This window comes from Bacillus sp. AFS098217, from assembly GCF_002551815.1.
Lineage (GTDB): Bacteria > Bacillota > Bacilli > Bacillales > Bacillaceae_G > Bacillus_A.
The window spans coordinates 1-46,800 of record NZ_NVPR01000017.1 but is presented as its reverse complement, the minus strand read 5'-3'; the positions used below and the strand labels follow the sequence as shown (position 1 = coordinate 46,800).

The following is a 46,800-nucleotide window of genomic DNA, read 5'->3' as shown; positions in this document are numbered from 1 at the left end:
TCCCCTTCCCTGACCATCTTATGCTGACAAGATGGTCTATTTCTTATTTTAAAATATAATTTAGCAAGATTATCTCCCAACTCATTTCTTTGCCTTCACCGAAATTAGAGACGGGACCCGCATAAATATAATGCTAATAAAAAAGGAGTGAATATATTCACTCCTTTTTTGATTTACTTCCCTTTTTCGAACGATATTCTTTTCCTTTATTATCATTACCAGCTTCAAATTCTGAACTAAATTCCTGTTGGAATTGTCCTGATTTCGGTGAACCTTGATTTCCACTTCCTTGACTCCCATTACGATTTGTCATTTTTCTCTCTCCTTTCATCGATCATTATTGATAGTATGTCTTTCCGGCTTTAATCATACACATCACATTTTTAAAATAACGTGACACTTTACTGAATTGAGCTTTTATAGATAGTTTCTCTTCCACCTAACTTTTTCACTGCATTGTGAAGTAAGAGTATTACTGTCTGTAAATAGCGAGATACAAAAATCCTTCCCAATTTCGGGAAGGATTTTTGTATCTGTAATTTATTTCATCATTTCTGTGCATAAGATTCTAAGAGGGACAAATAGAATCTACAGGAAATACTCATCTGTAACATCACAACAAATAACGGTAATTCTCTTTCAGTATCTTCTTTTTTATATAAGTTTCTTCGAAATAGATATCATTAAGTGCATATCTTCTTCAGATAGAGCCGAAAATCTTTCTTGTAAATACTGTTTTTTCGCAGTTTCCATTTTTGTAACTAACTCTTTTCCTTGCTCCGTAATTTCTAAATATACAACACGTCGATCAGATGTAGAGCGTGTACGTGTCACAAATCCTTTATTAATTAACTTTTCCGTAACAGCTGTAATATGGCTATTGGATACATGTAATTCATTAGCTACACGTGAAACCATTTCTTTATTATTACGATTTAATATTCGAAGTACAAGAAACTCATTCCATGGTATATAACCGCCAAAGATTTTTCCAATATCATTACGCAATGAGCGAAACATAGCAAAGACGTTTGTAGACAGGTCCTCCATTAATTGTTCACGATTATGAGACACCATTTACATCTCCTTTTATTTCATTTACTTAAATAAAAACTTTATTAATTATTTTACCTTATATCTTACTTTTTGTCACCTTATTTTTCCATACACTCTAAGTGCTATGAACTCACTTTCCACATACTGTTTACCCCTTTTTTCTTTTAGATGGATTATATCCAATAATAACAAAAAGAAAGAGTAAGATTACAAGCTTTTCTTGATGAAAATTGATACAATGAAAGCAAACTATTAATAAAGAGGTGTTACATATGACATTAAAACAATGGGCAGATAAAGGCATGTCCTTTGATACATACGTAAATGAAATGAAAGTGAATCAATATGAACTATTACACATTTATAATAATTTTTTAATTCCAAACGAGTTACTTCCCGTTTTAGAAGAGCGTCAGAATGATGGATGGCGTGTTATTGTATTATCAGCTGATTGGTGCGGTGATGCCCTCCTATGTGTACCCGTAATGAAACGAATTTGTGAAGTTGCTAATATTGATATGCGATTACTGATCCGGGATGAAAATCTAGAATTAATGGATCAATACTTAACGAACGGAACAGCACGTGCCATTCCAATCTTTATTTTTATTGATAGAGAAGGAAACGAGCAAGCAGTTTGGGGACCACGCGCTCCAAAAGTACAGGAGTTAGTAACTTCTATGCGGGCTACATTACCAGAAAAAGAGGATCCACTATTTGAAGAAAAGCAAAAAGAAATGTACGCTAATTTCCGTGCAACATTAGCTGATGACACGTCCCTTTGGGAACATGTGATGGAAAATATGATTGAAAAAATAGTAAAATAAAAAAACTGCCAAATGGCAGTTTTTTTATTACATAAGGAAGAAGTAAAACACCGCTGCTAAAATAAAACGATAGTATGCAAATGGTGTTAACTTTACACGAGCCAATAATTTTAAGAATGAAACAATCGCAAGCATCGCTACAACAAACGCTGTCACAAATCCCGTTACAAATAGCGGTAAGTCTGCCACACTTAGTAAATGCCAGCTTTTAATTAAATCTAAACCTGATGCAGCAACCATCATTGGTACTGCTAAAATAAATGTATATTCAGCTGCTGCTGTATGAGATACACGAGCTAATAATCCACCGCTTATTGTAGATCCAGAACGTGAAAATCCTGGCCACAATGCTAAACATTGGAACATTCCAATTGTGAATGCTTGTTTATACGTGATGTCATCTAATGTTTTTGCTGTACTTGGTCTTGAGAACTTCTCAGCAACAATCATTAAAATCCCACCAGCAACTAAACTAATAACAACTGGTCCTGGTCCAAATAAAATTTCTTTAATTTTACTATGAAATAAAACACCTAGTAATCCTGCTGGAATCATACCAATAATGATATGTAATAAATTTAATGATGGCCCTTGCGTTACTTTTCCAATTCCAACTAATGACCATAAACGTTTCCAAAATACAACGACAACCGCTAAAATTGATCCTAATTGGATGACAACCTCGAATACTTTCGCTCTATCATCCTCAAATCCAATTAAATGCCCTGTTAAAATCATATGTCCTGTTGATGATACTGGTAAAAACTCCGTTAATCCTTCAACAGCACCCATGATTAATCCTATTAACCAATCAGCCACTGATCGTGCCTCCTTAATACCTTATATATACTTTTTTCATACCTTATCATAATACCTTATCCCCTTTCAAAGTGCATCTATTTTTTTCATCTATTTCATGTACACATACGCATATTTCTTTTCTATTCATTGATGAAATTGTATGATAGTAGAAGTTTATTCTTACACGGAAAGGAGCTTTTATGAAAGAAACCAACTCACTCTCACAAAAAATGAAACAATTTACATTGCTGTTCTTTCCAATTTTTGTAACACAGCTATCTTTATTTGCAATGAGCTTTTTTGATACTACAATGTCAGGACATGCAAGTGCTACTGATTTAGCGGGAGTTGCCATTGGTACTAGCATATGGATCCCTATTAGTACTGGACTAACAGGAATTTTAATGGCTACTACTCCCATTATCGCTCATCTGGTTGGCTCAAAACAAAAAGAAGCCGTTCCCCATGTTGTAATACAAGCCGTATATTTAGCGATTAGTGTTAGTTTCCTTGTTATTCTCATCGGCTACTTTGCCGTTTCACCAATTTTAAAGGGCATGCATTTAGAAGAATCAGTAGAGCGCATTGCCGCTCAATTTTTAAGCATTATTGCAATTGGTATTATCCCTTTATTTGTCTATACTGTGTTACGTGGATTTATTGACGCTCTAGGAAAGACGCGGACAACGATGATTATTACTTTACTCTCCTTACCAATTAATGTGATTTTAAATTATGTATTTATTTTTGGTCATTTTGGTTTTCCACAACTAGGAGGCGTGGGTGCCGCAATTGCTTCCACAGCAACGTACTGGTGCATTTTAATCATTACTATTATTATTATCTGTACGAAAGAGCCGTTTGCATCTTTTGGTATCTTCAAGCAGTTATATCGCATTTCCATTTCACGTTGGAAAGAACTTTTAAAACTTGGTGTTCCGATTGGATTTGCTATCTTTTTTGAAACGAGCATTTTCGCTGCTGTTACACTTATGATGAGTAATTTTAGTACAACAACAATTGCAGCACATCAAGCTGCCATGAACTTTGCATCACTCTTATATATGACACCATTAAGTTTAGCAATGACTCTGACAATCGCAGTTGGATTTGAAGTTGGTGCAAATCGATATGAAAATGCAAAACAATATGGATTTATTGGCATCGGTTTAGCCCTTACTTTCGCTCTATTCTATTCAGTCCTACTCTATTTCTTTGGTGATCAAATTGCATCTATTTATACAACAGATGCTACGGTTCATGATTTAGCAAAAGAGTTTCTCATATTTGCTATTTTGTTTCAAATTTCCGATGCAATTGCTACACCCGTTCAAGGAGCACTCCGTGGTTATAAAGATGTAAATGTCGCTTTAATCATGACACTTATTGCCTATTGGGTAATTGGTTTGCCACTTGGTTATATATTAGCAACTTATACTTCTTGGGCTGCAAAAGGGTATTGGATTGGCCTTATTTTAGGTCTCGCATTTGGTGCTAGCTTTTTGCTGATCCGTCTCTTTCAAGTACAACGTAAATATGCATTGCAAAAAAGCCGCTAATTGTAGCGGCCTTTTTCATTATGTATAGTTCCTCTCCAGAACGTGTAACATAATGAAAAAGAAAGGTGAAAACCCATGGATGAAAAGAAAAAACAGCAGTCCTTCGATGAAGAATTTGCTCCTGAAATCTCACCTGGATATCGGCAAGATATTCATCAACCACCTCGATATAAAAACACTTCCTTTTTAGTTGGGATTGGTATTTTCGGAGCAATATTACTTGTACTCATCATTTTCGTCTATTTTTAATGAAAGGAATGTTATATATGACAAAGCAATCTTCAACCGTTTCGAAAAGACCTGTAAAAACGCAAAAGGGCTATGCTGGTGATTCTGTAAACACGCTTAAACAAATCGAACAAGGGAATTTAGAAATTGCAAAAAAAGAAATAGGGCAACAAAACGAAAACCTTTAAATGTCCCCGTCTTCTGGGGGCATTTCCATTCTACACGTTGCCGCTGCTCTGCAATCTTAAACGTATTATTTTCTTTTACAATCCTCATTTCTCTTACCATCTTCAATACCCCAATAAGCCGAAATACAAAATAAGAAAATTCTGATATTATAAAATTAAACAAGCTATTTTATCAAGGAGAGAAATGAGGAAATCATATGCAACATTACAGGCAATATGTACAACAAACAATGCCAAATACCACTATACGCTCTTATAAGCAAAATGATAATGGCTGGGATAATATAGTCGTGATTGTAAATAATGAATGGCTCTTTCGTTTTCCACGTAAATCCCAGTATGCAAGGAGAATCCCGCGAGAAAAAAAAGTATGCGAAATACTTTCTCATTCTTTACAAGGAATAGAAGTTCCAAAGTACCATGTTTTATATAAAAATGAATCAGATTCCATTCCATTTGGTAGCTATTATGCACTCATTCATGGGGAACCATTGACAGCCCAAACACTCGCGGGATTAACTGTAAAAGAACAAGAAATCATTGCTACACAGCTCGCTACCTTTCTCTCTTCTTTACATACCATCCCAATAGAACGTGCTGCAGAATGGGGATTTCATGTAGAGAGACATCTCACATACTGGCGACAAATTCAAGCGAAATTACATGATTACCTTTCTCATACATTTACATCAATAGAAAGAAAATCCTTTGATTGTTTATTTGAGAACTTTTTTGAATACATACATGAACCTAATTTTCAACATACAATGATTCATGCTGATTTTACACATCATCATATTTTATTCAATGGGAAAAACAAAAAAGTTTCAGGAATTATTGATTTTGGTGATACTCAAATTGGAGATCCTGCCTTTGATTTTGCTGGTTTATATCACGATTTTGGTAACGAATTTACCGGAGCTATTTATAAACAATATTGCGCTCTTACCCCCCATCATGATTCATCATTCACTCAGCGTATCACTTCTTTTTATCAGTACAGCCCGTTATTTCATAACCTTATTTACAGCTTTGAAACAAATAATAAACTAGAAATAAACAAGAATTTGGAAAGCATGCACACAATATTAAAGGGATTGAATTAAATTCTTTCCCTATATTCTTTTTCCTCATAATAAATCATTCATACCTATTGCAACATCTTCATCCCCCTCTCACCATTACGAAAGATGTTTTACAAATTCAGCTCCAAATTGAAGACATTTTTCTACATCTTCATCCTCTGGCGTTAATTCTACTTTTAGCCCTTCTAGCACAACCTCTGCACCACGCTCTTGTAACTTTTCGGTTAAAATGTCAACAGCTGCGCCGTATTTCGGATAAGCAGAATCACAAGAGCCAAACACTGCCGCTTTTTTACCTGCTAAATGAATCTCTTCCATTTCATCATAAAAATCTAAGAAATCATCTGGAAGCTCACCATCTCCCCAAGTATAAGCTCCTAAAATAATAGCGTCATATTTCTCTAATATAGAAGCTTCTGGTGCAGTCATAATATCAATTACTTCAATCTCATTTCCTGCCTCACGAATTGCTCCAGCAATATAATCAGCCATTTCTTCTGTATTTCCACTCATACTTGCAAAAATCATTACAAACTTACTCAATTGAATCTCTCCTTTGATTATGTATTACTTTTTCTGTTTTCTTTATTTTCTTCTCGTCTACATATTCCGCACGAATTACATTTCGTTGCCATTCTATATGTTTATCTTTATTTTTAAATTCCCTTTGTCCAAGGCGAGATGCTTTCCTCATCCATTTTTTAATTGATAATTATTATCAATCACAACTATACAATTAGATTAATTGAAAATGATTATCAAAGTCAATTATTTTTTTGAAAAAATAATGAAAAGATACAAGCTTGTCCGTTGACGATTCATATACTATAAATGAGCATAGTTCTTTCTCAGCCCTCTCTAGCGGAAAGAAATAGAAGCAACTGCGTTGTCGCAGTTGCCTTTTTTATATACTGAGGGAAACTTTTAATCTTCCTCTTAGCAGCTAAGATTTTATGAACCGTTTGCTCTCACTAAACCTCTTTGTTCACATTGATTTTTTTAAGTTTCTAACAATTTCATTGTCACCTGTAAAAATAACTCAGCTCCATAAACCAGCGCCGATTCATCTACATCAAATTTCGGATGATGATGTGGATAGCAGGTCTCCATTTTTTCATTCCCAGTTCCTAATTTAAAGAAGCAGCCTGGAGCTTTTCTCAAGTATGCAGAGAAATCTTCTCCTCCCATAGAAGGAGCGAGCTGTACAATTTTTTCTTTTCCAAAAAGCTCTACTGCACTTTCCTCGACTGCTCTTGTAATAAATGCATCATTAATGACAGGATCATATCCATAGCGATATGTATATTCATATGTTGCACCGTGTGCTTCTGTAATCCCTTTAACAATTTGTTCAATCTTTTCTTCCGCTTCTTTTCTTAGTTTTTGATCAAAGGAACGAACTGTTCCCATTAAAGAAGCTGTATTAGGAATAATATTATCCGCTGTTCCCCCGTGGAATTGCGTAACTGAGACAACCCTTTGCATAAAGGCACCTGTATTTCTTGATACAATATGTTGTAAGTTGGTAACAATTTGTGTGCCAATTGCTATTGGATCAATTGTTTCTTCTGGTCTAGCAGCATGCCCTCCTCTTCCTTTGACTTCAATTGTAAATACATCAGGTGCTGCCATCATGGGTCCGTATACAATCCCAATCTTGCCACTCTCTAACCCAGACATCACATGTAAGCCGATAATGTAATCTACGCCGTCCATTACACCAGCTCGCACCATTTCCTGACCGCCGCCAGGATAGACTTCTTCTGCATGTTGAAAGAAAAGACGAATTTCTCCTTCCCACTCCTCATTCATTTTCGCTATTGCTTCCGCTGTTCCTAATAAAATAGCGGTATGTGCATCATGCCCGCATGCATGCATCACACCTGGAGTAGCTGATGTATAAAGTTTTAACGTCTCTTCCTGAATCGGAAGAGCATCCATGTCCGCGCGAATCGCGACTATTCTTCCTGTTTTCTCCCCTGTTTTCTTCCCTTTTTTCTTTGCCATCACACTATACTTCGTTGGTCTTGTTACCTCAAAAGTGGAAAATGAGCACAATGTGTCATATATAAATTGTGAAGTTTGTTCTTCATGGAATGATAATTCAGGAGATTTATGGAAATGCCGTCGCCACTCTATAATCTTTTCCTCTGACACAAGCTTCCTCCATTTCTTTTTCCCATGTTCCATTCTTAACAACCTCCTTTTTCGTATTTATATTCTTACTTTAGCTTCACAAAATGATTGTCCTTATTATCCTTTTATCTTTTGACATGACAAATCAATAACAATTTCATGCTGAATGTAATATAATTACTAAGTTAGGGATTTTCTTTTTTAGTATTTAGTGCTACTATCAAAAAAGAGCCTTTTTGTCTTATTTTTACCTAAAATGTGGAATTTTGTTTTTTTCACAATAATGTAGGACATGATACCTACATATAGTTATTATTTCATAAGAGAGGAAAAGACATGGAAAGATTAAAAGAGATATGGTCTCGACCACTCATACAATGGTTTGCAAAAACTTTTTATTACCTTGCAATTTTGTTTGCATTACTTTGGTTGTATGGATTCCATGATACAAACACAAGTACATTTATTTACAATGAATTTTAGGGTGGGAACGTTATGAAGTTATTAGAACAAATCGAAAAGTGGGCGGCTGAAACGCCTGATCAAACCGCTTTCGTTTGGCGAGATGCGAAAATTACGTACAGACAATTAAAAGAAGACTCTGATGCATTAGCTCATTGGATTTCTTCTGAGTATGCAGATGATCGCTCACCAATTATGGTTTATGGCCATATGCATCCAGAGATGATCATTAGCTTTTTAGGGTGTGTCAAAGCTGGACATGCTTACATTCCAGTAGATTTATCTATTCCAGCTGATCGTGTACTACGTATTGCTGAAAGTTCCGGTGCGAAACTACTTTTATCACCAACAGAAGTGAAAGTAGCTGATTTACCTGTTCGCATCGTATCTGAAAACAACTTACAAGATATTCTCTTGACTCATAAAGGGAAAACTCCAAACCCTGAGCATGCAGTAAAAAATGATGAGAACTTCTACATTATTTACACATCAGGGAGCACAGGGAATCCGAAAGGTGTACAAATTACGTACAATTGTCTTGTCAGCTTTACAAAATGGGCGGTTGAAGACTTCAACTTACAAACTGGACAAGTGTTCTTAAACCAAGCACCTTTCTCATTCGATTTATCTGTGATGGATGTTTACCCATCGTTAGTAACAGGTGGTACACTTTGGGCAATTGATAAAGATATGATTGCGCGTCCAAAAGACTTGTTTGCTTCTTTAGAACAATCAGACATACAAGTATGGACATCCACACCATCATTTGCAGAAATGTGTTTAATGGAGCCATCTTTCTCTGAAAGTATGCTACCAAATATGAAAACATTCTTATTCTGCGGCGAAGTATTATCAAATGACGTAGCAAGAAAATTAATGGAACGCTTCCCAAACGCAACAATTATGAATACGTACGGTCCAACAGAAGCAACTGTAGCTGTAACAGGCATTCATGTTACACAAGAAGTCGTTGAGACATATCAATCACTTCCAGTTGGTTACTGTAAATCTGATTGCCGCCTTCTTATTATGAAAGAAGATGGTACAATCGCACCAGATGGTGAAAAAGGTGAGATTGTAATTGTTGGTCCAAGCGTAAGTGTTGGATATTTAGGAAGTCCTGAATTAACAGAAAAAGCATTCACAGTTATTGATGGCGAACGTGCCTATAAAACAGGTGATGCTGGATATGTAGAAAATGGTCTTCTTTTCTATAATGGTCGTCTTGATTTCCAAATTAAATTACATGGTTATCGAATGGAATTGGAAGAAATCGAACATCACCTTCGCGGTTGCTCTTATGTAGAAGGAGCTGTCGTAATTCCAATTAAAAAAGGTGAGAAATACGATTACTTATTAGCGGTTATTGTTCCAGGAGAGCATTCGTTTGAAAAAGAATTCAAATTAACATCTGCAATCAAAAAAGAACTCAATGAGCGATTACCAAATTACATGATTCCAAGAAAATTCATGTATCAATCTTCTATTCCAATGACACCAAATGGAAAGGTAGATCGCAAAAAATTATTGAGTGAGGTTACAGCATGACCGCATATGGATCATTTTATTTTTTCGCCATAGTGGGCATTTTATTAATACCTACTATCATAGCTGGATTAAAAGGTAAAATGTTGCGTAAATATAATGCTGTCCTAACACTAATCATGCTTGCACTTATCTTCTCTGATAAACCAAAGCAAGCAATGATGCTAGCAGCATTTATCATTTGGCAATATGTCCTTATTAAAGGCTATTTATTATTACGAAAACAAAATAATAATACGGTTATGTTTTACATGGCTGTTATCTTGTCGATTTTACCGCTTATTTTGGCAAAAATCGCACCATTTGTACCTGATTTAAAATTTGTTGTTTTTGCCGGTATCTCTTACGTAACATTTAGAGCAGTACAAATGGTATTTGAAGTTCGTGATGGCTTAATTAAAGAACTCTCATTCTTTAATTTCTGGGAGTTCGTTCTGTTCTTCCCTGCTATCTCAACTGGACCTATCGATCGTTACCGTAGATTCCAAAAAGATATTCAAAAGCCACCGAGTGCTGAAGAATATCAAAACCTACTATATACAGGTATGAACCGTATTTTCCAAGGTTTCCTGTACAAATTTATTATTGCTTATTTACTTCAGCAACACGTTACAGATGCTGCTTTTGCAAATGCAGATACCATTACATCTAACATTATTTACATGTACGGCTATAGTCTATATCTATTCTTTGACTTTGCAGGTTATAGCTCATTCGTAATCGGTGTAAGTTATATGATGGGCATTAAAACGCCAGAAAACTTTAATAAACCTTTCATCAGTCGTAACATTAAAGATTTCTGGAACCGCTGGCACATGAGCTTATCATTTTGGTTCCGTGACTTTATTTACATGCGCTTTGTCTTTTTCGCAACAAAGAAAAAGTTACTTAAAAATCGCTATACGATTTCCTATATCGGCGCCTTTTTAAACTTTTTCATTATGGGAATTTGGCACATTGCAGGTCATCATATTTATCAGTATATTATTTATGGTCTATATCATGCTGCTCTGTTTATTTTGTTTGATATTTTCGAACGAAAAAACAAAAAGCATAAGTTTTGGCCAAATAATAAATTCATGCATGTCCTTGCAATTGTAATCACGTTCCATTTCGTATGTTTCGGTTTCCTAATTTTCTCTGGTCACCTAAACAGATATTTTTAAGGAATAACTTCTTATAACTTAAGAAGTTACACATAATACATTTCGGATATAAAGGAGATTTTAAAAATGGCAGAATTCAAAGATCAAGTATTAGATATTTTAGAAGAAGTATGTGAAAACGATATTGTAAAAGAAAATCCAGATGTACAATTATTTGAAGAAGGTATCCTTGATTCTTTCGGTACAGTATCTTTATTAGTAGAATTCCAAGAACGTTTAGATATCGAAGTATCTATCTCTGATTTTGACCGCGATGAGTGGGCAACACCAAATATGATTATTAAGAAGTTGGAAGATATCCGATGAAAAAAGCAACTTTTGGTCCGATGCTCTTAGCATTGGCCCTTTTTGCTGTATTCTTACTTATCCCAACACGCTTCCTACTTCCACTTGTAAGTGATAAGAAAGTAGAACAAGCTGCAACTTCTCTAAAAGAAGAAAAAATTCAAAGTATGATTTTACAGCAAAAAATGTTAGAAGACCCGAAATACCTTCCGATGTATGGTTCATCGGAATTTGCAAGAATGGATGCTTTTCATCCATCCAATTACTTTAAAGTAAACCCGGAAGGGTTTACACCATTTCTTCTTGGTCGTGGTGGAACACAAGATCTTATTCACGTCTTAAACTTTGCAACCTCAATGGATCAATTAAAAGATAAAAAACTAATCTTTGTCCTTTCACCACAATGGTTTGTACCACAAGGAATTGATGAAACGCACTTTGCACCTAACTTTTCTAAACAACAAGGCTATCATTTCATTTTCAATAATGATCTAAAGCCTAAAATGAAAAAGCAAATTGCTGAGCGCTTATTGAACTTTGAGATTGTAAAAAAAGAAACATTATTAAAAATATCTTTAGAAGGTATCGTTTATGATGATACAAAGCATAAAGTAAAAGCAATGGCTGCAAAACCTTTCGCTTATCTTTATCGTAATATTTTAGATCGTAAAGATTTATTTACGATAATGTTTAATATTAAACCACATACAGAAACACTTGACCCATCATTGAAGCAAATGAACTGGGAAGAAGCGCGTAAACACGCTGATCAAGTTGGTGAATCAGAGTCAGGATCAAATCAATATGGTATCGAGGATGGTTACTTCAATAGCAAAATTAAAAAGAAATTGAAGCAACGTGAAGGTTACCTAAAAAATGATGCTTATGATCAATCTCCAGAATATGAAGATTTACAAATTGTAATTGATTTATTAAAACAATCTGGTGCTAAACCACTCTTCATTTCTGTTCCCGTAAAAGGCCCATGGTATGATTACGCAGGATTCCCAAAAGAACGACGCGAATTATACTATAAGAAAGTTCATGAGCAAATTCAGCAAGCTGGCTATCCAATTGCTGACTTCTCAAATCATGAATATGATAAATACTTCTTAAAAGATCATATGCACTTAGGTTGGAAAGGCTGGGTTTATATTGACGAGGCCATCCAACAATTTTATAAAGCAAACTAACAAAAAGACCGCTTGAATTATTCAAGTGGTCTTTTTTTGTATGCATCTTGTAACTGTTCTACAGTTACCTTTACTTCTGCCATCACACGTTCAACAATTTGCTGAGCTGATTCTTTTTTTGCTAATGAAGAAGCTTGTCCAGCCCAAAGTGACATATACTCTCCTTTATTTTGTCTTGCTGCTTCTTGACGTATTTTCGAAGTTAATACATTTTGAACGGGATACATAGGTAAGCTACCTTCTTTCCCCTCGTGCTGCTCTATAAATGCATTCCGAATACCTCGTGCGTATTTTCCAGAAAATGCTCTCGTTACAGTTGTACTTGTATCTGTACTTTGTAATATTGCCTCTTTATGTACATCGTGTGTTATACTCTCTTCGCTTGCTAAAAAGGCTGATCCCATTTGCACGCCTTCCCCGCCTAATGCAAACGCAGCAACAACCCCTTGACCGTTCATAATCCCTCCCGCTGCTACAATAGGAACTTGCGGAACTGCCGCCACTAGTTGAGGAATTAAAGCGAACGTACCAATCATAGAATCTTGTTCTTTACCAATGAATGTCCCACGGTGTCCTCCAGCTTCACTACCTTGTCCAACAATTACATCTACCTTTAATTCAGCAAGCACCTTTGCTTCTGCTACATTAGTAGCTGTTCCAATAGCCTTTATCCTCTCTCTCTTTAAAGATGCAATTTCTTCTTGCTCTAACGTATGAAACGCAAAGCTGACAACTGGTACTTTTTCTTCCTGTAGCACTTGCAGTTGCTCTTTATAACTTTTCGGAAGTTGCAGCGATTGATTATACTCATCTATACCTAATTCTTTTCGTATCGGCTCTAATAAATTTCTTGCGACTTGTACTTTTTCTTCCTCAATTTGTATTTCCTTCGTGAGTAACAGATTGACTGCAAACGGCTTATCTGTTAACTCCCTTATCTCATAAATAGATTGACGAATTTGTTCAGGACTCATATAACCAGCCCCAAGTGTTCCTAATCCCCCGCTATTACTTACAGCGGCAACAAGTTCTGGCGTTGTAATCGCACCTGCCATGCCAGCTTGAATAATTGGATATTTTATTTGTAGTGCATCAGTTACTCGGCTTGTAAACATCCTTTTCCCTCCTAGTCTCCTTAAATATCTTCTTTTTTCTACAAGCTTTTCCCTTCTTTTACAAAAGGATTGAACTTCTTATGAAACGAATATATTGGAAGAGAAGGAGGAGATTCTATGATTCAGCCCAATGCTCTAAAAGAAGGAGATACTGTGATGATTATCGCTCCAGCAGGTCCACCAATCATTGAACACGTTCTTACAGGAGCAAAAATATTAGAAGAGATGGGACTATCAGTAATCATCGGAAGAAGTGTTTATGAAACATGTGGATATTTAGCTGGTACTGATGCCATTCGCCTTCATGATATACATGAATCATTTGCAAACCCTAAAGTAAAAGCTGTTTTTTGTGCACGAGGTGGATATGGCAGTGGTCGTCTTCTTCCGCATATTCAGTATGAGCTTATTCAAGCCAATCCAAAAATTTTTTGGGGATATAGTGACATTACAGCTTTACATATCGCATTTACACAGTGTGCGGGACTTATTACTTTTCATGGACCGATGATTGAAGAAATAGGAAAAGGCATTCCCTCTCTTTCTTTATCTTCCTTCAATCAACTATTTCATCCTTATTCAACTATTTTATCAGGGGCAGAATGTATTACATCTTCAACTAACTGCATCGTTTCCGGGCCATTAATTGGCGGAAATTTAACTGTTTTGACAAGTACACTTGGATCGCCATATGAAATAGATACAGCAAATAAAATTTTATTGCTCGAGGATATTGGAGAAGAACCGTACCGCATTGATCGTATGTTCAATCAATTACGTTTATCCGGAAAATTTAATGCATGCACAGGCGTTATTTTCACAAGCTGTCATAACTGCACTGCTACAAAACCCTCCCTATCATTACAAGACATATTATATGACTATCTCACCCCATACAACATTCCGGTATTATTTGGTCTTCCCATTGGACATATACAGCCCAATATCGGAATCCCATTTGGAGTCACTGTCATAATGAATACAAACAGAAATACTGTTTCTATTCCTTCTGGTGTAAGGTGCATAGCAAGATAAATACAAAAAGGAAAAGCATAAATCGCTTTTCCTTTTTACTACTTTTAGATAGCCATACATACAACCATTTTTATTGATAATAATTAAAGATTTGTCCAGATGCGATATCAGCAATTTCTTCCGGAATAAATGTTTTACTAAGTTCCGTACCAACATTCAACACAGCCGTTGCCTCTTGGTCAAGGCTTTCAAACAATTCTTTTCCACGTATCGTAATAAGGGGTGTTCCTTCTGGCAACACTTCTTTTACAAATTCCAATTGTGTAAAGAACGGAACAATCCATCTACCTTCTCCTTGGAAATAACGCAAACGAAGAGTTCCTTCTGCTGCAGAATCATCAGCCTCTACAGATCCAGCAACATAAAACTGAGTTGTTAGCAACAATTCATAAAATTCCTTTTGTTTTTGTTTGTCATCCTCTGCTAAAACAAGTACTTTTTCTATTTTCTTTACTGGAATTTGTTCCATATGCTGCCACCCCTATTTTCAAAATAATTATACTTAGATTATACAAAATATTCTTATTCTTTTCTACATAATTATTCATTTATTTTATTGAAATAGCAAATTAATATCAATCATTCCAAATTATAGCTGACTCAGCTTTACCTTCTCTAATATTTCAGGGGTTGTAACAATAGTAGCAAACTCTTCATGTAAATTCACTAGCGTCATCTTATGAATTTCTTCTGCACAATGTTGTACACCGTCCGGTCCTTTTCGATTAAATGTCGCTGTGGCATCGCTCACTAAATACGTTAAAAAGCCTAAATTTCCAGCCATTCGAGTTGTTGTCTCCACACAATGATTCGTCGTTAATCCCACAATAATAACAGCACTGCAGCTCTTCTCTTTCAACTGCTGTTCTAAATCTGTTCCAATGAATGCGCTGTTAACACTTTTTTGAATAATTATCTCATCTTGTAATGGCTGTACTTCTTCTTTGAAATGTACTGTTTCTGCATTCGGATGAAACACTGATTCAATATTATCTTTGTTCACATGCTGTATATGAAAAATTGGTAGCCCTCTTCCCCTCCACTCTTCTAATAAACTCTTCATATTTTCTTCCGCAAAAGGATTATTTCGCACTCCCCAATACGGTAGATCAAATGCTTTTTGTACATCAATAATGATAAGTGCTGTTTGATTCAACATTATGTACCTCCTACTATTCTGGCTGTAATTGAAATAAAAATCCAAGTTGTTGTGAGGCAGTAATAAAACAAATATATGCACAGAGTTCCACAATCTCCGCCTCACTCCAATACCCTTTTAATACATCAAACATCCGATTATCTATTGCAGATCGGTTATGTACAAATAAGTGTGCAAATGTTACAGCAGTACTAATTTCTTCTGCCTTCTGCACATCATCTGGTTTTCCCTTTGCCATACAATACGGACATTCATTTCCAAATGCAAGTGTTCTTCGTACTTGTTCCTTTAACTCTTCAGAAAGAGTTCCCGTTTCATACAATGTATTTTCTAACGAATTCCATGATTGTAGTATATTGGGACAATGCCCTAGTAATTTTTGAAACTTTGTTTCCCCGATATTTGATAATAAAATTCTCTCCATTATTTCTCCTCCTATTCCTTTCTCATTTATTGTAAAATAAATAAAGTACTCTTTACATTTCATATGAATCTTAATTTATATGTTTTCTTTTCAAAAAATATCAGTTTCCTGGAGGTATATTTACAAATGCAATTAGATCGTGTAGATCGTAAAATTTTAAATGAATTATATAATGACAGTCGCCTTTCTATGCGCGAGTTATCAAAACGAGTAAATTTGTCTGCGCCTTCTACTGCAGAGCGCGTTCGTAAATTAGAAAGTGAAGGTGTTATTCAGAAGTATACAATTGATATTGATTATAAAAAGGCAGGTCTTGTTTTAGACTGCATTTTGGAGATCACCTTAAAGAACGGCGATACAACACGTATGCAGCAATTCATTCAATCCTATCCATCTGCAAGTTTTTGTTATCGTGTAACAGGAAGCTTATGTTATATCGTTAAAATTTCTGTTCCTTCATTAGTCGAACTTGAAGAATTTATTAATGATGTTTCTTCCTATGCAACAACTGTTTCCCATATTGTTTTATCGGAAGTATCCCTTACTCCTGATATTGAGCATATTTTCCCAGAAGAATAAAAATTAATTTTTATTCAAAATAACCGTAAAAACCCCTTACAAAAAGAATAAAAATGTTTTATTATGTATTAAAATACAAAAGTTCGAGAAAGGGGTATTACATTGAAAATCTGGTTTTACGAGAAAACGGCTCAAGAAGATGATTTACTTGGTATTTGGGACAATGTTCCCACCATCCCTCGAATCGGGGAAAAGGTGGAAATTTTAAAAGCTGTTCGTACTGTTACAGATATTAAATATGTAAAAAACGGAAACAACTTTCATGTAGAAATTGTTATTCATTAAAAGAACAGCTCTCCTTATTACTACCGGAGAGCTGTTCTTTTATTTCTTATGGACTTACTATCATTTTGCCTTTTTTATAATAATTTGATCAGTTTCTATCGAAACCGTTACATAATCATTTTCTTCTAATTTCAACTGATTCACAGCCTCATCTGGTAATTCTACAGCCATAAGTCGATCAGTTAAAATGACTTGACTATATGTTGCATTTTGCGGTAATGATATTGCTACCTTATCTTCATTCATAAAACGAAGGAGTGGTACTCCCACCTCTTTTACAGTTCGCCAATTTTTTCGAATAAAAGGTACCAACCATAGTAAACTAATAAGAATCACAACAAGCCCAATCCATAAACTGCTTTGCGCTTGTAATTCAGCAATTGAAATTGCATCGCCTGTTCCTTCTCCACCCATTAATTGAATGCTAGTTGCAATACAATTATTTAAAGCGTGCACAGCAATATTCGTCCATATATTTTTCGTTTTTATATAAAGGAGACACATCACAACACCAAATAGAAAAGCACCAACAACATCAAAATGCCCTAAACCAAAAATGAGAGATGACACAATTACAGCTCTTTTTATTCCCCACTTAAACGCCATACGCTGTAAAAAAAAGCCCCGAAATATGACTTCTTCCATAATTGGTGCCAAAATACATGCTGAAATAAAACTGAATATCTTTGTATTCATACTGCTCATATCAATTACACTATTATCATTCAACACACCAACTAAGAAATCAGGAAAAAGATGTGCTAGTATGTAAAATTGAATATGAGATACACCAAATGAAAAAACCATTCCCATTGCCGTTGCGATTACAATCAGCTTCCAATTTAAATTTGATGGCTTATCAAAGAAACTAGTAAATATTATATTGTTTTTTCGTGTTTTTACATATAACCATAGTAGTGGAAATACAAAAAATACCGAAATTTGCAATACTACATCCATGACACTGTTTGGAGCCCCTACAAAGACTAGCGGTATCACCGTTACAAACATACCTAAAATCATCCATGCAAAAAAACTGCGAAGTCGTATATGTGAAAATGCGTACTGAATAAAAAACACCCCCATGATGATATATTTATATAAATACAAGTTGAAAAACCGACATAAAACCCTCTTTCTTTTTAGGTGGACGAGAGCATCTGGCCATGCATAGAAGCGGTCAGGGCCTTTTCCTGCCACATGCACGGGTAAAAACAAAGAGAGAAAGTGAGTGCATGTCATGTTTTATTCTGCATAGCAGCGACTTATATATTGAAAAATTAAAATAGATTTATATACATTGTAATATGAATACCCTCAAATTTCTTCCTATTTTTCTCAGTTCGCGTTTTAAATAAGATATCTATTAAAATATGTACTAACAAATCTATTTCGAGAAATTTCCTCTTTGTAAGATTTCCTGTTATAATATTAAACGTCGCTTTTTATACTTAATGTTATAAAACACATTATCATGATAAGAATAAGGAGGATTACACACATGGATTTCTTTGAACATGTCATTACTCCGATTCATAAGCTTATTACAACAACGAAGCTGGTATGGGTAGTGCACCGAATGCAGCTGCGACTGCTAACGTAACACACCCTGTTAAACAAGGTTTCATTCAAACACTTGGTGTCTTTACAGATACATTATTAATATGCAGTTGTACTGCTTTTATTATCCTTTTATCAGACGTTCATACTGGAACAGATTTAAATGGTATCCAGTTAACACAAGAAGCGTTAAAAGCACATATTGATCCTTGGGCTCCAATCTTTGTCGCTGTGGCCATCTTCTTATTTGCATTCAGTTCTCTAATCGGAAATTACTATTACGGTGAGACAAATATTGAATTCTTAAAAGGAGGCAAAATAGCGCTTATGATTTACCGTATCGCTGTAATTGGTATGGTATTCCTAGGTTCTGTTGCAACAATTCAAGTTGTGTGGGATTTAGCTGACCTATTTATGGGCGTTATGGCAATCTTCAACTTAGTGACAATTATTTTCTTAAGTAAATATGCATTTGCAGCACTTAGGGACTATATGAAGCAAAAAGAAGCTGGACAAGACCCGGTCTTCTACGCTGACAGCATTCCTGGTTTAGAAAACACAGAATGCTGTCAGCGTGAAAAAACAGAAGAAAAAGTTGGTTAAAAAAGATCCCCGCTTGCCGCGGGGATTTTTTCTATTTCATATATACATGTAAAGTCATATTACTAAAAATACAAATCAATTTGATTTAATAAAGCCTTACTTTTTATACTCATTCGGTTCTTCGTATATATTATTGTTTATATAAAAATTTTATAATACATCACGCTTTTGGAATAATGCACTCGATGCAACGAGCAACACTACAAAATACACAATTACAAGTAATAGCGATGTTGTAAAATTAAATTCTGCAAATGGTGGTTCCATTCCACCGCTAATTAATTTATTACTATCGTACACATTTAAATTGAGATGGAAAAATACAACAAATTTCGCAACACCTTTTGCAAACATCATAAGTAACATATCAATTGTATTTTGTAAGAAAAAGACAAACATAGTAATAACTAATGGTAATACAGACTTCCTAAAGATATTTGCTAAGAACATGGACAATGTTATATAAAATAGAACTGGTACCATCTTATACACTAAAATCTTCAGTAACATAGCAACTGTTAATTCTTCTTTCCCTCCACCAAAACTAACTACTCCAATTAGCATGGAAATGAATAAGGCAACAATTGATATAAGTATTACAGTCAATATAACTGTTACATATTTTGAAAATAAGACCGTAACTCGTTTTCTAGGGCGAATCAGTAATTGTTTAATTGTTCCCTTTTGAAATTCTTCAGTAATTGTACGAGCTGCAAGGGTAATCCCAAAAATTGTAGTAAATACTATAATCAAATCAAGCATTGTACTTGAAAATGATACAAAGCCTGAAAATTGCACCTCAGCTGGTGCCCATTTTTTAATAATGATTGCCATTGCAATTTCTAATACAACTAATATTCCCATTAAAATATACATACCTTTTTTCGCATGTAACTTTAAAAACTCATTTTGTATTAATTTTAACATTATGCTTTCACTCCCCCAGTAATCGCTAAGAACTCATCTTCAAGCGTCCTATTTTGCACTGTAACGCCATATACGAGAATATCCATATGCACAAGTTGTTTTACAATCTGCGGAATTTTTTCTTTCGTTACGGAGACCACAATAACATTTTCTTGCACTTTACCTTTAATCACTTCATTTGCACGCTGAATCTGATCCACCTCAAAAGTTACGACAACCGTTTCATCATTCTTCGCTTGTTCATGCAAGTTATATGCTTGTACAAATTGACCATTCTTAATGATAACAACACGGTCACACATCAGTTCAATCTCGCTTAATAAATGGCTTGATACAATGACAGCTATATTTTCTTCTTTCGCTAATCGTTGTAAATAATCACGAATTTGACGAATACCGGCTGGATCTAATCCGTTTGTCGGCTCATCTAAAATAAGGATTCTCGGGTTGTGAAGAAGCGCTTGCGCAATCCCAAGACGTTGCTTCATTCCAAGTGAATATGTCTTCACCTTTTTGTGAATGGCATGCTCTAACTCCACCAGTTTTACAATTTCAGCAATACGTTCTTTGCCAATAGGTGTAACTGCCATATTTGCAAAATGCTTTAAATTTTGCATCCCTGTCATATAATCATATAATTCCGGATTTTCGACAATAGCCCCAATTTGTTCTAACGCCTTTTCACGTTCTGTACGAATACTATGACCACAAATCGTAATATCCCCTTCTGTTAGGGAAATAAGACCTGTCATCATTCGAATTGTCGTCGTTTTACCGCTACCATTTGGTCCAAGAAACCCATATACCTCTCCTTCTTCAACTTCAAATGAAAGATCGCGGATAATTTCAGTGCTGCCAATCTTTTTATGGACGTTTTCTAATTTTACTACTACGTTTCCCAATGATTGTTCCTCCTTTAGACTTCTAGTTTTTTATTGATAATATGAGCTGTTAAATACATACCTACAATACATACTAGACACGCAAAACCCATATTATATATGTTAATATTGCTTCCTGCATACATACCTATATCTAAACCATCACCACTTGAATAAATTATTTTTTTTATAAACGTAAATGAAGGTGTTAACTTTCCTAATGCTACATATATCCCTTTCAATACCGTATTTAAAATTAAGAAACTAACAATAATAAGCATCACTTGTATTTTTTTCTTTCTTGTAAAAATTTTCATTACTACAATTAAAAATAAGATTTGAATCATAATGCTTTGTATTTTAATCATTTCTATTACAGACGATAGGATATGATCTGTTATTGTTACATCTGCTAGTTCTCTCAAAGCAGTAAACAGTTCTGAAGAAGGTATTGCAAACTGCAAACTAATATAAAAGATACTTGTTCCAATAACATCCCATATAAACATCACAGCTGTTAAAAGGAAAATCATTCCCATTACCAATTGCTTACCAGAAATTGTACTAAGACGAACAAGCGGATTTCTTAGTAACTTAGGAAAAATACTAATAACCTGTATAAAAGAGATGATTATGCCACAAATATATAACGTAAAAATACTCATAAATAATACCAATTGTTTAGTACTTGTTACACTAGTTAACTTCATATTCATTTGTGCAAATAATATTCCGATAATAAGTATAAATACTAAAAACGAAACGATATACTTCCGCTTGTTATCATTCCACATATAACGAAGTAGCCCTATCACCTACCAAACACCTCCTTAAACAATTCATTCACCGCTTTCTCTCTCTGAAAACGAAGTTCTTCTACATTTTCATGCAGTACGATTTCTCCATCCTTCAAAAAGATAACTTCATCAAAAATGTTTTCAATTTCACCAATTAAATGAGTCGAAATGAAAATCGTACAATCTTCACGATAAAATTGTAAAATGAGTTCTAGCACATGTTCACGTGAAACGGGATCAATTCCGCCAAGCGGTTCATCCAATATGTAGAGTTTTGCTTTTCTTGAAAATGTTAAAATCAACTGTAATTTTTCAATCATTCCCTTTGACAATGCTTTAATTTTTTCTTCTAATGGTATTTTAAATTCAGCGATGGCATCTACTGCCTTTTGAATCTCAAAGTCTTGATAAAAATCACGATAGAAAAATATAGCATCTTTTACAGTCATCCACTCATTAAATACAGGCCGATCCGACATAAATGAAACAATCTTTTTTGTTTCTAAACCTACTTTCTTACCTGCAATTGTGATATTCCCTTCCGAAGGGTGCTGCAACCCTGCAATCATTTTTAATAATGTCGTTTTCCCACTACCGTTATCTCCGACAAGACCGATAATCTTTCCTTCTGTAATTTCTAAGTTTAGCTCACGAATCACTGCCCTTAAGCCATGTCTCTTCCACAAGTTCTCTATTTTCAATAACTCTTTCATCAATTCTCCTCCCTTTTCTCTTCTAATGAAGAACGAAGAATTAAGAGAATTTCCTCTTCTGAAAACCCTAAATTGTCCATTCCATTTATAAAAGAATGAAGCAACTCTTTTGCCATATCTTTGCGCAGCTCCATAATTTTCTCTCCTTCGCTCGTTACATATCTTCCCATTCCTCTACGTGTTACAACGATTCCATCTCGCTCTAACTCTTGAAATGTACGCTGAATCGTATTTGGATTTACTTGTAACTCACTTGCTAATTCACGTACAGAGGGAATTTTGTCACCAGGTGATAAATGACCTGTTACAATTTCTTTTTTTATGTATTCCATCACCTGAATATAGATCGGTGTGTTAGGAGAAAACTCAATCTTCATTTCTTCCCTCCTTTTTGTCTTAGTGTACTNNAGTACACTAAGACAAAAAGGGTGTAAATACTTTTTTCATTTAAAATATAATAAAAAGACAGTGCATATTCGCACTGCCTTTTCTCTTATTTTATCCCGCTATTCGCGGGCAGTAGGCCGTCCACTAAGGGAAGTTCCACTTTATTTTGTTACCAATTCTGCCTCATTTTCTTCAAAAGGCCACTTCGGTAACATGTTACGAAGCTCCTTATCAGAACGATATCCAAGTGCGTATTCCGCTTGCATAATCGTATGAATTTCACGTGTTCCTTCGTAAATAACTGGAGCTTTTGCATTTCGTAAATACCGTTCTACTGGGAATTCATTCGAATATCCATAGGCACCGTGCACCTGCACTGCATCATTTGCCGCTTCAAATGCAGCATCACAAGCAATCCATTTTGCTAAAGATGTTTCCTGTGTGTTACGTTTCCCTTCATTTTTTAACCATCCTGCTTTATAGACCAATAAACGTGATATTTCAAGATTCGCAGACATCTTCGCAATCATTTGCTGCACAAGCTGATGTTTTCCAATTTCTTTTCCAAATGTTTTACGCTCTTCACAATACTTTACACTCGCTTCTAAACTTGCTTGAATGAGCCCACACGCTCCTGCCGCTACCGTAAAACGGCCATTGTCTAATGATGCCATTGCAATTTTAAATCCTTCTCCCTCTTCTCCAAGAAGATTTTCCACCGGCACTTTCACATCATCTAGAAATACTTCTCCTGTATTGCCCGCTCTAATGCCAAGCTTTCCTTTTATCGCTTTTGTTGATACCCCAGGAAATGTTCGTTCTACGATAAAACAAGAAATACCGCGGTGCTTTAATTCTGAGTTTGTTTTTGCAAATATTAAGAAGTGGTCTGCAACATCACATAAAGAAATCCATGTTTTGGATCCATTTAATACGTAGTGATCGCCTTGTTTTACGGCTGTTGTTTGCATAGCAACAACATCTGATCCTGCATTTGGTTCAGTTAAACCGAACGCCCCAATTTTTTCACCTTTCGCTTGTGGAACCAGGTACTTTTGTTTTTGTTCTTCTGTTCCCCATTGGAGAAGTGTCATGCTATTTAATCCCGTATGTACAGATACAGCTGTACGGAAAGCTGTGTCACCACGTTCTAATTCTTCACAAACAATAGCAAGCGTATTATAATCCATACCAACACCGCCATATTGCTCTGGAATACAAACGCCCATAAACTGTAACTCAGCTAAACGCTTCAAGACCTTTTCTTCAAAATGTCCTTTTTCATCCCATTCTTTAATATATGGAATAATTTCATTATCTACAAATGATCTCACTACTTTTCTGACACTTTGTTGTTCTTCTGTTAAATTAAAATTCATTTTTACTTCCTCCTTATATCCATTGGTTTTTTTTCATTTCCGTAATGCTTCCCTGCGAATATCCCAGTTTTTTCAAAATCTGTTCTGTATGTTCCCCGTGGAGTGGCGGATGTTTCTGCATCCGCACTGGTGTCTTTGCAAGTTTTAATGGTGAACCTACAAGTGTAAGATTTTCAATGGTTGGATGTTCCATATGAATTGTCATATCTCTCGAAACTGCCTGCTCTGTTTCTAGTGCTTCCTTCACATTGAGAATTGGTCCATTTGGAATCCCTGCTTCATCCAAAAGTTGTTTCCAGTCCTCTTTCTTTTTCTTTTTCATTTCTTTTGCAATCATGTCTACAAGTTCTTCCCTATGCAAAAGACGATTTGCATTTGTTTTATAGCGATCTAAACGAGATAAGTCTTGTCTACCAAGTAACAAACAAAACTTATGAAACTGTTCATCATTTCCAACTGCAACAACAAGATCTCCATCCTCCGCCTGAAATACTTGATACGGAACAATATTCGGATGCTGGTTTCCAAGTCTCTTTGGTAATTCTCCTGTACATAAATAATTGCTTGCTACATTTACTAATGCCGCTAATTGTGAATCAAATAAAGAAATATCAATTTCTTGCCCTTCTCCTGTTCTATTTCGGTGCTGCAAGGCGGCTAAAATCCCGATACACGTAAAAAGGCCTGTGAGCACATCTGCAATCGCAACACCCACTTTTGAAGGCTCTTCATCCTTTCCTCCTGTTATACTCATAAGCCCACTCATCGCTTGAATCATATAATCATAACCAGGAAGATGTGAAGCAGGGCCCTTTTGACCAAAGCCACTAATAGAAGCTAAAATAATGTCTTCCTTCACCTCTTGTAACACTTCATAACCAAGTCCCATTCTCTCAAGTGTTCCAGGCTTAAAATTTTGTACAACGATATCAGCATGAGAAACAAGTTTTTTCAAAACATCCTTTCCCATTTCTGACTTTAAATTTAATGTAAGCGACTCTTTATTACGATTTGCACAAAGAAAATAAGCGCTTTCTCCCCCTACGAAAGGTGGTCCCCATCCTCTTGTATCATCGCCATTTCCCGTATTCTCAATTTTTATTACTTCGGCTCCTAAATCACCGAGAATCATCGTACAAAAAGGACCGGCAAGAACCCGAGATAAATCAATAATTTTGATTCCGTGTAATGCTCCCTCCAACCCCTTCTCCTCCTATAGTAAAAACCAGTAAAACCAATTAGAGCGAACATAAACATGGTAGTTTTACTGGTTTGTTTTTACACGTTATTGTATGGAATGATTATTGTACTTTTACTTGTGCTAACACTGATTTGAAAGTATTGATTACCGTATCTACTTCTTCATAACTAATTGTAAGAGACGGTTCAATACGAATTGTTTTTGAATTAATTAACGTTCCTGCAACAAGGATGCCTTGATCAAACATTGCTTTCGATACTTCATAACCAATTTCATCTTTATGGAATTCAATACCAATCATTAAACCTTGGCCACGAATTTCAAATACTTTGTCTTCATGTCCTTCTGCTGCTTTTTTCAATCCGTTTAAGAAATACTCCCCAACTTCTGCAGCTCGTTCTGGTAATTTGTCTTCCAATAATACTTGGATTGTTGCAATTGCAGCAGCACATGCAAGTGGATTTCCACCAAACGTTGTTGTATGCATGAATGGGTTCTCAAACCAACTTTGGAATACTTTTTCTTTGGCAACAATTGCACCTGCTGGCATTACGCCTCCGCCAAATGCCTTCGCAAGACAAATAATATCTGGTACTACATCATATAATTCTGCAGCAAACATTTTCCCTGTACGTCCCATTCCCGTTTGTACTTCATCAAAAATAAGTAGTGATCCAAATTCATCACAAAGTTCTCTTACTTGTTTCAAATAATTTTCTGGAGGTAAAATAATACCGCCTTCCCCTTGAATTGGTTCTAAAATAACAGCTGCAACATCTTCCCCTACTAATGCACATGTTTCAAATGTTTTTCTCATCATCTCAATATCGCCAAATGGAACGTGACGGAAACCTGGAATTAATGGTAAGAATGGTTTACGGAACATTCCTTTTGCTGTTCCAGATAAAGAGCCAAGACTCTTACCGTGGAAGGCACGTGTTGTTGAAATGAAAGTTGTTCGTTCACTATACATTTTTGCTAGTTTTAATGCCGCCTCCACACTTTCTGTCCCACTATTTGTAAAGAAAGCATATTTCAAATCCCCAGGTGTAATATCTGCTAAAATCTTTGCAAGAATCGCACGAAGTGGATCTAGTAAATCCTGACTATGCAATGCTTGACGCTTTAATTGATCCGTTACAGCTTTTACCACTTTCGGATTACGGTGTCCAACATTATAAATTCCAAATCCACCTAAACAATCAATATATTTTTTACCATTGATATCCATAAAGCAAGATCCTTCATCAGACCATTCTACTGCTGCAAATTGCCCATCTTTTGTTACTGTTTTTCTATATGCAAGAAAACCAGGATTGACATGCTCTCTAAATCCATCTACTGTTTCTTTTTGGATCCAGTTAGCCTCTTCTTCAGAGACCTTTTCTTTTTCAATTAATTGCAGTACTTTCGTAATATACTCAGTTACATTTGAATTGTTTACATCCTGCTCATTGAATTTACTTTTTACATTTGTCCCCATCTATTTCACTCCTATAGTCTTTTTATTTGCAAACCAACCAATTGGTTCTACTTCTAGATTTATATTAATCTGCTTAATTTCTTGGAATTCTTCTAGACCAAACGTTCCTAAACTACGACCGATACCACTTTGCTTATATCCACCCCAAGGCGCCTCGTTGTATGTTGGATGATAACTATTAATCCACGTAATCCCTGCGCGAAGCTTGCGGATTACACGCATCGCTTTTGCGCCATCAACTGTAAATACTCCTCCAGCTAAACCGTAATCTGTACCGTTTGCTAGCTCAATTGCTTCCTGTTCATCCTTAAACTTTTGGATAACTACAACAGGACCAAAAATTTCTTCCTGCACAATACGCATACCAGGTTTTACATTGACAAAGACTGTTGGTTCAATAAAGAAACCATCACCTTTTCCATCCGCCAGTATACGATTTCCTCCGCAAGCAACTTCTGCTCCTTCGTCTTTCCCAATCTCAATATAGCGTAATACTTTTTCCATATGCTCTTGACTTACAAGTGGTCCCATCTCTGATTCTGGGTTATCACCAGGTCCAACATTAATTTGCTTCGCACGTTCTACGAAACTAGTAACAAATTTATCGTAAACGCTTTCTTCAACAAGGATTCTTGATCCTGCCGAACACACTTGACCAGTACCTGCATAAATACCGAACAGTGCATAGTCAACAGCTGTTTCAAAATCCGCATCTGCAAAAATAATATTAGGTGATTTTCCGCCTAATTCTAACGAAATCTTTTTCATGTTATCTGCTGCTGTTCTCATAATGTGTTTTCCTGTTTTTGTTCCTCCCGTAAAGGAGATCATATCTACTTTATCACTTGCTGCAATCTCATTTCCTACCGTTGGGCCAGCACCCATCACCATATTCGCAACACCTTTTGGCAGCTCTACTTTCTCAAAGATTTCAAATAACTTTGTTGCAGTGATTGGTGTAACCTCAGACGGTTTAAATACAATCGTATTTCCAGCCGCTAAAGCAGGTGCAATTTTCCATACACTCATTAATAATGGATAATTCCAAGGAACAATTAATCCACAAACACCAACTGGTTCTCTGACTACCATAGCTTGCATTGGATCAGCTACATGATATGTTTGTCCATCTGGTTTTGTAATAAGCCCAGCATAATAACGGAAGCAAGCTGCCGCATCCCCAATGTCACCTTCTGCCTCACGATGTGTTTTTCCATTATCCATCGTTTCAAGACGCGTAAGTTCTTCCTTATTTTTATCAATTTCATCTGCTATTTTAAATAAATAAGATGCTCTTTCAGCAGCGGATGTTTCTGACCAAATTCCGCTATCAAAAGTCGCTCTTGCCACTTCTATCGCTTCTTTTGCATCTTCGATTGTTCCCTCAGGCGCATATGCGATAACCTTGCCATTTGCAGGGTTAATAATAGGTCGTTTCTCTTGATTACTAGACTCTCTCCATTCACCATTTAGATACATTTTTAAATCTAGCATTATATATAATCCCCCTTTGTCGATCGTTCATATATTATATAAGCAATAATTGTGCCAATATTTGAAATACGAAGGAATCATACAAAAACTGACTATTTCTTCAAATAAAACATACGAACTTATGCATTTTTGCATAGATTATTACATTTTGCATAATTACAGTAAAAATAACAAAGAGAAAGGAGTAGTCCATGTAGACTTCCCCTTTCTCTTTTAGAAATATGAAATTGCATCAACTGGTATTTCCTTTTCATTCATGATTTTTTGATATTTACGACTAACCGAAGATTGACTAATTCCAAGTGCTTTTGCGGCCTTCGTCGTTGTTTTATACTGCTTCATCGCAAGTAAGATTAATTGCTCTTCTACAGAATGTAATGCTTCTTGTAATGGTAAGACCCTTGTAATAACTGGCTTTGATTTTTTAAAGTCATAACCAGGGGTTAAAAATTTGCTAACAAATTCGGCTTCAATAACTGGTTCATCTGCTGATACTACTAAACGTTCAATCATATTTTGTAATTCTCGTACATTTCCTGGCCATGAATAAAATTCTAGTAAATTTAGTGCATCAGGAGTTAAATGATAGTTTTTATTATATTTTTCATTTAACTGTTGTAAGAAATGAAATGCGAGTACTGGAACATCTTCCATTCGTTCCCTTAACGGGGGAACGTGCAGTGGAATTACATTTAAGCGATAAAATAAATCTTCACGGAACGTACCAGCTTCCACCATTTTTTCGAGGCTTTTATTTGTGGCCGCAATAATTTGAACGTTTATTTTCGTAGGTACTGTGCTTCCGATTGGAATGACTTCTTGCTCTTGTAACACCCGAAGTAATTTCACTTGCAAATGTAAAGGCATTTCTCCAATCTCATCCAAAAATAAAATTCCTTGATCCGCTCGCTTAAAATATCCTTCTTTTCCATTTTTATCAGCACCGGTAAAAGCACCTTTCGTATATCCGAACAGTTCGCTTTCCAATAATGATTCTGGAATTGCACCGCAATTTAATTTTAAAAATGGCTTTGAAGATCGATTTCCCAGTTGATGAATGGCTTGGGCAATCACTTCTTTTCCAACACCCGATTCTCCAGAAATAAGAACATTAGAAGAAAAATCAGCTATTTTTTTAGCTTGATTAATAATTTGTTCCATTTTCGGACTACAATAAATAAGCTTCTTAAGAAAACGATCTTTATTTTTAAAGTTGTCCAATTCCTTCTTATATTGTTCAGATATCTTTTTCATCTCATGCAATTCCGTCTTTAATCTCGTTGCCTCTGTAATATCCCTTGATGCAATAATAATGCGATGCAGTTCTCCAGTTTCATTAAACACAGGATTTCCAACCGCTAATATTTTTCGACCACTTTTTGTTTCTTGTACAATCGATACCTTTTTCTTTTGTTCTAGTACCAAACGAGTAACAGATGGACTAAATAAACCTTTTCGCTCTAAATCTAAAAGGTTTTTTCCTAAAAGATCCTTTAAATCTCCTCCCCAAAAATCATTGATAATTGTTTCACTATAACGAATTAGTTCCCCTTTATGATTGACTACTAATATTTCATCATAAATACTAGATAAGATTGCATGTAAATCTTTATTTAAATCCTTTATATATTCAATTTCCATGGCCATATCCTCAACCATTGGCAAATCTTGTACAATAATAACTATTCCTTCAATGCTTTGATCGAAGCTAGGAATCGGACTGTAATCAACTAATACTCCCATTTCATTTGTTAGTTGTAACTGATTTAAAATTGTTTTTCCCGTTGCATATACATTGTTAATATGTTCCCCATTAAAAATCTGTTCTGCTGGTACATTCAGTACTTTTTCAGAAGTAGATTTAATCATCTTTAAACCAGATTCATTACAATTTACAATTTTCTTTTCCCGGTCTACCACAAAAATCCCCATTGGAATAGACATTAAAATGATTTTTAGTATATCTACACTTTTATTTTCTTGCTTAAATAATTCCGCAAAAACATCCTCTCTTCTTATGTACCCTTTTAACTCTCCTATTTCATTTTTCACAATGGCAATAGGTGCCCCAATAATTTGAAAGAGAGCTGTTAAAGAAATATTTTTGCTAAGGTGACAGATTGTATCTAGTGAAACAGCATTTGAAAGTAACGCTCCGGCAGTTACCCCCTCATTTCTTGATAGCAGATCTTCCACATGGACGTATGCAAATAATTGATCTTCCTTTTTTAAAAACAGAAAAGGTTCTTTTATATTTTTAACATCTATATTTCCTTCCTTCTCAAGTTGATCAATAGATAGAGAAACAATCGGTCTAATTTTTTTATGAGCAATGGAAAACATTCCGCTAACCCTCCTTTGAACTCCTTAACTTGTATTGTATCATTAAAGACAGATTTTTTTAATTAATCTGACAATAAATCCTTTTCCTTTGTTTAATAAAAAAAGGAAGATGAATGCTTCCATCTTCCTTTTTATTCTCCAATTAATCACTACCACTAATTAAAAGATCTTCTTGAATATAAGCTAATACCATCCCTGGAATTACCTTATCTCCTGCTTCTACTTCTAAAGATTGTACTTCTCCACTACATCCCGTTTTAATTACTTCCAGCTGACCATTCATATTTTTAATCGCAAACAGTGGTTCCCATTCGTAAATTCGGGAGTCCTTATCAATAGACACTTTTTCAACTGTTCCATAGCATGGGCTCGTAACGATCTCATAATACAAAATGAATCATTCCCTTCTTTTATTCTATTAATATTGTTCTGCCAACATTTGTGACTGAAAAATCCTATGGAAAAAACTTCGAAAATCTTCTATATATACATCAATTAAAAAACCATATAAAACCTCTCTTTTTAGGTGGAAGAGAGGATCTGGCCATGCATAGAAACGGTCAGGGCCTTTCTCTGCCACATGCGAAGTAAAAACAGAAAGAGTAAACGAATGTAGGTTACTTTGTATTTTTCATAGCAGAGATTTAGATGTCGAAAAATGAAAATGGATTTATTATCATATCGATGACAATTCGACACGATGCAATAATAACCGATTGGTTGTCTTTCAATTTCTGCTAATAAAATATCAAGCTCCATTTTATTCCTCCCTTTGTTAAAAGGTTAAAAATGCAACCAACCTCTTAGGCGCGATGCCTCTACAATTTTACGAACGCCCTCTATATAAGCAGCAATTTTCATATTTACTCCAAAATGCTTTGAAGTATTGAATACATCAGAAAAGCTAGATGTGATTTTCTCCTTTAAGCATTGATCGACATATTGCTCTGTCCAATAATACCCTTGGTTATTTTGACACCATTCAAAATAAGAAACAATAACCCCTCCAGAGTTTGCTAGAATATCTGGAACAACCAAAATGTCTTTCTCTTCTAACATTGTGATCGCTTCTTTTGTTGTCGGACCATTTGCAGCCTCAATTACAATCTTACATCCAAGCCTTTTTGCATTATGTTTCGTAATCACTCCTCCAATTGCTGCTGGAATGAGTACATCACATTCTTTTTCTAACAACTCTTGATTAGAGATTGTTTTACTAAAGAGGTTCGATACTACTCCAAACGAATCTCGATTTTCTAGCAAATAAGGAACATCTAAACCATCTGGGTTGTAAATGCCGCCTAAAGCATCAGATACTCCTACCACTTTCACACCAATATCATATAAATATTTTGCTAAATGGCTTCCAACGTTTCCAAACCCTTGAATGATTACTCGCATATTTTGGAGTGGAATATGTTTCAGCTCACTCACTAACTGAAGTGTATACAATACTCCTTTAGAAGTAGCTGTTTCCCGCCCTTGTGATCCCCCGAGCATCAATGGTTTTCCAGTTATAAAGCCTGGAGAATCAAATTCTCTAATATGATCATATTCATCTAGCATCCAAGCCATGATTTGAGCATTTGTATACATATCAGGAGCTGGAATATCTTTAGTAGGCCCAACAATTTGGCTCACTGCTCTTACATAACCGCGACTAAGTAACTCTAGTTCTCTAAAACTCATCTCCTGCGGATTACAAATAATCCCGCCCTTTGCTCCTCCATATGGAAGTCCGGTTACTCCACATTTCAAGCTCATCCAACCAGCAAGCGCTTTTACTTCCTCAGCTGTAACATCTGGATGAAACCGAATGCCACCTTTTGTTGGCCCTGCTGCATCGTTATGCTGGGCACGATACCCTTGAAATACTTTTGTTGTTCCATCATCCATTCGAACCGGAATGCTTACTTCTAAAAAGCGCATCGGCTTTTTAAGAAATTCGAATACTTCCTCTGGATAACGTAAAACTTGGAGTGCCTCTTTTAATATAGACTGAAATTCCTCTAAAGGATTTTCAATCTCAACTTTTCCCTGTACAGATTGAGTTGTATTTTTTTCTGATTGAATTGCCACGATAACACCTCATTTATATATTTTTACTAGTTTTATAAAGCAATAATCGTGCCAAATAAAAATATAATGTTTATGCTCCCTTTTCAGCCTTCTCTCTAATACTGATTTCCAAATGTTCTCTCGTTCCTTATGAATTGTTGAATGACTTATGCAATATTGCATGATTTTAAAATCTCCAAAATAAAAAACACCGGAAAGATTCCGATGTCTTTTGTTATTTTACATTTCCTGTACCTCTTCAAAATGCATTTGCGGCGGAGCTGACCGAAACATGTTCGTAATATATAACAGGTAACCAATTCCAACGGCAGCCCAGCTAAGTCCAAGAATAAGCGAATTAATATTGAGGTTAAACCATAAAACAGTTACTGTACCTGCTCCTAAAATAGGCAGAACTAAGAAATTTAAAAAGTCTTTTACTGTTTTATATCTTTTTTGCTTTACAACATAGTAAGCAATTACAGATAAATTAACAAATGTAAATGCAATAAGCGCTCCGAAGTTAATAAGTGATGCTGCTGTTTCTAAATCGATAAATATAGCGGAAAGTGAAATAACTCCGACAAAAATAATGTTATATACTGGAGTTCGCAAGCGAGGATGAATGTATCCGAATATCTTCTGCGGGATTACATTATCTCGCCCCATTACGTATAATAATCGCGACACACTTGTATGAGAAGCTAAACCTGATGCCATTGTTCCCATAAATGTCCCTACTAAAAAGAAAGTTTGAAATAATTTTCCGCCAACGTATAGTGCAATTTCTGGTGCCGCTGATTCTTGATCTTTAAATATGGATGCATCTGGGAAAAAAGATTGTGTGAAGTACGTAGTAACAATAAATAAAACTCCGCCAATTAAAGCGGTGAGAAAAATAGCCCGAGGAATTGTCTTCTTCGCGTTTGGTGTTTCTTCCGAAAATGTAGTTACCGCATCGAAACCTAAAAATGAAAAACAAAGAATTGTGGCCCCTGCAACTAACGATGATATGTGTATATCTGATTGAAAAAACGGCTGAATGGAAAAGACTTCTCCAGTTCCTTCTCCTGCTATCAATCCTTTTATAACAAGGACTACAAACACAACCATTACTAATATTTGAAACACTACTAAGAATGTATTGAAATTAGCAGTAACATTTACACTAATAATATTTATCAGTGTAATCAGTAGGACAAATCCAACGACCCATAGCCAAGAAGGAACACTTGGAAAAAGTGCGGACATATAAATCCTCGTTAATAGCGCGTTCACCATTGGTAAAAACAAATAATCCAATAACGCTGACCATCCAACAAGAAATCCAAGCCTTGCACTAATTGTCTTCTGTGTATACGTATAAGCAGATCCCGCGGTAGGAAAAACCTTTACCATTTTGCCGTAGCTTGCAGCTGTAAATAACATTCCTGCTAATGCAATAAGATAAGCTCCTGGAACATGCCCGTCCGTTTTTTCAGAAACGATTCCAAATGTATCAAACCCCACCATCGGCGTCATATACCCGACACCTAGCATGACAATTGACCAAAGTCCCAATGAACGTTTTAAACCAACTTCTTTTCCCACCTATCATTCCTCCTAATTTCTCTATCTAATTTCCATGTAAAGTTTGATAACTAAACAGAAAACGCTTTCAATGAACTGTGTATTTTATATATCGCATTCCAAAACCCCCTTTATTTTTTAAATATTCATGCAATTTTTGAGCCAAAATTTTCTTGCTCAAAAAATTAAGAGGATAATCCAATTTTTACACTTCAAAGATAGAACAGGTGAGATTATTTCCTTTACATTTTCTGCTGGTTTTTTATTCATTTTGACATAATGTATTCAATTTCTCATACCGTTTACAAATAAAGAGGGAAAAACCGTCTTAGATCTTATTAAGGCGTTTTTATATACAAATACATTTAGACTTTGACCTCTTTTGTAATTCCTTGTAAAATACATACATAGAAAGGTATTTCAGGATAAATATAGAAATGGCATACCTTCTAGCTTTTAAAAGACTAAAGCTCAACTTTTTTATGTTTTAAGAGGGGGAAAGGGAGAACAATATGAAGAATTTAAAAGGAAGTACAGGTAAAATTTTATTAGCGTCTAGTTTGGCATTTTCTATGTCAGCATGTAGTTTTGGTGACAAAGAGAAAACAAATGCTGAATCTAGTAAACAAGAAAATAACAATAATAACAACGGTAATTCGAACAATTCTAATAGTAATAACAATAATAATGGTAATTCAAACAATAATAACAATGGCAATAACAACAACGATAATTCGAACAATTCTAATAGTAATAACAATAATAATGGTAATTCAAATAACAATAGCAATAACAACAACGGTAATTCGAACAACGGTAATTCGAACAATTCTAATAGTAATAACAATAATAATGGTAATGGTAATTCAAACAATAATAACAATAGCAATAACAACAGTAATAACAATCAACAGCAATCTAATCAAAATCAAGGGAAACCAGCTAACAGTGTAACTTTAGAACAACATGGAGTTATAGTAACGGTGCACACAATAGAACAAGCGGAGGACATTGTACGTGTTAAATATACAGTCAATAATACTACAGATATACCTGTATCCGCTGGTGCTCCTGGTGCAAAAATTGAACAAAACGGTAAAAGTACAATGCCGACTTCATTTAAAGGAAATTGGGATCAGAGGGGCATTGTAGCTCCACATACGAGTGTAGATGGAACAAATCTCTATACTTTACCAAATATACCAAATGAATTTGATTTTAAAATTACTCCAACGTTTCAAGATGATTCAAAAATAAATTTAATTCAGCCATTTATTTTAAGAGTAAAAATGAAATGATTCAATATTCAATAAAAAAAGCTGCCTTCATATAAAGGCAGCTTTTTTTATCCTATCTATTAAAAATCAAATACGAAATCATCATCTGATAGTTTTTCAACATTTGTTGCTTTTACATAACCATTTCCTTTTACAGAGAAGAAATCATGGTTTTTCGTATCTGTACGTAAACCGTTTAATACGATTGGATTAATTTCTTCCTCTTCAAATTGTGGTTCTAATCCTAAGTTCATAAGCCCTTTATTCGCATTGTAACGAACAAAGCGATTTACTTCTTCAACAAGTCCAATAGATGTATAAATTTCTTCTGTATATACAGTTTCAATTTCATACAGTTCCATTAATAACTCTTGTGTTTCTTTTTGCACCTCTTGTTGCTCTTCTGCAGAAAGTTCCGCAAATGTTTGTTGTGCTAAAAGGCCGACGAATACGCCATGAATTGACTCGTCACGAATTATTAAGTTAATAATTTCCCCACTTGCAGTCAACTTTCCTTGTCCTGCTAAATATAGTGGATAGAAGAATCCACTGTAGAACAAATAACTTTCTAAGAATACGCTAGCTACCATAGCCATATATAATTCTTTTTTCGTTACTTGTGGCTTTAATAGTTTGCGATAATACCCTGTAATAATTCCTGCTTTTTTCTCAAGTAATGGATGACTATCTACCCATTCAAAAATCTCATCAATTTCTTCTTCTGTTGCGAGTGTCGTAAAGATATGACTATAACTTTTCGCATGTACTTCTTCCATCGCTCCCATGAAAGCTAGTACACTTTTCGCCTGTAAATTCTCAAGATGAACAAGTACAAGTGGCATCCCTTCGCCGCCCTGCTTTGTATCTAGAAGTGTTAAACCACCTAATACACGCTTATAAGCAATTTGCTCTTCTTTTGATAATTGCACCCAAGTATTTTTGTCAGAAGATACTGCGATTTCTTCTTCTGTCCAAAATTGAGCGATGTTTTGCTTCCAAAACATTAAACTAAAATCATCTTCTTTTTTATTCCAGTTTACCGCGCGCATTAAATCGCCCCTTCTCTTTATAATTAAGCTCTTCTAGCTTATGGTTAAACTTTCATTCCATGATAAAAACTTAACCACAAGCTAGACATCTTAAAATTTACAACTAAGCATGAGCAGGGTCAGAAAACCCTGCTCATGATGTCTCACTCTTAATTTTGTATATTAGTCACTTATAGTTTCATCAAACAGTACAAGCTACACACTCTTCCACGCTTAATTTACGTGTTCTTGTATAATACAGGCTCTTAAGTCCTTTTTTATGCGCATAAATGTAATAACGTGCTAATTCACGCGTAGAAATATCGCTATTTACATAAAGAATTGTACTAATTCCTTGGTCAATATGCTCTTGAATTTCTGCGATTAAATCAATTAGTTTAAACTGATTCATATCGTAAGAAGATTTATAATACCAGAACGTATCTTTTGATAAATACGGCATTGGGTAATATGTTGTCGCATTTGCGTACGTTCTTGATTCGATTTGACTTACAATTGGCATTACGCTTGAAGTTGCATTTTGCACGTAACTAATTGATTGTGTCGGAGCGATGGCCAATCTATATGAGTTGTATAAACCGTGCTTCTGCACCTCTTCTTTTAGACTTGTCCAATCTTCTTTTGTTGGAATATAGATTCCCTCAAATAGCTGTTGTACTTTCTCCGTTACAGGACTGTAATCTGTTGTCTCATACTTTTCAAAGTATGTGCCATTTGCATAATCCGACTTATCGAAGTCTTTAAATGTTTCGCCCTTTTCTTTCGCAATACCCATACTCTTTTCAATGGAGTAGTAGTTTAACATCATAAAGAATGTACGAACAAATTCTTTCGCTTCTGCACTTTCATAAGCAATTTTATTTTTTGCTAAATATCCGTGTAAGTTCATAGCACCAAGCCCAACTGAATGAAGCTCATCATTTGCTTTTTTCACAGTCGGCGCATTTGGAATGATAGTCATATCAGAAACAGCTGTTAAAGCTTCCATTCCCGCATGGACTGCTTCACGAATTTCTTTATTCTCCATTACGTTTACAATGTTTAAGGATCCTAAGTTACAGTTAATATCACGGCGGATAATATCATCTGTACCGTAGTCGTTAATTTCGGATGTTTCCTGCAGTTGAAAAATTTCTGTACAGAGGTTCGACATCTTCACGGTTCCAATATCCTTTAATGGATGTTGCTTGTTCGCATTTGATTTAAACATTAAGTATGGATAACCAGACTCAAGCTGAATCATTGCAATTTTAATAAGCATGTCACGCGCACTAATATCAAGTGCCTTCTTCTTGACATTCGGATTGCTCATCAGTTCATCATACATTTCATCAATGTCTATATCATCTAAATGTTTTCCGTACTCTTTATATACTGTATAAGGTGCGAAAACATGGAATGGTTCATTTTTCTCAGCAAGCTCAAAGAACTTACTTGGAACGATAATTCCGATCGATAGAGACTGAATACGGCTCTTCTCGTCGGCATTTATTTTTTTGGTCAACTTGTCTTCATATTTCTATGAAGGTTGGACTATATCATCAACCTGTAACTGGTTGCCTTGCACTTCGACTGGTACCTATTTCCAGCCTACTCTACTAGCTTTCGTCTATTGACGTGCGTTCGATAGTCTCTACACCTTCTTGAAAGAATTGATAATTAGGAAAGTTTCTAGAAATAACTCTGTATTTAATCGTATTGGCAGGCACATTAAATGCTCTTCCAGCTTCAGACAAAGATTCATAGTAAATACTATTTATAACAATCGGCTTTTTTTGCTTTTCTCTCCCAGAATTATATTGATCTTTTTGAGCTTGACTTATCTTCATACATGTTTCCCTTGTATGTTTTTTACCTTTACGAGATTTAGACATTTTTTCTTTTGTTTCATCCGTATGCTTTCTACCATGAAATCGTTTTGTAATTCTAGATCTCATATATTCCATATGCTCAGGCTTATCATACCAATAGTTATTAGAACCAGAATTAATTTCAGATAGAAATTTCTTAATTTCCTCTGAATGTGTTTTGCCATACATATGGTTCTTCTTTCCACTCAATGCCCCGCCTCTGGCTACTGGATGACCATTATAACAGTACTGGTCTCCATAATATTGATCCAATAAACTCTGCTCAATTTTATGAAGAATGTCTTTATCGTCTGGCAGCTCAATTATCCCAATAAACTCAAATTGTTCCTCGCCATACATATTCCAAGCTGATTGTAAATGTTTACTATGATGCCTATTTGCATTTAACTGATTCCTATGAGTTTTAAATCTTACTTTAAAATTATTGGAACTGCCAATATAGAAATTTCTATTTTCCTTATTAATTATCATATAAATTCCACAATTCATGGAATCGCCCCCGGTGAATGTAAGATTCCACTTCACCCAATAAGCATTTCTAACAAGCTTGGCACGGTATTACCTGCTATCCACATACAATGGACCGTAGGCTCTCTTAGTCAGCTTCTTCGTGGGTTCTTTTTCTTTTCCCCTTATTCAACTGATACCGTTAGCCGCTAATGCGACACCCTATTGGCTAGGTTCACAAGGTTTTCTCATATACATTACTGCATAGAGGGACTACCAATTAATCCAAAAATTCTATAATATCCCAATGGAAGATATTCAAGTACACAGCTCCGGCACCTTTTCGCTGTCCCAACTGATTCGCATACGAAAACGAATCTTCAAGCAGCTTCATAACCGGCACAACACCGCTTGCTGCATTTTCGATACCTTTAATTTGTTCACCGCGTGCGCGTAGCTTAGAAAGATTTAAAGCAACTCCGCCACCAATTTTTGATAACTGCATCGCCGTATTAATATTAAATCCAATTGAATTCAAACTATCATCCATCTCTAACAAGAAACAAGACACCATTTCTCCTCTTCTGCTTCTTCCCGCATTCAAAAAGGTTGGTGTCGCTGGTTGGTAGTTTTGTTTTACGATCATGCTTGCAAACTGTTTTGCTTTCTTAATATCACCGCGCCCTAAGTATAATGACACAATTGATACACGATCTTCATAGCTTTCTAAGTATTGTTTTTGATCATTTGTTTTTAACGCATAATCCTTATAAAACTTAGATGCTGCCATATAAGATTGGAACTCGAAGTTTTCACCGTATGCAACGTTATATACTTCCTCTACTTCCTCCAACTTATACTCATCCAGAACGTTGTAATAGTAATCATGCTCATTCATATACTTGATTCGCTCTGCCACGCTATCAAAATGAACGGTATTCGCTCTCGCTTCTTCCATAAAGACTTCTAATGCTTCTTTATCCTTATGAAGCTGATAGAAACCGTCTTGCATTTGCGTGATTTCATTATTCAGTTCAATGTGTCGCAATCTCCCGCACCCTTTCTTTAAAATATTCTACATCTTTATTTGTTCCAGATAACTCGAATTTTGATACAATAGGTACTTCGTATCTGGTTGAGATTTTATCTGCACTTGCTCCGAACATATCTCCCCAGTTGCGATTGCCGCTTGCAGATACGCCTTTTAAATTTGCATTATTGCGCTCTAAAAATTCTAAAACACGTTCCGGCACATTTCCAAAACCTGTTGTATACGTAATAAGAACAAAATCTTCGTCCATTACTAGATCTTCGTTAATTTGAACGGCCGGCATATTTAATTTGTGAATGAAACGCTTCACGTTTCCTGTCATAGAATCATATGCAATTAACATCTCCGACCCTCCCTTTCCTACTTTAATATCTCGATGCCGATTCATGTTTTCCCTATATATTGTATTACGTTTCAAAACAAGACACAAGATATATGTATAAAATCTTTCTTTTTTTAAATTTTACTTTTCGACATAACAAGTCGTTTTTTTTAATACAAAGACTATGAAACAACATTCTAAAACTCATGTCAATAAAGTGCTTTTCAAAAAAGTTGTCAACGAATTTAACCATTTTTATAAAAATGTTAACAATGAATTTTGTAAAAAAACGGTAAATGCTGGAGAAATATATTTCTCCAGCATCATAAAAAAAGAACAGACTGTTAGCTGTAATCTGTTCGAAACCGGTTACATATCATTTACATCACACAAGTAAGGAATTCTCTCTTGTGGATTAAAGTTTCACTTCATTCTATTAAATCAAATACATATACTTTTTGTTTTTGTTACACAATAAAATATCATTACAATGAAAAGGACAATTATTATGGCACACCAATTTATTTATTAGTGTGATGAGAATTTAAAAAAGGCTGTACACAAAATTTGCGTCACTCATTCACAATGCTCAACACGTAAAACATCTCTTATAAATAAATGATGAAAATTCTCTTCGTGATCTTGGACAGTAAATACTGGCGCTTCTTCATCAAAATATACAACCGTTCCCTCTACATTTTGATACGTATGTTGAACCTTTACAGTTACTCGAATTTGTTTCCCTTGTTCATATGCTACTTTTGTTTTTTCAATCACTTCTCTTACATACTTTCGCTTCTCAGGAAACAGAACCATTCCTACAAACCTTCTTCCAGTTCCGTCTTTCCACATATAATCCCAGTGCGGCAAAATACCCTGTTTAAATTCTCCCATAAATCTCCTCTCCTTTATCTTCTATTACGAACGTGGCACTTCTGTATATGTATAAATAATCTGTCCACCGCGTTGTGCATTTCCACTAAAATGTTTAAAATCTTCTCGATTCACTATAACCTCACGAAACGTATAAAATACATCCTTTGTTACAACATACTCTTTTATCTCACCATTTTTCAATTGATCTAAAATTGTATTTGCTAATTGTTTATCCATGTATTTCACCTCTCTGCAATATTCTATCTCATCTTCTACAGGCCGACAATGGTAAATTTATTACATTTTCTGTAAGAACCATATACTAACATAGTGGTTCTTCTATACCATGTCTCTTCGATAACCAAGTCCACCTTATACACCTTATCGAAATTTTGAATAACTGGTTGTAATTTTATTTTATGTTACAATAAGAATGACAACTAGGAGGGATAATATGATTCGGAAAGCAAAAAAGACAGATGCGAAGGCAATATCTCCTTTATTGTATAACGCTCTGCATGAAATTGCTGAAAAGATCACAGGTGGGAAGACAGAAACAGAAGTATTGACAGGACTTGAAACTTGGTTTTTAAAAAAAGGAAATCGACTTAGCTATGAGAACTGTTTCGTTGAAGAACAAGATGGTAAAGCAGTTGGAATTATCGTGGCCTACCACGGGAGTCATGCCGAACAACTCGATACTCCAATTGTAAAACACTTACGAAAAAGCCAACAAGATTCAACCATTACACTAGAGAAAGAAGCAGAACTCGATGAATATTACATTGACACATTATCTGTTTCGAGCTCATATGGCGGACGTGGCATTGGCTCAAAATTAATTAAAACCGCTGAAAATGATGCCTTTGAAAAAGGCTACGAGAAAATTGCATTACTTGTAAATTTAGAAAACACGCGAGCTTTCTCTTTATATAAAAAACTTGGTTATCAAGAAGATAAAACGGTTATGCTTGTTGGAGAACCATACGCTCATTTAGTAAAACCACTATATAAAAAAGCCTTTGTTTCTTAAAAAAAGCACACGATTCTTTATTTGAATCGTGTGCTTCTATGTTAAATTGGTGTTTAAGGCAGTTCCATTCATCGCTTCATGAAATGTGTATTCTGTACATCCCCATGGCTTTCTATGGAAAATAGGCGGTCCAGACCAACCCCTTGCACGCAGTTCAGCACCAATCATTGTATTAAAATAGCTATGACCTACAAGTGCAATACGTCCATGTACAAGAGCATAACTAATCAGTGTATCAGCTGCTTGTTTTGCTCTTTCTAGCGCTTTTCGGTAAGACTCAACATCTTTAGAATATCCAACTATCCATAATGTACGGCCGATAACTGTCCATACTTCTGGTTTACATTTCACCCACTTAGGAGCAAAAAATCCAGAGGGTACTTCTGCTTCTCGAAAAAGAGCACTTTGTATAAAAGATAAAGAGTCCGTTAATTCTGCCGCTGACTGCACAGCACGTTTTTGATCACTCGTTACAATCAACTTTGCTGATTCAATGGCCTCAACTGTCTCAAGTGGTATTTTTGTCTCTTTGATCATATGATCTAAATCATATCGCTCCATCCATTCATGAAACGAAGTAACTGTCATTGGCTTTGTAGCACTATTCAAGCGACCGTGACGAATAAAAGAAATTCGCATTTTCTTCACTCTCCATTCACAGCTCATCAACTATATTATTATGCACTGTTACTTATCGTCATCATACCATGGAGATAAAGAAAGTCATACTCCTTTACATATCTGCACCGCTTTCATGATTTATGGAAGCATGTACACCATCTAATCCATCAAAATACGCACTTGTATCTTCGTTACGAATTAATTTTAATTGCTTATATGAGAATAGGAATAAAAGAATTGCTATAAAACTTCCAACAATTTCAAACATCATGTTACCGCCCCTAATTTCTCCCGCATTAACAGGTCATAATACCCTATCCTCAAATTTTAGCAACAAGCAAAACAAGTTGATGGGAAATAAAATGCCCGTAAATACCTTATTTAGTCCAACTTATGATTACAGGTGCTGTATCCCCTGACAATCACAGTATTATTTTATTATACCCCTATATAGTAATATAAGCACTGATTTATCCACTTTTTTCCTCTATAATTAGAAAATACTTTTATACATTTCTTATAAAGAGTGAATATTTTTCGTTTTTTTCTTTGAAAACATTTACAAATTAGGAAATATAGTTCAAAATAAAGGGAAATAAAAAAAGACTAGATTTGTTATTTTTTGAAAAAAACTATAACAAGGAGAGTTGCTTATGAAAATCGCAGAAACTGGAGATATTATCAAATTTAAAGGTGGAATGCAAGGCCGTGTTCAAAAAGTAAATAAAAACTCCGTTATTGTCGATATAACAATTATGGAAAATTACAGAGAACTAGATATGGAACCTCTTACAGTTGTAAATCACAAAAATTATACAGTTATCAATCAACATACATAATATAATAGAAAAAAGGATCCGTATACGATATACAGATCCTTTTTTCATTAACGATTATCAACTGTCTCAGGGTATAGATCATGATTCATCATACGATATTCTGCCATTTTCTCGTATTTTGTACCAGGGCGACCATAATTACAATACGGATCAATCGAGATACCACCACGTGGTGTGAATTTCCCCCACACTTCAATATAACGTGGATCCATTAATTTAATTAAGTCATTCATAATAACATTCATACAATCTTCGTGAAAATCGCCATGATTACGGAAACTAAATAAATATAATTTTAAAGATTTACTCTCTACCATTTTTTGTTCTGGAATATAGCTAATATAAATCGTCGCAAAATCTGGTTGTCCCGTTTTTGGACATAAACTTGTAAATTCAGGACAATTAAATTTTACAAAATAATCACGGTTTGGATGATTATTATCAAATGTCTCTAAAATTTCTGGACTATATTCAAATAAATATTTTGTATTTTGATTTCCAAGTAACGTTACATCCTTTAAATCTTCATCTAATCTTCCTGCCATTGTGTATACATCCCTTCAATTCGATTGGTAAGAATTCCTTATACGCCTCGCTTATTTCCCCATACTAATGCATGAAGCTGAGGTAATACTTTCGCATCATTCATCTCTTTACAATGAACAGCTTTTTCAATAAGCCATTCATATTTCTGCAGTAGTTTTCCAACAAGCATTGTATCATCCGCTGTTTTTATATCATCATTTCCAACTTGTAAGAAAAATGGTACATGCGGATAGCGTTCATGTACTTTTATTGCATATTCAAAGTCATGATCATCAAACACGACTACTTTCAAACTAAAATCTTTCCCTACTAATCTTTCAATTACAGAATCTAACATGATAAAATCGGTTTTCATCTGTGAACTTGGTGGCTTTGGTGAGATGGTTACTTCATCGATATGGAGTAACCATTCTTGCCATTTACTTCCTTGTGTCTCAATAGCTGTACGAATCTGCTTTTCTTCTAGTACATCCAGCAAACTCTCTATATTTTTCAGTAACACTGGATTTCCACCTGAAATTGTTACATGTGAAAAGTTTTCTCCACCAAGTTCAACAAGTTCACTCCAAATTTCGTCTGGAGTCATTTGTCTAATTTGCTCTTTTGCTGATCCATCCCATGTAAAAGCAGAATCACACCAAGCACAACTATAATCACATCCTGCTGTACGAATGAACATTGTCTTTTGACCCACAACCATTCCTTCTCCTTGAATTGTCGGGCCAAAAATTTCTAAAACAGGAATTTTACTCACCGAGCATCCACTCCCGTCTTACTTCCGCATAACTTGTTGGTGTTTCAAATAATCGAACAAATTCAACACGTGCTCCCTTATATTCATCTGCACGATTCTCTTTTGTAAGTGCAGATGCCATCTTTTCATATATCCAAACGACCATATTTTCAGCAGTTGTATTCATCGCTGGTAATGTTTCATTTAAGTAACGATGATCTAAATAAATTTCAATTTCTTTTTTCCAAATTTCTTTTATATCTCCAAAGTCGATTGCAAGTCCAATCTCATTTACATATCCACTAATACCAAAAACAACTTTGTATGTGTGACCATGTAAATTTTTACATTTCCCTTCATAACAGTGCAAATGATGCGCTGCATCAAATGTAAATTCCTTGCTAACCATCACTCGTTTATTATGATATTTTAATTGCTCATGCTGAATATCCTTGTCCATTTTTTGTAAATTTTCTACAATGCGAAATCCAAAAAAGTTTTGTTCCATTATACATTCGCCCCTTCGCGTTCTTGTAGATACGTATCTAATCCTGCTTTACGAAGTTTACATGCTGGACATTCACCGCAGCCATCACCAATTATTCCGTTATAGCATGTTAATGTTTTTTCTCTAACAAACTCGAATGCACCAAGTTCATCTGACAATTTCCATGTCTCTGCTTTGTCAATCCACATAAGTGGTGTATGAATAACAAACGGGTAATCCATCGATAAGTTTAAGGTAACGTTTAACGATTTCACAAACACATCACGGCAATCAGGATAACCGCTAAAATCTGTTTCACATACGCCAGTTACAATATGACGTGCTCCAACTTGTTTCGCTAATACAGCCGCAAATGATAAGAATAGTAAATTTCGTCCATCTACAAATGTGGATGGTAATTCCCCTTCCTCATGCGTGATTTCCATATCCGTTCTAGTCAACGCGTTTGGAGCAAGCTGATTTAATAAACTCATATCTAGTACTGTATGTTTGATTCCTAGTTCTTTTGCAATATCTGCTGCGCAATCAATTTCTAACTTATGACGTTGATTATAATTAAACGTTACAGCTTCTACTTCTGCAAACTGGTGCATAGCCCAGAATAAACATGTTGTACTATCTTGACCACCACTAAAAACAACAACCGCTTTTTCTTTTTTCATTTCACTCATTCTCCTTCTCTACTACGAATAAGAAGAAAGAACGTTCTTGAACTGTCACAATAAAAAAACAAAACAATACCTAAGGATATTGTTGTTTCCATAGTTTTTTATAGAGGGAGTTCGCGAACCTCTCCCATGTCATACATGGAATTTCTTCTTTCATTGCCAACACATATTGTAACATACTGTGTATATCCAGAAAAACATCTGATTTTTCTGTCTTTCATTCAAGGTTAATATTCATTTTTTTGAATTTTAATAGTATGATTATATTGGCATTCAATATAAATTCATTTTAATTTTTCGACCTCTAAATCCCTGCGATGCAGAATAAAAAGTAAGCTACACTCGTATGCTCTTTCTGTTTTTACTTCGCATGTGGCAGAAAAAGGCCCTGACCGCTTCTATGCATGGCCAGATGCTCTCTCCCACCTAAAAAGAG

General features: G+C 35.1%; 50 protein-coding genes, 4 pseudogenes and 1 riboswitch. Of the genes and pseudogenes, 17 read left to right on the top strand and 37 right to left on the bottom strand.

Annotated elements, in window-relative coordinates; genetic code table 11:
- Nucleotides 1-157 precede the first annotated feature (157 nt).
- Both COO03_RS04415 and COO03_RS04410 read right to left on the bottom strand, forming a co-directional pair.
- Nucleotides 158-313 carry an imidazoleglycerol-phosphate dehydratase gene (locus COO03_RS04415; protein WP_097895422.1) on the bottom strand — a complete coding sequence of 52 codons (156 nt, stop codon included), beginning with the start codon at nt 311-313 and terminating at the stop codon, nt 158-160.
- Between the two features lie 341 nt (nt 314-654).
- Nucleotides 655-1,074, bottom strand: coding sequence for a MarR family winged helix-turn-helix transcriptional regulator (locus tag COO03_RS04410; RefSeq protein WP_141523202.1), 420 nt, complete (start codon nt 1,072-1,074; stop codon nt 655-657).
- Between the two features lie 254 nt (nt 1,075-1,328).
- Between COO03_RS04410 and COO03_RS04405 the strand changes: the two genes are divergently transcribed.
- Nucleotides 1,329-1,883, top strand: coding sequence for a thioredoxin family protein (locus COO03_RS04405; RefSeq protein ID WP_097895420.1), 555 nt, complete (start codon nt 1,329-1,331; stop codon nt 1,881-1,883).
- Nucleotides 1,884-1,910: 27 nt separating this feature from the next.
- Here the strand turns inward: COO03_RS04405 and bacA are convergent, their stop codons facing one another.
- Entirely contained in the window at nt 1,911-2,702 is a 792-nt protein-coding gene (gene bacA / locus COO03_RS04400) for an undecaprenyl-diphosphate phosphatase (RefSeq protein ID WP_097895418.1), read from the bottom strand.
- A 182-nt stretch (nt 2,703-2,884) separates the two neighbouring features.
- On the opposite strand from bacA, the gene COO03_RS04395 reads away from it, so the two are divergent.
- The 4 genes from COO03_RS04395 (at nt 2,885) to COO03_RS04380 (ending at nt 5,765) form a co-directional block, all read left to right on the top strand.
- On the top strand, nt 2,885-4,243 hold the full coding sequence (locus COO03_RS04395; RefSeq protein WP_097895416.1) for an MATE family efflux transporter: 1,359 nt from the start codon (nt 2,885-2,887) through the stop codon (nt 4,241-4,243).
- Between the two features lie 75 nt (nt 4,244-4,318).
- The gene (locus COO03_RS04390) at nt 4,319-4,492 is read left to right on the top strand and encodes a 2-isopropylmalate synthase (RefSeq protein WP_097895414.1); all 174 of its coding nucleotides are present in this window, start codon (nt 4,319-4,321) and stop codon (nt 4,490-4,492) included.
- A gap of 17 nt (nt 4,493-4,509) precedes the next feature.
- Nucleotides 4,510-4,659 carry a hypothetical protein gene (locus tag COO03_RS26840; protein WP_097895412.1) on the top strand — a complete coding sequence of 50 codons (150 nt, stop codon included), beginning with the start codon at nt 4,510-4,512 and terminating at the stop codon, nt 4,657-4,659.
- 197 nt (nt 4,660-4,856) lie between these two features.
- On the top strand, nt 4,857-5,765 hold the full coding sequence (locus tag COO03_RS04380) for an aminoglycoside phosphotransferase family protein (protein ID WP_097895411.1): 909 nt from the start codon (nt 4,857-4,859) through the stop codon (nt 5,763-5,765).
- Between the two features lie 75 nt (nt 5,766-5,840).
- Here the strand turns inward: COO03_RS04380 and COO03_RS04375 are convergent, their stop codons facing one another.
- Both COO03_RS04375 and COO03_RS04370 read right to left on the bottom strand, forming a co-directional pair.
- Nucleotides 5,841-6,287: a flavodoxin gene (locus tag COO03_RS04375; protein WP_097895410.1), complete on the bottom strand. Its 447-nt coding sequence runs from the start codon at nt 6,285-6,287 to the stop codon at nt 5,841-5,843.
- A 456-nt stretch (nt 6,288-6,743) separates the two neighbouring features.
- Nucleotides 6,744-7,934 (bottom strand): M20 metallopeptidase family protein, encoded by a 1,191-nt coding sequence (locus COO03_RS04370; RefSeq protein WP_097895409.1) that lies wholly within the window; start codon nt 7,932-7,934, stop codon nt 6,744-6,746.
- 282 nt (nt 7,935-8,216) lie between these two features.
- On the opposite strand from COO03_RS04370, the gene COO03_RS04365 reads away from it, so the two are divergent.
- The 5 genes from COO03_RS04365 to dltD all read left to right on the top strand — a co-directional run bounded on the left by COO03_RS04365 (nt 8,217) and on the right by dltD (nt 12,531).
- Nucleotides 8,217-8,363 (top strand): teichoic acid D-Ala incorporation-associated protein DltX, encoded by a 147-nt coding sequence (locus COO03_RS04365; RefSeq protein WP_097895407.1) that lies wholly within the window; start codon nt 8,217-8,219, stop codon nt 8,361-8,363.
- A gap of 12 nt (nt 8,364-8,375) precedes the next feature.
- The gene (dltA, locus tag COO03_RS04360) at nt 8,376-9,890 is read left to right on the top strand and encodes a D-alanine--poly(phosphoribitol) ligase subunit DltA (RefSeq protein ID WP_097895406.1); all 1,515 of its coding nucleotides are present in this window, start codon (nt 8,376-8,378) and stop codon (nt 9,888-9,890) included.
- The gene (gene dltB, locus COO03_RS04355; protein ID WP_097895404.1) at nt 9,887-11,053 is read left to right on the top strand and encodes a D-alanyl-lipoteichoic acid biosynthesis protein DltB; all 1,167 of its coding nucleotides are present in this window, start codon (nt 9,887-9,889) and stop codon (nt 11,051-11,053) included. Before dltA ends, dltB begins: the two co-directional genes overlap by 4 nt.
- A gap of 66 nt (nt 11,054-11,119) precedes the next feature.
- Nucleotides 11,120-11,359 carry a D-alanine--poly(phosphoribitol) ligase subunit DltC gene (gene dltC, locus COO03_RS04350; RefSeq protein ID WP_016113973.1) on the top strand — a complete coding sequence of 80 codons (240 nt, stop codon included), beginning with the start codon at nt 11,120-11,122 and terminating at the stop codon, nt 11,357-11,359.
- On the top strand, nt 11,356-12,531 hold the full coding sequence (gene dltD / locus COO03_RS04345) for a D-alanyl-lipoteichoic acid biosynthesis protein DltD (RefSeq protein ID WP_097895402.1): 1,176 nt from the start codon (nt 11,356-11,358) through the stop codon (nt 12,529-12,531). The genes dltC and dltD overlap by 4 nt, the downstream gene beginning before the upstream one ends.
- Nucleotides 12,532-12,548: 17 nt before the next feature.
- Here dltD and COO03_RS04340 read toward each other — a convergent pair whose 3' ends face one another.
- Complete coding sequence (locus COO03_RS04340) at nt 12,549-13,646, bottom strand: NAD(P)H-dependent flavin oxidoreductase (protein ID WP_097895400.1); 1,098 nt, start codon at nt 13,644-13,646, stop codon at nt 12,549-12,551.
- Between the two features lie 117 nt (nt 13,647-13,763).
- Between COO03_RS04340 and COO03_RS04335 the strand changes: the two genes are divergently transcribed.
- On the top strand, nt 13,764-14,681 hold the full coding sequence (locus tag COO03_RS04335; protein WP_097895398.1) for a S66 peptidase family protein: 918 nt from the start codon (nt 13,764-13,766) through the stop codon (nt 14,679-14,681).
- Between the two features lie 70 nt (nt 14,682-14,751).
- On the opposite strand, the gene COO03_RS04330 is transcribed toward COO03_RS04335, so the two are convergent.
- From COO03_RS04330 to COO03_RS04320, 3 genes are all read right to left on the bottom strand, one after another.
- On the bottom strand, nt 14,752-15,150 hold the full coding sequence (locus COO03_RS04330; protein WP_097895396.1) for an SseB family protein: 399 nt from the start codon (nt 15,148-15,150) through the stop codon (nt 14,752-14,754).
- Between the two features lie 120 nt (nt 15,151-15,270).
- Nucleotides 15,271-15,840 carry a cysteine hydrolase family protein gene (locus COO03_RS04325; RefSeq protein ID WP_097895394.1) on the bottom strand — a complete coding sequence of 190 codons (570 nt, stop codon included), beginning with the start codon at nt 15,838-15,840 and terminating at the stop codon, nt 15,271-15,273.
- A gap of 13 nt (nt 15,841-15,853) precedes the next feature.
- Nucleotides 15,854-16,327: a carboxymuconolactone decarboxylase family protein gene (locus COO03_RS04320; RefSeq protein WP_097895392.1), complete on the bottom strand. Its 474-nt coding sequence runs from the start codon at nt 16,325-16,327 to the stop codon at nt 15,854-15,856.
- Between the two features lie 63 nt (nt 16,328-16,390).
- On the opposite strand from COO03_RS04320, the gene COO03_RS04315 reads away from it, so the two are divergent.
- Together COO03_RS04315 and COO03_RS04310 are read left to right on the top strand one after the other, a co-directional pair.
- Nucleotides 16,391-16,843: an Lrp/AsnC family transcriptional regulator gene (locus tag COO03_RS04315; protein WP_097895390.1), complete on the top strand. Its 453-nt coding sequence runs from the start codon at nt 16,391-16,393 to the stop codon at nt 16,841-16,843.
- 102 nt (nt 16,844-16,945) lie between these two features.
- Nucleotides 16,946-17,128 (top strand): DUF3913 family protein, encoded by a 183-nt coding sequence (locus COO03_RS04310; RefSeq protein WP_097895389.1) that lies wholly within the window; start codon nt 16,946-16,948, stop codon nt 17,126-17,128.
- Between the two features lie 60 nt (nt 17,129-17,188).
- Here the strand turns inward: COO03_RS04310 and COO03_RS04305 are convergent, their stop codons facing one another.
- Entirely contained in the window at nt 17,189-18,199 is a 1,011-nt protein-coding gene (locus tag COO03_RS04305) for a CPBP family intramembrane glutamic endopeptidase (protein ID WP_141523203.1), read from the bottom strand.
- Between the two features lie 474 nt (nt 18,200-18,673).
- On the opposite strand from COO03_RS04305, the pseudogene COO03_RS04300 reads away from it, so the two are divergent.
- A pseudogene (locus COO03_RS04300) lies at nt 18,674-19,291 on the top strand (alanine:cation symporter family protein); the annotation flags it as partial.
- Nucleotides 19,292-19,441: 150 nt separating this feature from the next.
- On the opposite strand, the gene COO03_RS04295 reads toward COO03_RS04300, so the two are convergent.
- The 14 genes and pseudogenes from COO03_RS04295 to COO03_RS04230 form a co-directional block, all read right to left on the bottom strand.
- Nucleotides 19,442-20,218, bottom strand: a complete 777-nt coding sequence (locus COO03_RS04295; RefSeq protein ID WP_097895387.1) for an ABC transporter permease — start codon at nt 20,216-20,218, stop codon at nt 19,442-19,444.
- Nucleotides 20,218-21,120: an ABC transporter ATP-binding protein gene (locus tag COO03_RS04290; RefSeq protein ID WP_097895386.1), complete on the bottom strand. Its 903-nt coding sequence runs from the start codon at nt 21,118-21,120 to the stop codon at nt 20,218-20,220. Before COO03_RS04290 ends, COO03_RS04295 begins: the two co-directional genes overlap by 1 nt.
- 14 nt (nt 21,121-21,134) lie before the next feature.
- Nucleotides 21,135-21,914: a hypothetical protein gene (locus COO03_RS04285; RefSeq protein WP_097895384.1), complete on the bottom strand. Its 780-nt coding sequence runs from the start codon at nt 21,912-21,914 to the stop codon at nt 21,135-21,137.
- Entirely contained in the window at nt 21,911-22,609 is a 699-nt protein-coding gene (locus COO03_RS04280) for an ABC transporter ATP-binding protein (protein WP_097895383.1), read from the bottom strand. Before COO03_RS04280 ends, COO03_RS04285 begins: the two co-directional genes overlap by 4 nt.
- A complete protein-coding gene (locus COO03_RS04275) occupies nt 22,609-22,986 on the bottom strand; it encodes a GntR family transcriptional regulator (RefSeq protein ID WP_097895381.1) in 378 nt (125 codons plus the stop codon). The genes COO03_RS04280 and COO03_RS04275 overlap by 1 nt, the downstream gene beginning before the upstream one ends.
- 171 nt (nt 22,987-23,157) lie before the next feature.
- Nucleotides 23,158-24,375, bottom strand: coding sequence for an acyl-CoA dehydrogenase family protein (locus tag COO03_RS04270; protein WP_097895379.1), 1,218 nt, complete (start codon nt 24,373-24,375; stop codon nt 23,158-23,160).
- A gap of 13 nt (nt 24,376-24,388) precedes the next feature.
- Entirely contained in the window at nt 24,389-25,576 is a 1,188-nt protein-coding gene (locus tag COO03_RS04265; protein WP_097895377.1) for a CaiB/BaiF CoA transferase family protein, read from the bottom strand.
- Nucleotides 25,577-25,676: 100 nt separating this feature from the next.
- Nucleotides 25,677-27,059 (bottom strand): putrescine aminotransferase, encoded by a 1,383-nt coding sequence (locus COO03_RS04260; RefSeq protein WP_097895375.1) that lies wholly within the window; start codon nt 27,057-27,059, stop codon nt 25,677-25,679.
- On the bottom strand, nt 27,060-28,553 hold the full coding sequence (locus COO03_RS04255; RefSeq protein WP_097895373.1) for an aldehyde dehydrogenase family protein: 1,494 nt from the start codon (nt 28,551-28,553) through the stop codon (nt 27,060-27,062).
- A 213-nt stretch (nt 28,554-28,766) separates the two neighbouring features.
- Nucleotides 28,767-30,896 carry a sigma 54-interacting transcriptional regulator gene (locus COO03_RS04250; RefSeq protein WP_097895370.1) on the bottom strand — a complete coding sequence of 710 codons (2,130 nt, stop codon included), beginning with the start codon at nt 30,894-30,896 and terminating at the stop codon, nt 28,767-28,769.
- Nucleotides 30,897-31,038: 142 nt separating this feature from the next.
- Complete coding sequence (locus COO03_RS04245; protein ID WP_097895368.1) at nt 31,039-31,287, bottom strand: hypothetical protein; 249 nt, start codon at nt 31,285-31,287, stop codon at nt 31,039-31,041.
- A 280-nt stretch (nt 31,288-31,567) separates the two neighbouring features.
- Nucleotides 31,568-31,655, bottom strand: a pseudogene (locus COO03_RS04240) (SAV0927 family protein); the annotation flags it as partial.
- 24 nt (nt 31,656-31,679) lie between these two features.
- Nucleotides 31,680-32,975, bottom strand: a complete 1,296-nt coding sequence (locus tag COO03_RS04235) for a Glu/Leu/Phe/Val family dehydrogenase (protein ID WP_097895365.1) — start codon at nt 32,973-32,975, stop codon at nt 31,680-31,682.
- 219 nt (nt 32,976-33,194) lie between these two features.
- A complete protein-coding gene (locus tag COO03_RS04230) occupies nt 33,195-34,544 on the bottom strand; it encodes an APC family permease (RefSeq protein ID WP_097895364.1) in 1,350 nt (449 codons plus the stop codon).
- A gap of 491 nt (nt 34,545-35,035) precedes the next feature.
- On the opposite strand from COO03_RS04230, the gene COO03_RS04225 reads away from it, so the two are divergent.
- Complete coding sequence (locus tag COO03_RS04225) at nt 35,036-35,821, top strand: hypothetical protein (RefSeq protein WP_097895362.1); 786 nt, start codon at nt 35,036-35,038, stop codon at nt 35,819-35,821.
- A 59-nt stretch (nt 35,822-35,880) separates the two neighbouring features.
- Here COO03_RS04225 and nrdF read toward each other — a convergent pair whose 3' ends face one another.
- From nrdF to COO03_RS04185, 7 genes and pseudogenes are all read right to left on the bottom strand, one after another.
- Nucleotides 35,881-36,849, bottom strand: coding sequence for a class 1b ribonucleoside-diphosphate reductase subunit beta (nrdF, locus tag COO03_RS04220; RefSeq protein WP_097895360.1), 969 nt, complete (start codon nt 36,847-36,849; stop codon nt 35,881-35,883).
- A 181-nt stretch (nt 36,850-37,030) separates the two neighbouring features.
- A pseudogene (locus COO03_RS04215) lies at nt 37,031-38,350 on the bottom strand (ribonucleoside-diphosphate reductase subunit alpha); the annotation flags it as partial.
- A gap of 97 nt (nt 38,351-38,447) precedes the next feature.
- On the bottom strand, nt 38,448-39,209 hold the full coding sequence (locus tag COO03_RS04210; RefSeq protein ID WP_097895359.1) for an NUMOD3 domain-containing DNA-binding protein: 762 nt from the start codon (nt 39,207-39,209) through the stop codon (nt 38,448-38,450).
- Between the two features lie 241 nt (nt 39,210-39,450).
- A pseudogene (locus COO03_RS04205) lies at nt 39,451-40,215 on the bottom strand (ribonucleotide reductase N-terminal alpha domain-containing protein); the annotation flags it as partial.
- A complete protein-coding gene (gene nrdI, locus COO03_RS04200) occupies nt 40,202-40,561 on the bottom strand; it encodes a class Ib ribonucleoside-diphosphate reductase assembly flavoprotein NrdI (RefSeq protein WP_097895356.1) in 360 nt (119 codons plus the stop codon). The gene nrdI and the pseudogene COO03_RS04205, both read right to left, overlap by 14 nt.
- A gap of 555 nt (nt 40,562-41,116) precedes the next feature.
- The gene (locus COO03_RS04190; protein WP_097895352.1) at nt 41,117-41,434 is read right to left on the bottom strand and encodes a hypothetical protein; all 318 of its coding nucleotides are present in this window, start codon (nt 41,432-41,434) and stop codon (nt 41,117-41,119) included.
- A gap of 24 nt (nt 41,435-41,458) precedes the next feature.
- On the bottom strand, nt 41,459-41,653 hold the full coding sequence (locus COO03_RS04185; RefSeq protein WP_097895350.1) for an abortive phage infection protein: 195 nt from the start codon (nt 41,651-41,653) through the stop codon (nt 41,459-41,461).
- Between the two features lie 217 nt (nt 41,654-41,870).
- Here COO03_RS04185 and COO03_RS04180 point away from each other — a divergent pair, with 217 nt between their 5' ends.
- Complete coding sequence (locus COO03_RS04180; protein ID WP_097895348.1) at nt 41,871-42,449, top strand: GNAT family N-acetyltransferase; 579 nt, start codon at nt 41,871-41,873, stop codon at nt 42,447-42,449.
- 36 nt (nt 42,450-42,485) lie between these two features.
- Here COO03_RS04180 and COO03_RS04175 read toward each other — a convergent pair whose 3' ends face one another.
- Nucleotides 42,486-43,088: a histidine phosphatase family protein gene (locus COO03_RS04175; protein ID WP_097895347.1), complete on the bottom strand. Its 603-nt coding sequence runs from the start codon at nt 43,086-43,088 to the stop codon at nt 42,486-42,488.
- A 94-nt stretch (nt 43,089-43,182) separates the two neighbouring features.
- Nucleotides 43,183-43,341 carry a hypothetical protein gene (locus COO03_RS26835; protein WP_097895346.1) on the bottom strand — a complete coding sequence of 53 codons (159 nt, stop codon included), beginning with the start codon at nt 43,339-43,341 and terminating at the stop codon, nt 43,183-43,185.
- A gap of 382 nt (nt 43,342-43,723) precedes the next feature.
- Between COO03_RS26835 and COO03_RS04165 the strand changes: the two genes are divergently transcribed.
- Nucleotides 43,724-43,909 carry a YkvS family protein gene (locus COO03_RS04165; RefSeq protein WP_097895344.1) on the top strand — a complete coding sequence of 62 codons (186 nt, stop codon included), beginning with the start codon at nt 43,724-43,726 and terminating at the stop codon, nt 43,907-43,909.
- Between the two features lie 47 nt (nt 43,910-43,956).
- Here the strand turns inward: COO03_RS04165 and queF are convergent, their stop codons facing one another.
- The 4 genes from queF to queC are packed head-to-tail and all read right to left on the bottom strand — an operon-like array spanning nt 43,957 to nt 46,358.
- Complete coding sequence (gene queF, locus COO03_RS04160; RefSeq protein WP_097895342.1) at nt 43,957-44,454, bottom strand: preQ(1) synthase; 498 nt, start codon at nt 44,452-44,454, stop codon at nt 43,957-43,959.
- A gap of 38 nt (nt 44,455-44,492) precedes the next feature.
- Entirely contained in the window at nt 44,493-45,209 is a 717-nt protein-coding gene (queE, locus tag COO03_RS04155; RefSeq protein WP_097895340.1) for a 7-carboxy-7-deazaguanine synthase QueE, read from the bottom strand.
- Complete coding sequence (gene queD / locus COO03_RS04150) at nt 45,202-45,696, bottom strand: 6-carboxytetrahydropterin synthase QueD (RefSeq protein WP_097895339.1); 495 nt, start codon at nt 45,694-45,696, stop codon at nt 45,202-45,204. Before queD ends, queE begins: the two co-directional genes overlap by 8 nt.
- Nucleotides 45,696-46,358 carry a 7-cyano-7-deazaguanine synthase QueC gene (gene queC, locus COO03_RS04145; RefSeq protein ID WP_097895338.1) on the bottom strand — a complete coding sequence of 221 codons (663 nt, stop codon included), beginning with the start codon at nt 46,356-46,358 and terminating at the stop codon, nt 45,696-45,698. Before queC ends, queD begins: the two co-directional genes overlap by 1 nt.
- A 93-nt stretch (nt 46,359-46,451) precedes the next feature.
- Nucleotides 46,452-46,495: riboswitch (PreQ1 riboswitch) on the bottom strand.
- Nucleotides 46,496-46,800 lie beyond the last annotated feature (305 nt).

Bases quoted from the DNA above. Each gene is read 5' to 3' on its own strand.
- COO03_RS04415 (WP_097895422.1), bottom strand. From the start codon at position 313: ATGACAAATCGTAATGGGAGTCAAGGAAGTGGAAATCAAGGTTCACCG.
- COO03_RS04405 (WP_097895420.1), top strand. From the start codon at position 1,329: ATGACATTAAAACAATGGGCAGATAAAGGCATGTCCTTTGATACATAC.
- COO03_RS04395 (WP_097895416.1), top strand. From the start codon at position 2,885: ATGAAAGAAACCAACTCACTCTCACAAAAAATGAAACAATTTACATTG.
- COO03_RS04390 (WP_097895414.1), top strand. From the start codon at position 4,319: ATGGATGAAAAGAAAAAACAGCAGTCCTTCGATGAAGAATTTGCTCCT.
- COO03_RS26840 (WP_097895412.1), top strand. From the start codon at position 4,510: ATGACAAAGCAATCTTCAACCGTTTCGAAAAGACCTGTAAAAACGCAA.
- COO03_RS04380 (WP_097895411.1), top strand. From the start codon at position 4,857: ATGCAACATTACAGGCAATATGTACAACAAACAATGCCAAATACCACT.
- COO03_RS04370 (WP_097895409.1), bottom strand. From the start codon at position 7,934: ATGGAACATGGGAAAAAGAAATGGAGGAAGCTTGTGTCAGAGGAAAAG.
- COO03_RS04365 (WP_097895407.1), top strand. From the start codon at position 8,217: ATGGAAAGATTAAAAGAGATATGGTCTCGACCACTCATACAATGGTTT.
- dltA (WP_097895406.1), top strand. From the start codon at position 8,376: ATGAAGTTATTAGAACAAATCGAAAAGTGGGCGGCTGAAACGCCTGAT.
- dltB (WP_097895404.1), top strand. From the start codon at position 9,887: ATGACCGCATATGGATCATTTTATTTTTTCGCCATAGTGGGCATTTTA.
- dltC (WP_016113973.1), top strand. From the start codon at position 11,120: ATGGCAGAATTCAAAGATCAAGTATTAGATATTTTAGAAGAAGTATGT.
- dltD (WP_097895402.1), top strand. From the start codon at position 11,356: ATGAAAAAAGCAACTTTTGGTCCGATGCTCTTAGCATTGGCCCTTTTT.
- COO03_RS04340 (WP_097895400.1), bottom strand. From the start codon at position 13,646: ATGTTTACAAGCCGAGTAACTGATGCACTACAAATAAAATATCCAATT.
- COO03_RS04335 (WP_097895398.1), top strand. From the start codon at position 13,764: ATGATTCAGCCCAATGCTCTAAAAGAAGGAGATACTGTGATGATTATC.
- COO03_RS04330 (WP_097895396.1), bottom strand. From the start codon at position 15,150: ATGGAACAAATTCCAGTAAAGAAAATAGAAAAAGTACTTGTTTTAGCA.
- COO03_RS04325 (WP_097895394.1), bottom strand. From the start codon at position 15,840: ATGTTGAATCAAACAGCACTTATCATTATTGATGTACAAAAAGCATTT.
- COO03_RS04320 (WP_097895392.1), bottom strand. From the start codon at position 16,327: ATGAAATGTAAAGAGTACTTTATTTATTTTACAATAAATGAGAAAGGA.
- COO03_RS04315 (WP_097895390.1), top strand. From the start codon at position 16,391: ATGCAATTAGATCGTGTAGATCGTAAAATTTTAAATGAATTATATAAT.
- COO03_RS04295 (WP_097895387.1), bottom strand. From the start codon at position 20,218: ATGTTAAAATTAATACAAAATGAGTTTTTAAAGTTACATGCGAAAAAA.
- COO03_RS04280 (WP_097895383.1), bottom strand. From the start codon at position 22,609: ATGAAAGAGTTATTGAAAATAGAGAACTTGTGGAAGAGACATGGCTTA.
- COO03_RS04275 (WP_097895381.1), bottom strand. From the start codon at position 22,986: ATGAAGATTGAGTTTTCTCCTAACACACCGATCTATATTCAGGTGATG.
- COO03_RS04270 (WP_097895379.1), bottom strand. From the start codon at position 24,375: ATGAATTTTAATTTAACAGAAGAACAACAAAGTGTCAGAAAAGTAGTG.
- COO03_RS04260 (WP_097895375.1), bottom strand. From the start codon at position 27,059: ATGGGGACAAATGTAAAAAGTAAATTCAATGAGCAGGATGTAAACAAT.
- COO03_RS04255 (WP_097895373.1), bottom strand. From the start codon at position 28,553: ATGCTAGATTTAAAAATGTATCTAAATGGTGAATGGAGAGAGTCTAGT.
- COO03_RS04250 (WP_097895370.1), bottom strand. From the start codon at position 30,896: ATGTTTTCCATTGCTCATAAAAAAATTAGACCGATTGTTTCTCTATCT.
- COO03_RS04225 (WP_097895362.1), top strand. From the start codon at position 35,036: ATGAAGAATTTAAAAGGAAGTACAGGTAAAATTTTATTAGCGTCTAGT.
- nrdF (WP_097895360.1), bottom strand. From the start codon at position 36,849: ATGCGCGCGGTAAACTGGAATAAAAAAGAAGATGATTTTAGTTTAATG.
- COO03_RS04210 (WP_097895359.1), bottom strand. From the start codon at position 39,209: ATGAATTGTGGAATTTATATGATAATTAATAAGGAAAATAGAAATTTC.
- nrdI (WP_097895356.1), bottom strand. From the start codon at position 40,561: ATGTTAATTGCATATGATTCTATGACAGGAAACGTGAAGCGTTTCATT.
- COO03_RS04190 (WP_097895352.1), bottom strand. From the start codon at position 41,434: ATGGGAGAATTTAAACAGGGTATTTTGCCGCACTGGGATTATATGTGG.
- COO03_RS04185 (WP_097895350.1), bottom strand. From the start codon at position 41,653: ATGGATAAACAATTAGCAAATACAATTTTAGATCAATTGAAAAATGGT.
- COO03_RS04180 (WP_097895348.1), top strand. From the start codon at position 41,871: ATGATTCGGAAAGCAAAAAAGACAGATGCGAAGGCAATATCTCCTTTA.
- COO03_RS04175 (WP_097895347.1), bottom strand. From the start codon at position 43,088: ATGCGAATTTCTTTTATTCGTCACGGTCGCTTGAATAGTGCTACAAAG.
- COO03_RS26835 (WP_097895346.1), bottom strand. From the start codon at position 43,341: ATGATGTTTGAAATTGTTGGAAGTTTTATAGCAATTCTTTTATTCCTA.
- COO03_RS04165 (WP_097895344.1), top strand. From the start codon at position 43,724: ATGAAAATCGCAGAAACTGGAGATATTATCAAATTTAAAGGTGGAATG.
- queF (WP_097895342.1), bottom strand. From the start codon at position 44,454: ATGGCAGGAAGATTAGATGAAGATTTAAAGGATGTAACGTTACTTGGA.
- queD (WP_097895339.1), bottom strand. From the start codon at position 45,696: ATGGAACAAAACTTTTTTGGATTTCGCATTGTAGAAAATTTACAAAAA.
- queC (WP_097895338.1), bottom strand. From the start codon at position 46,358: ATGAAAAAAGAAAAAGCGGTTGTTGTTTTTAGTGGTGGTCAAGATAGT.